Source organism: Streptomyces sp. NPDC031474, assembly GCF_055581185.1.
The window spans coordinates 310,027-367,697 of sequence record NZ_JBVIJX010000002.1 but is presented as its reverse complement, the minus strand read 5'-3'; the positions used below and the strand labels follow the sequence as shown (position 1 = coordinate 367,697).

Here is a 57,671-nt window from a genome sequence, read left to right as displayed (position 1 = left end):
GGACTGCTCGATGCGGGGCTGTTCGGCTGCTGGCGCCAGGAGTCGGCCGGCGTGCCGGCGTCGTAGGGGTCGAAGCCGGTGTCGTCCACCAGGCTCATGGCCACCTTCCGCGCCTCCTCGGAGTCGCCGGCGACGGGGAGGGCGAGGCGGCCGGGCGTTCCGGCCGGAACGCCCCGGGTGCGCTGGGTTTCTGCCAGGGCGGCGTTCCACGCCTTGACCACGGGGCGGCCGAGTAGCTCGGCGGTGTACACGCTCTCCACCTGGCCGTTGTCCACCGCCTCGATCGGCTCGCTGAGCATGCCGGGGTAGTAGTTCGAGGTGTCGATGACCACCATCTCGTCGGGCACCGACGCGAACAGGTCCGTCAGCTGGCCCGCCACCCCGAACGGGATCGACAGGACGATGACGTCCCGGCCCTGGACGGCGTCGGCGAGGTCCGCCGCGCGCCCTCCGGACACCAGCACCTCCGCCCGGACGGCCTCAGGGCCGCGGGCGTCGGCCACCTGGACGTCGGAGCGGGGCGCCTGGCGATTTACGCCTGGGTGTCCTGCTGTCGGTAGCCGCTCGCGATGAGCGTGCGCAGCCGGTCGAGGGACTCCTCCTCGGTACCGGTGCCCTTGATCCAGGCAACGGAGCAGGCCGCGAGGAACAGGTCGTGCCCCCGCACTGACGCGCGCACGCGCCCCGCGAGCTGTGCGGCTCGCACGTACTGATCGGTGGCGGAGATGAGGATGTCGCAGGGAATCGTCAGCGGGTTGTCCGGCTCCTGCGCCCGGGCCGCGGCCATGAGCGGGTCCGGCAGCCCGCTGAAGGCGCTGAAGTACTCCTCCATCGCCCGCAGCCACTGCTCCAGCGCCTCGGCCGGGTCGCCGAGCTGATCGATGTCCGCCCGGCGGGCCACCAGTTCCTGGGAGCGTGTCTGCAGCACGGCCGCCAGCAGCGCTTCCCGAGTGGGGAAGTGCCGGTACAGGGTGCCGGGCCCGACGCCCGCCTCCTTGGCCACCGCCTCCAGGGAAGTGCCGACCCCGTACTGCAGGAAGTGACACTGCGCGGTCTCCAGGAGAGCAGCGCGGTTGCGCTGAACGTCCGCGCGGGGCTTGCGCCCCCGCAGTTCACCGGCGCTCATGCGCCCTCCTGCCTGTCCTGATCCTGCGGCCGCATCAAAACGGATGCTGCCTCCGTACTTGGTCGAGAGTAAAACGGAGGCAGCGTCCGGTCAAACCGGCGGCCTGAGCGCGGAGCCCGGACATCGCAGGGGGGCCACCATATTTGGCCGTAGATCGCAGGACAGAAGGGGTGCGGGCTGCACCGTTCCAGCGTGCCCTTGTCCGGCCCCTCCCGCGCCGAGCCCGGCCCGGTACCCGGTCCAGGACGTCAGGGGGTGAGCTGCTGGTGCCCTATGACGGAGAGCAGTTCGAGTTTGCTGTGGCTCTCGGTGCCGGGGCGGGTGGTCAGCACCACCAGGGTCTGGGCGCGGTTCTCGGTGTACAGGAGCTGGGCGTCGACGTCGATGCGGCCGAGTTCGGGATGGAGGATGGTCTTGCAGTCGTCGTAGCGTTGGGCGACCTCCTGGAGTTCCCACATGCGGACGAACTCGGGGCTGTGTTCCTGGAGTTCGGCGAGGATCCGGGCGGCTCGAGGGGTGTCGCTGCCCGCTGTCAGCGCGGCCCGCAGGCGCGCTGCCTGGGCACGACCGTGGCGTTCGTGACTCTCCTCGGGAACCCACAGCCGCTCGGCCGGGTCCATGAACCAGCGGTAGAAGCCGCTGCCGGCCAGACCGGTGTGGCGGGTCTGGTCGCCGAGCAGCGCCACGGCCAAGGGGTTCATCGCGAGGGTGTCGACCAGGTCGGTCTGCACCAGGGCTGGGGTGTCGTCGAGGCGGTCCAGGACCCGCATCAGGGGCGGGCTGACATGTTCGGAGCGGTGGCAGCGGGCCGGGGCGTTGTGGCCGATGAGGACGAAGAGATGGTCGCGTTCGTCCAGGGACAGCCGCAGTGCACGGGCGAGAGCCGCGGTGATCTGGACTGAGGGCTGCGGGGCACGCTGCTGTTCCAGCCGGGCGTAGTAGTCGGTGGACATGCCGGCGAGCTGCGCGACCTCCTCGCGGCGCAACCCCTGCGTACGCCTGCGCGGCCCCTCGACCAGCCCGACGTCGCGGGGCCGCAGCGCCTCACGCCTGTGGCGCAGGAATTCCGCCAGTTCCTTCTTGTCCATGCCGTCCATCCTCGCCGCAACCCGCCCGGCTATCCAGAGACCGCCGATCCATGGCTGAGCCCTCCTCTCCCACCCGCGCGAAGCCGCTCGTACGGCCGACTGGCCGACGCGAGGGCGCGCGCGGCGAGACGACCCGATGATCACCTACCCCTGCATGACCCGCTGGGCAATTCGCCGGCTGTCGGCGGTGCGCCGCAGGCCGTCGGCATGGAAGGCGGCCTGCGGCGACGGACTCCGTCGAGGACCCCTGATGCTTTGCACGGCCCCCGGGCCTCGTCGCCCGGCCTGGCCGATAGGACGAGGTTCGTCGTGTGACGGCGCTCGCCTGCTGTTGTTTCCCGTCGGAAACAACAGATCGGTCAGCTGCCGCTGATCATGGCGAGGACGTCGTCGTAGGAGCCGTTGGCCTGCGCGTCGCGGATGAAACTGGCGCGCTCTCCGACCAGCTCCTTCGCGTCGGGCTTCTCCCGCAGCAGGTCGAGGGTCTCGGTGAGGAAGTCGTCCAGCGGCATGGAGTGTTCGCTGTCCTGCTGGCCCATCAGGGTCGTGCGCACGCCCGGCGGGACCACCTCGATCACCTGGACGCCGGCGTCAGCACCGGCGAGCTGGATGCGCAGGCTCTCGGAGAAGGAGTGCAGCGCGGCCTTGGTCGCGCTATAGGTCGGGGTGCTCTGATACGGGACGAACGCCAGCGCCGAGGTGACGTTCATGACGACCGCGTCGTCCTTGCCCACCAGCAGCGGCAGGAAGGCGTACGTCATCCGGATCGTGCCGAGCAGGTTGACGGTGACGTGGTCCTCAGCGACCGGGAGTCCGGCCGGGTCGAGGAGGTTCTCCCGCAGCATGATGCCGGCGTTGTTGACCAGGACGTTCAGCCCTGGGTGGCTCGCCGCCACGGTCTCACGGGCCCGGGCGATCGAGTCGGGGTCCGCCACATCGAGGACGAGCGCGTCGATGCCCGGGTGCTCGGCCGTGATCTCGTCGAGGAGCTCCTTGCGCCGGCCGGCGACGATCACCTTGTTGCCGGCCTCGTGCAGACGCAGGGCCAGACCGAGGCCGATGCCCGAGGTTCCGCCGGTGATCAGGATCGTGTTGCCGGTGATCTTCATGGGGGTCTTGCTCCTTCGGTACGGCGGGCCGGTGAGCGCCCGCAACCTCGACCGTAGGGGCGCCCGCGCAGGGGCGGGAGAGGACGGCTTGTCCATGGATCGGCGGTCCCTGGCTGAGCCGTGGAAGGCGCCCCTGCCGGTCAGCGCCCCCAGACCGGGCGCAGGGAGCCGCCGGTAGGAGACCCCGGTGGCCAGGATCACAGTCTGTGCGGTCACGGCGGATCCGTCGTTGGACCGCAGCACCCGCGCGGGACCTGGCCGACTCCAGCGTCCGCGAGCCTGCGCGGCATACGGGCATGAGCATCGTTTGGTCGCCGTCTTCCGCGCCGCGGCCGAGGAACAGACCGTGGCGCTGAGCTACGTCATCCTTCGGCCGCATCAGCACACCACGCTGGAACGAGCAGCCAGCCGCACCGGCGACGCTCTGACCGACCCCGAACCGATCCAGTCGTTGCACGACCAGTTCAGCAACCTGGGCGGCTACGAGACCCACGTCCTGGATTCCAGCAACATGACCGCCGAGGCGACCGCCGAAAGCGTCCTGGAAGGCATCGCGCGAGGTATCTATCTCCTCGACCCCGACGACAGCAGCACCGACGCGGGCGACCCGATCCACAACTCTTGATCATTGCTCTCGGGGTGCGAGCCGCTGATCGGGTGCCTGCGCGGAACACCCTGTTCCGACATCAGCTTCCCTGCCTCACGGCGGGGAGGAGGGCCAGGACCTCCCAGCCGTGGTCCTTGCGGGGGCCGGTGTGAAGCGTGCCGCCGAGGGCGGTGACGCGTTCGGCGAGACCGACGATGCCGAAGCCTCCGCCGCGGGCGGCGTACGGCATCGGGGCGCCTCCGCGGCCGTTGTCGCGCACCGTCACGTGCAGGTTGTCGTCGGCGTGCGTGAGGGCGACGGTGATTTCGGTGGCGTCGGAGGCGTGGCGGCGTACGTTCGTGAGGGCTTCCTGGACGACGCGGTAGGCGGCGGCCTGGACTTCGTGGGGCAGGTTGCGGGGCAGTGAGGCGTCGCGGTGCAGTTCGGCCTTCAGACCGGTCGGGCCGCCGAACCCGTCGACCAGTTCCGCGAGGGCTGTCAGGTCGCCCACCGGGTGGCTTGCGCCCGGCTCGTCGAGCCGGGCCGTTTGCTCCGGGTCATCGCGCAGGATACCGACGGTCAACCGCATGGAGTTGAGCGCCTCGGTCGCCGCGTGCTCGATTCCCGCGAGGACCGGGTCCAGGCGATCTGGTTCGCTGCTGACCATCATGCGGGCCATCTGTGTCTGGATCAGGATGCCCGTGACGTGGTGGGCGACAAAGTCGTGCAGGTCAGCGGCCATGGCGAGGCGTTCGGAGCAGCGGGTCTCGGCGACCGCGACGCCGCGCCTGTGGTCCAGGGTGCGCAGGTAGCCGCCGAGTCCGGCGGTGATGCCGGCCAGCAGCGCTACTGTCAGCGCGACGCCCAGGATCAGACTGTCGTCCTGGGTGCCGGTCGCGTAGAAGCGCAGCGGCGCCGCGATGGCTGCCGCGCCGGTGAGTACGGCGCACAGGGCCGCCCACCGTGGTGGGCCGGTACGGACGGTGATCATCAGCAGGCAGAGCAGGACCGCCACCTCCCCTGGGCCGAACTTGCGTATCGGCTCGGTGTTCGTGCCGACGGCGGTCAAGGCCAGGGAAACACCCGCTGGTACGGCGGTGCGCAGTTGGGGGGTGAGCCATGCGGGCTGAGGGGCGGAGGGCCAGAGAATTGCTGCGAGGCCGAGCGACAGGAGCAGGAGCACCGGCCAGAGCGTTTGCCGTTGGCGACGGCGATGAGCACGTCCGTGGCGGCCAGCAGGACCAGCGTGGTGGTACCCACCGCACGCAGGCAGCCCTGCCGACGGCTCCGCATCGTGGTGGGGCAGGCAGTCGCAGGCAGGAGATTCACATCGGTCACCGTAGGGAGGAGCGGTCGGCTGCGCCTCGGCCGATCGGCCGGGGCGGTCGCCAGGCGCAGGAACCGCTTCCCGGTGATTCCTGCGCCTGGTCATGGCCCGGTTGGAGCCGTCAGTTGATCCGGACGATCTTCCAGAGCTGGTCGTCGAGGTTGGCGGTGCCCCACTGGACGACGGCTGCCCCGTTGGCGGTGGAGGACTGGGCGACTCCGGCGACGAGGGTGCTGTTCACGTTCCGGAGTTTGTAGTAGCCGCCCCCCGAGTCGGTGAGGGTCCATTTCTGGGAGTCGGCGCTGGAGGCGGTGTTCTGGACGACGGCCGCGCCCGCAGCGGTGGAGGAGCCTTGGATGTCGAGGTTGAGGTTGCTCTTGGCGTTCTTGATGGTCCAGGCGCCGCTGCCGGCGGACTGGAAGGTGAAGAGCTGGCAGGCGCAGGCCGTGTTCTGCCACTGGCCGACGGCGGTGCCGGCGGTGGTGGAGCCGCCCGGGATGTCGAGGTACTTGCCGCTGTTCTTGTTCACCAGGACGTACTGGCCGGTGCCCAGGGGCGGCAGGGCGGTCTGGGAGAGGTTCCAGCGCTGGCAGGCGCAGCCGGTGGCGTCCCACTGCCCGGCGGTGGTGCCAACCGTGGTGGAGGCGTTCGGGATCTCCAGGTACTTGCCGGTCAGCCGGTTGACGAGGGTGAAGCCGCCCGCGGGGTTCGGAGCGGCCGCCCACTCATGGTCGGTGGTGCCGTTGTCGTCCCACTGCAGGACCTTGGCGCCGTTGGCGGTGGACTGGTTCTCCACGCCCAGGACCTTGCCGCTGGCCACGTTGAAGATCTTGAAGTAGCCCGAGGACTGCTGGACGAACCGCCACTGCTGGTCGGTGGCGTTGTCGGCGTTCTGCTGAGTGGCGTAGGCGCCGTTGGTGGTGGAACCGCCCACGATGGTGAGCAACTGGCCGCTGCCCGCGTTGGAGACGGTGTAGGCAGCGCCGTCGGAGATGCCGCCGCCCAGATCGATCGTGCTGTAGGCGACCGGGTTGGAGAGGTTGCTGCCGCCGCGTCCGGCGCTGAGGATCAGCAGGCTGTGCCCGTCGGGCAGAGAGGTCATGCCGCGGCTGTAGCCGCCGGCCAGGTTGGCGCTGATGCGCGTCCAGGTGTTCGCGGCGCCGTTCTGCGTGTTGATGAACAGGTCGTCGGCGCTGTTGGCGCTGACGACGAGGGTGCCGCCCGCGCCCCCGGTGGGCAGCCAGGTCAGGTAGGGAGCGCTCTGGGGCACCACGCCGTCCGTCGTCCGCAACGGGATGCCGGTGACCGAGCCGAACGCCTCCGGGTCGGAAGAGATCTTGTAGTAGACGGAGAAGTTGCCCTCGGGAGCGCCGCCGTACTCGTACGACAGGACGTAGTTGCCGTTCGGCAGTTTCGCGACGGTCGGCATGCCCGGGCGGTCGCTGGAGGTGGACATCGCCACGTCGTCGACGACAGAGCCCCAGGTGCGGGCGTCTGTGGAGACCTGGTGCACGATCTTCTGGCCGTGGGCGGGGTCGCGCTGGTCGGAGTAGTAGACGACGAGCTTGCCCCCGGAGACCAGGAAGAACGGCTCCCAGACCGGGGTGTTGCCGTTCGTGTCGAAGGCGGCGCCACCGGTGGCGATGTTGCTGACGAAGCTCCAGGTCTGACCGCGGTCGGTGCTGGCGTACAGGTCGATCTTGGTGGCCGACCGGTCGGAGGGCACCGAGTCGCCCGCGGCCAGGATGGTCCCGGCCGGGAAGTCACCTATGGCCGTGGGCAGTTCGAAGAGCTCGGGCTGCCAGCGCATGCCCCAGCCGTTCTGGGTGTCGGCGATGTCGGAGAGCTTGCTCCAGGAGTTGCCGTTGTCGGTGCTGCGGTAGATGGGGAAGACGGGTGTGCCGGAGGTGTACTGCTCGAAGGTGGCGAGCAGGGTGCCGTTGGCCGATCCGTTGTGCTGCAGGCGCAGCGCCCGCGGATACAGCGAACCGGGCGACGGCGCACCCGCGGGCGGGGTGTACATCGTCTGCGAGGGACGCGAGAGGGCCTGCGCCCGCCCCGCGGCCGGCAGCATCATCGTCGCCGCGGCGACGATCAGCGCCAGGAACAGGAACAGCAGGCTTGTGGGGCGGGAACGCTGAGCGGCGCCGGGTCTGGCGCCCAACAGTGCAGGGGACATGTGCGGCTCTCAGGAAAGGGAAGGGATGGAACGGGTGGGGACGTGATTGGGACGGGTTGGAACGGGTCAGGACGGGTCAGGTCGGTGCCTGCCGTCCAGGACGGATCCGGGCGGGAAGCGGCAAGCCCGGAAGGCGCGTCCGCCGCGTACGGCGTACGAGAACGACGGCGTCGCGACGGCGCGGGGATCGGGTCGGCCGGTCTCTCGATGAGACAGCCGGTGTGAGGGGGCAAAGCGGTGCCGGGGGCGTGCGGGTGTGCTCCCTGCTGCTGCCGGGGTGCTGTCAGGCGGTGCGCGTGTCCGCTGTGTCGGGGTGGGACGGCGGAGGCGCGGTCGAGCCGCGGACGACGAGTTCGACCGGTGCGTCGCTCGCCTGCGGCAGGTCGGTGTCGGGCTTCTCGATCGCGTGCACGAGAAGGCGGATGCCTTCCCGGGCCGCGGCCTCGAAGGGCTGGCGCACGGTGGTCAGGGGAGGAGAGACGTAGGCGAAGACCGGGTTGCCGTCGAAGCCGACGACACTGATGTCCTCAGGTACGCGGCGCCCGGCTTCCCGCAGGGCGTGGATGAGGCCGATGGCCATCTCGTCGCCCGCCGCGAAGATGGCGGTCACGGACCTGTCCGGCGCCAGCGCCCGGCCGGCGGCATATCCGGAGGCGGCCGACCAGTCGCCGTTGAGCAGCGGGGGCTCGTGTGCGCCGCGTGCCGCAAGCGCTGCCCGCCATCCTTCGATGCGGTCCTTGGTGGCGTACCAGCGCCGCGGGCCGGCGAGGTGATGAACGGTCTCGTGCCCCAGGTCCAGCAGATGTTCGGTGGCCGCCCGCGCCAGTTCGTGTGCGCCCACACCCACGGTCACGGTGCGGGTGGCGGTGAAGGCCGGCGGTGCCCCCAGGAAGAGGACGGGGACGTCGACGCGGACGCTGACGTCACCTTCCACGATGGGTTCGGAGACGATGAAGCCGTCCACGCCTTGCTCAAGCAGTGACTCCACGGCACCCGCGATGCCCGCGGGGTCGCCATCCGGTGTGTTGACCACACGGAGCGCGTAACCCGCGTCGCGCACCGCCCGCTCGATGTGCACGAGCAGTGAAGCGGTCCCGTACCCGACGGTGCCCAGGGCGACCACGCCGATGGAGCCGGTACGCCCGGAGGCCAGTGTCCTGGCCGCCTGGTTCAGCCGGTAGCCGAGTTCCTCAGCGGCTGCGAGGACCTTTGTACGGGCCTCCGCGGAGACATACGGCTCGTTGTTGAGGACCCGGGACACCGTCTTGCGCGACACCCCGGCCAGGCGGGCCACGTCAGCGCTGCGCGGCACAGAGGAGCCCTCGCTTCGTCCCACCACTGCTGCCATGAAGTCTCCCGACGGCCGTGCGTCTGCATCGAAGGAGGTCAACTGTATGACCACGCGGTCTGACCGCGGGGTCATGTCTACGTAGCCGACAGCTACACGTCAAGGGTTCGCGCAGTATCGATTCCGGCGGGCGGCAGCGGATTCGACGAAGGGCGGCTGATCGGCGACGGGTTGCGCCGCCACCTTGAGGGGGGTCACCGCTGTCGGGTATACATACTGGTCAAACAGCAGAATCTCACTCGCAAGTCCGCTCACGAAGCGAAGTCGTCGTTCCCGTCCGACGGTAAGCCGTCCGACTTCTCGACATGCACGGTCGGCCCTGCACTCAGTTCGAAGGGGCTTGACAGCGACTCCCGGGAGCACCCAGTCTTCCTCGCAATCGCCGGTCGCATTTGTTCGGTCGTGTTGACTGTTGGGCGCGTGGACGACCGCTTCCCCGTCACACCCCGCCGGGCCGACATGCCGCCTGGGCACGGCGGCCCTGTCAGGAGCCGACATGCACTCTTCCTCCGAGCCGCACCTGGCAGGACGCCGCCCAGACGCTGATATCGCGGGGGTGTGCGTGACCCATGAGGACATGGCGATGCCGACGGGCAGGAAGAGAAGGAACAGTGCCCGGCGACGTCTGCGCACGGCCTGGTCCATGAAAATGCTTCTCCGTGATGGCAGGAGGACCTCTGCACCAGCGTGTGCCGACGTCGGTGCTGTGCAGTCGCATGCATGCATGCATGCCAGAGAAGTCGACCGCGGCTCCGGCCGGAGACGGGCGTGGCCTGGCCAGTACGGCGGAGTGTGATCACGTCGGCCCGCGTCGGCGCGCCCTACCGGAGCCGCCATGACGTGCGGCCCAGCGGAGACCGACGTACTGGACGTGCGCGGCGCATCGGCCGCTCGGTCCCTGCTCGCCACGCGACCGTACGGCCGTAGGCGCGGTGTGTCTACGGCCGTACGGTGACCCGCTCGGCCTACTCGGACTTGATGGCCGTGAGCATGTTCAGCCGGGCCGCGCTGCGGGCCGGCCACATGGCTGCCAGCAGCCCGACCAGTGCCGCCAGCAGCAGGAAGAGCCCGAACCTGCCCCACGGCAACGTCAGCGCCTATCCCGGGATGTCCGCCTTCGTGACCTCGCAGACCGCCCAGCCCAGGAAGGCTCCGACCGCGATGCCGATCACGGCGCCGAAGAGGGAGATGACCACGGCCTCCAGCTGGATCATCCGCGTCACGCCCCGCCGGTCGAGCCCGACGGCACGCAGCATGGTGAACGTGTTGGCGATCAGGAAGACGCTGACCAAGAGCGCGACGCCGGCGAAGGCGAACAGGATCCCATTGAGCAACCTGGCGTCTCCCTCCACCGTTTTGGCCTCCTCGTCGACGAGTTGCCGGCCCGTCTCGGCCTTCGCGAAGTCCGGGAGCGTCTTGCCGATGGCGGCGGCGAGCTCGGTACTCGAAACGCCGGGGGCGGCGGTGACGGTGACGTACTCATAGAAGCCCGGCTGGCGGAACAGCCGCTGAGCGACCGGCGTCTCGAACAGCACCAGACTGCCGCCACTCGCCACCAGTTCGTCGTCGGTGGTGAAGATGCCGGAGAGCTTGTACGTCCTGGCCGGGCCCTTGAGGGCGACGGGCACGGTGTCGCCGACGTGGTAGCCACCCTTGTCGGCGGTGTCCTTGTCGAGCGCGACCTGTCCGGCACCCTTGGGCCCGCTGCCGCCGGTGAACACGTAGAGCGGGTCCTTGCCGGCCTTCCCCGGTGCGAAGTTGGCGGCCGAGTTGATCAGGCCACTGGCGATGAGCCCGCCGTCCCTGTCGGCGCAGGGCCCGTGAGACCCGCGACGGCGGGGACATGTCCAGCGTGCGTTCTCCCTAGTACTCCAGCAGCGTTGCCAGTTCAGATCGAGGCATGAGGTCCGAGTCGAAGAGGTTGTTGTCGGCGGTGACGCGTGGATATGAAGAAATCGGGGTGCCGGATCCGAGCTCGCGTCCCTACCCTCGGCCCCATGCGCCACGAATCCGTCCTGCTGAACGTCATCGATGTGGAAGCCACCTGCTGGAATGGACAGCCGCCGCCCGGCTCCGTGAACGAGATCATCGAGATCGGTCTCACCGTCGTGGACGTGGCGGCACGGCGCCGCGTGTCCCGGCACCGTGTCCTGGTCCGACCCACCCGGTCGACGGTGAGCGACTTCTGCACCGAACTGACCGGACTGACCCAAGCCGAGGTGGAACGCGGCGTCACCTTCGCCGAGGCCTGCCGGATCCTCGTCGAGGAGTACGGGGCCGGCGAGCGCCCCTGGACGAGCTGGGGCGAGTACGACCGCCGGCAGTTCGCCCGGCAGAGCCAGGCCGACGCAGTGGCCTACCCCTTCGGCTATCCAACGGAGCGCACCCACACCAACGCCAAGGCCGTGTTCGCCGCGGCCTACGGACTGCGCAAGAAGCCCGGCATGGACCACGCCCTGCAGATCGCCGGACTACCGCTCGAGGGACGACATCACCGCGGCGAGGACGACGCGTGGAACATCGCCGCACTCGTCCTCGATCTGTTGGACCGCGGGGCATGGCCGGTCACAGCCACAGTCGTCTAGAAGTTCCGTTGGCTCAAGGTGTGGGGTCGGCTTACCGAGCCACTCGACCGAACAAGCGCGTCAACAGCGATCGCTTCCGGACCGGCTCGGTCAGGGTCGACCGGGCCGCCTGCCGTCGTACACCGACAACCAGGGCCTCCTGCCGATCGGTTCGCATTGCGATCCCGAGCGGTCAGGGGGCCCTGCGTGACGCCGACGACGAGTGGGTGTCAGTCGATCAGTTGATGCGGACGATCTTCCAGAGTTGGTCGGCGACGTTCAGGTCGTTCCACTGGACGACGGAAGCTCCGTCGGCGGTGGAGGACTGGGCAACGCCGGCGTTGAGGCCGCTGCCCACGTTCTTGAGTTCGTAGTAGCCGTTGCCCGCGTCGGTGAGGGTCCATTTCTGTGAGTCGGCGGTAGCGGGCGTGTTCTGTACGACGGCGGCTCCTGCGGCGGTGGAGCCGGCGCGGATGTCCAGGTTGAGGGCGCTGTTGACGTTGTTGATGGTCCAGGCTCCGCCGCCCGCCGACTGGAAGGTGAACAGCTGGCAGAAGCAGCCGGAGTTCTGCCACTGGCCGGCGGCCGTGCCGACGGCGGTGGAGGCCTGGGGGATGTCGAGGTACTTGCCGCTGTTCTTGTTGACGAGGACGTACTGTCCGGCGCCCAGCGGCGGCAGGGCGGTCTGGGTGAGGTCCCAGCGCTGGCAGGCGCATCCGGTGCCGCTCCACTGGCCGGCGGTGGTGCCGGTGGCGGTGGACGCGCCAGGGATCTCCAGGTACTTGCCCGTCACCCGGTTGGTGATGGTGTAGCCGCCGGCCTGGTGCGGGGAGACCGCCCATTCATGGTCGAGAGTGCCGTTGTCGTCCCACTGCAGGATCCTGGCCCCGTTGGCGGCCGACTGGTTCTCCACGCCGAGGACCTTGCCCGTGGCGACGTTGAAGATCTTGAAGTAGCCGGACGGCTGCTGCTCGAAGCGCCACTGCTGGTCGGTCGCGGTCGTGGCGTTCTGCTGCGTGGCGAAGGTGCCGTTGGCGGTGGAGCCGCCCGCGATGGCGAGGTTCAGGTCGCTGTTCGCGTTGGACATCGTGTAGGTGGCGCCGTTGGAGATGCCGCCGCCCAGGTCGACGACGCTGTACGTGACCGGGTTGACGCCGGTGCTGCGCGCGCGTCCCCCGCTGAGCACCATCAGGCTGTGGCCGTCGGCGAGCGGGAGCATGCCGCGGCTGTAGCCGCCGGCGACGTTGGAGCGCATACGGGTCCAGGCGTTCGCGGCCCCGTTCTCCCTGTTGACGAACAGGTCGTCCTGGCTCTCACCGCTGAGGACGAGGGTGCCGTTCGGGCCGCCGGCGGGCAGCCAGGTGATGAAGGGCGCACCGCTGGGGATCACGCCGTCGGTCGAGCGCAGCACCCGGCCGGTGACGGAGCCGAAGCCCTCCGGGTCGGCGGAGATCTTGTAGTAGACGGAGCACCTGCCCTCGGGGGCGTTGCAGTACTCGTAGCTCATCACATGGTTGCCGTTGGGCAGCCGGGTGACCACGGGCATGCCCGGGCGGTCCGCGTAGGTGGGCATCGACACGTCGTCCACCACCGGGCCCCAGTTGCGGAGGTCCGTGGAGACCTGGTGCACGATCTCCTGGCCGTGCGCGGTGTCACGCTGGTCGGAGTAGTAGACGATGAGCCGGTCACCGGAGAGCAGGAAGAAGGGCTCCCATACGGGGGTGTGGCCGTTGCTGGATATCGCCTCGCCGCCGGTGGCGATGTTGGTGACGAAGGTCCAGGTCTGGCCGCGGTCGGTGCTGGCGTACAGGTCGATCTTGGTCCCGCCCCGGTCGGCCGGAACGGAGTCACCCGCGGCGAGGATGGTTCCGGCGGGGAAGCCGCCCATGGCCCGGGGAAGTTCGAACAGCTCGGGCTCCCAGCGCATGCCCCAGCCGTTCTGGGTGTCGGCGACCTCGGAGATCTTCGTCCAGGAGGCGCCGTTGTCGGTGCTGCGGTAGATCGGGAAGACCGGCGTTCCGGAAGTGTACTGCTCGAAGGTGGCGAGCATCGTGCCGTTGGCCGAGCCGTTGTACTGCAGACGCATCGCCCGCGGATAGAACGTCCCGGGGGAGGGCGCGTCCGACGGTGGCGTGTACAGCGTCTGCGAGGGACGGGCCTCCGCGGCCGCCGGGCCCGCGGCGGGCAGCGTCAGCATCGCCACGGCAGCGAGCAGGGACAGCATCAACGTCAGGAGGGGGACGGGACGGGAACGCGGAGCGGCGCCGGGTCCGGCGCCCAGAGGTGCAGGGGACATGTGCGGCTCCCAGGGGAAGGGATGGGGGTGTGTTTCGATGCCCGCCGCTCACCAAGACCCATGGGGTCGGGGAGCGGCGGAGCCCACATGGACGTGCGCCTGACACGACGCCTCTGGATGCGGCCGGGTGGACCGGCCGTAAGGAAGCCTCAGGGCGCGGCCGGCAGGCGCCGGACGCGATGCCCCGGGCGGGGGTGGGGCTGATCGGTCACTTGGTGCGAAGCACCGCGCCGCCCGGGTGGGAGGGTGGCGGCGCGGTCGAGCCACGGACGACGAGTTCGACGGGCGGCTCGTCCGTCGGCGGCAGCTCGGCGTCGGGCTCCTCGATGGCGTGCACGAGCAGCCGGATTCCCTCCCGTGCCGCCGCTTCGAAGGGCTGGCGGACGGTGGTCAGAGGCGGCGAGACGTAGGCGAAGACAGGGTTGCCGTCGAACCCGATGACACTGATGTCCTCCGGTACCCGGCGCCCCGCTTCCCGCAGAGCGTGGATCAGACCGATGGCCATCTCGTCGCCGGCGGCGAACACCGCGGTCACGGTCGCGTCCGAGGCGAGCGCGCGGCCCGCGGCATACCCGGAGGCGGCCGACCAGTCGCCGTTCAGCAGGGGCGGTTCATGCGCGTCCCGCGTCGCCAGTGCCGCCTGCCATCCCTCGACGCGGTCCTTGGTGGCGTACCACTGCCGCGGGCCGGCCAGGTGATGGACCGTCTCGTGCCCCAGGTCCAGCAGGTGTTCGGTGGCCGCGCGAGCCAGTTCATGGGCTCCCACGCCCACGGTCAGCGTCCGGTTGGCGGTGAAGGAAGGGGCGGGGGGTGCTCCGATGAAGAGGGCCGGCACGTCGAGGCGGAGTGGGACGTCTCCTTTCACGATGGGTTCGGACACGATGACGCCGTCCACGCCCTGCTCGAGAAGTGACTCGACGGCACTGGCGATGTCTTCCGGCGCGCCGTCCGGCGTGTTGACGACGCGGAGCGCGTATCCGGCGTCCCGTACGGCCTGCTCGATGTGCACGAGCAGGGAGGCGGTTCCGAACCCCGCGGTGCCCAGGGCGACGACACCGATGGAGCGCGTGCGTCCGGAGGCCAGCGCCCTGGCGGCATGGTTCAGCCGGTAGCCGAGTTCCTCGGCGGCCGCGAGAACTCGTCGACGGGCCTCGTCGGAGACGTACTGCTCGTCGTTGAGGACGCGGGAGACCGTCTTGCGCGAGACCCCTGCCGCCCGAGCGACGTCCGCGCTGCGCGGTGCGGTGGAAGCCGCAGCGCGCCCCACTTCTGATGCCATGAAGTCTCCCAACGGCCTCGTTCCACATCGAACGACGTCAATGCCATGACCGCGCGGTCTGATCGCGCGGTCATATCTACGCAGCGGGTGGGGCCACACGTCAAGGGGTCTCACCACCCCATTCCGCTCGACAAGAGTGCGGCGAGGGCCGCCACGACCATGCCAAGAGAAGCGGGAAGGGGTACATATATGCAGGTCAGGAGCATATGGAAGCCAGTTTTCCCGGCTCGACACCGAAGGGGGCCAGCCCCGCCGCAGGGCCTTTCCCGTCCAAGTCGTCACGCTCATCGCCTTGACACCAGCCCTGCGCAACGTTCACTCTTCCTGGCATCCCGCCGAGCCGCTTTGTTCGGTCACGTTTGATTCTGGTCGCTTTGACGACCCACCCCTCGCCACACGGGCCCATGTGCCAAGTCGGGCACCGCCGCCCCTCAGGAGCCGAAATGCACCTTTCATCCCTCAGTTCTCCCATGCCCGGCACCAGCCGTCGTGCCCTGCTGCGCGGTATGGGCGGCGCCGCAGTTCTCGGCGCCGGCATCCCGCTGCTGAGCGCCTGTGGCGGCAGCGGTTCCTCCTCGGACCCGAAGACCGTCTCCCTCGGTTCCAACCAGTCCGACGCGGTGCCGAAGAAGGCCTACGGGGAGATCTACACGGCCTTCACCAAGCAGTCCGGGATCACGGTCGACGTGAACACCAAGGACCACAACACGTTCCAGGAGCAGATCAACTCGTATCTGCAGGGCACGCCGGACGACGTGTTCAACTGGTTCGCCGGGTACCGGATGCAGTTCTTCGCCAAGAAGGGCCTGGCCTCCCCCATCGACGACGTGTGGGAGAAGATCGGCGCGAACTTCCCCGTGGCGATGCAGAAACTGAGCAAGGGTGAGGACGGCAAGTACTACTTCGTGCCGCTGACCACGTCCCTGTGGGCCGTGTTCTACCGCAAGAGCGTCTTCAAGCAGTACGGCTACGAAGTCCCCACCACCTGGGACCAGTTCCTCGCGCTGTGCAAGCAGATGCAGAAGGACAAGCTGGTCCCGATCGCCTTCGGCGACAAGGACGCCTGGCCGGCGATGGGCACCTTCGACCAGATCAACTTCCGTCTCAACGGCTACGACTTCCACGTCGAGCTGATGGCGGGCAAGGCCTCCTGGACCGACGCCAAGGTCAAGGCGGTCTTCGACCACTGGTCGGAGATCCTGCCCTACCACCAGGACGGGTTCATGGGCCGCACCTGGCAGGACGCCGCGCAGACGCTGGTGTCGAAGAAGGCCGGCATGTACGTCTTCGGCTCGTTCGTGGCGCAGCAGTTCACCACCACGGCCGACCTGGACGACCTGGACTTCTTCGCCTTCCCGGAGATCAACTCCGCGTACGGTCAGGACACCGTCGAGGCGCCGACCGACGGCTTCATGCTGTCCAAGGCCCCGAAGAACAAGGCGGGCGCCGCCCAGCTCCTGGAGTACCTGGGCAGCCCGGCCGCCGAGGGGATCTATGTCAAGTCCGACTCCAGCCTGGTGGCGTCCTCGGACAAGGCCGACACCTCGTCGTACACGGCTCTGCAGAAGAAGGCGTTCGAGATGATCTCCGGCGCGAAGAGCCTGACGCAGTTCATGGACCGTGACTCCCGTCCGGACTTCACGTCCACGGTGATGCAGCCCGCGCTGCAGAACTTCCTGCGCAACCCCAAGAACGTCGACAGCGCCCTGTCGTCGATCGAACGCCAGAAGAAGACGATCTTCGCGTCGGGATGAGCAGCGCAATGACCACCGAAACCAACACGAAGAGCCCGGCGGCGGCCACCGCGCCGCCGCCGGGCCCCGCCCATCGGAACAAGCGGGTCCCGCAGGGACACAAGCGTCTGCTGACCCGCCGTGATCGGCTCACGCTCGGCTTCATGGCCGGCGTGCCGACGATCCTGCACGTGGCCCTGGTGTGGGTGACGGCCCTGGCGTCGATCGCGCTGGCCTTCACCACCTGGGACGGCATCGGCTTCGACTCGATCAAGTGGGTGGGGCTGGACAACTTCAAGCAGTTGTTCACCGACAACCCGCAGTTCTGGCCCGCCGTCGAGCACAACGTGATCTGGTTCGTCGTGCTCATCCTGATCCCGACGCCGCTGGGCCTGTTCCTGGCCGTGCAGCTGGACAAGAAGATCCGGTTCAGCCGGGTCTACCAGACCGCGTTCTTCCTGCCCGTCGTGCTGTCCATGGCGGTCATCGGCTTCGTCTGGCAGCTGATCTACAACCCCGACACCGGCCTGGTCAACAGCATCATCGGCGCCAACGAGCCCGGCCACTACATCGACTGGATCGGCGACCCGGACCTGAACCTGTGGGCGGTGCTGGTCGCCGCGTCCTGGCGGCACACCGGCTACATGATGATCCTCTACCTGGCCGGTCTGAAGGGCGTCGACCCGTCCCTGCGGGAGGCCTCGTCCCTGGACGGGGCGAACGAGTGGCAGACGTTCAAGAACGTCATCTTCCCCACGCTGCGCCCCACCAACACCATCGTGCTGGTCGTCACGATCATCGAGGCCCTGCGCGCCTTCGACCTGGTCTTCGTCTTCAACAAGGGCGCCCAGGGCACGGAGTTGCTGTCGATCCTGGTCACCAACAACATCATCGGCGAGTCCAGCCGGATCGGGTACGGGTCGGCGATCGCGGTGGTCCTGCTGGCGATCTCCCTGATCGTGATCATCCCGTATCTGATCTCGACCTTCCGGAAGGAGCGGCGCGCATGAGCACCGTGAGCGCGCCGGTCAAGCAGCGCACCCCCGTCCGCCCCGCCCGGGTCCTGCTGCACATCTTCCTCGCCGGCACCGCGCTGGCCTGGCTGGCCCCGCTGCTGTGGGCGGTCTACGCGGCGATGCGCCCCTACAGCGAGACCAGTGCCAAGGGCTATGTCTCCTGGCCCGACAGGCTGAACCTCGACAATTTCACGAACGCGTATCAGCAGTCGGACATGGCGCACTACTTCGGCAACACGCTGATCATCGCCGTGCCGGCGGTGCTGCTGACGCTGTTCCTGTCGTCGATGGTCGCCTTCTACGTCAGCCGCTTCGACTTCCGCCTCAACCTCGCCCTGCTGCTGGTGTTCACCGCCGGCAACCTGCTCCCGCAGCAGGTCATCATCACCCCGCTGTACCGGCTCTACCTGCTGGTGGATCTACCGGGGATCACGATGAGCGGCAAGCTGTACGACTCCGCGCTCGGCCTGGTGCTGATCCACGTGGCGTTCCAGTCCGGGTTCTGCGCGTTCGTGCTGGCGAACTACATGCGCTCGCTGCCGCACGAGCTGACCGAGGCCGCCCTGGTGGACGGGGCGTCCGTGTGGCGCCTGTACTGGCAGATCGTGCTGCCACTGTGCAGACCGGCGATGGCCGCCCTGGCGACGCTGCTGTCCATCTGGATCTACAACGACTTCTTCTGGGCCCTCGTACTGATCTCCACCGGCGAGAACATGCCGATCACCTCGGCCCTGAACAACCTCTCCGGCCAGTACTTCACCGACCCCAACCTGATCGCCGCCGGCGCCCTGCTCACCGCGATCCCCACGCTGATCGTGTACTTCGTCCTCCAGCGCCAGTTCGTCAGCGGCCTCACCCTCGGTGCCAACAAGGGCTGACGCCCCGACAGGACCGACACATCCCCGCCCTCCGCCCGTCCCCTATCCCCGGAGCACCACCAGTGAGTACCGCACGCCGCCTTCGCCTGCCCGGCATCGCCTACGGCGGTGACTACAACCCCGAGCAGTGGCCCGAGGAGGTCTGGGCCGAGGACATGCGCCTCATGGCCGAGGCCGGGGTGACCATGGTCAGCGTCGGCATCTTCTCGTGGGCGCTGCTCGAACCGTCCGAGGGCGTCTATGACTTCGCCCGTATGGACAAGATCCTCGACCTGCTCCACGAGAACGGCATCGCCGCCGACCTGGCCACCCCCACCGCCGCCCCACCCGCCTGGTTCTTCAAGGCGTACCCGGAGGCACTGCCGGTCGACCGGGACGGCCGCCGTCTGTCGTACGGCAGCCGCCAGACCTTCTGCCCGTCCAGCCCCGCCTACCGCAGAGCGGCGCTGCGCATCGCCGAAGCCCTCGCCGAGCGCTACGCCGCCCACCCGGCCGTCGCCATGTGGCACGTCCACAACGAGTACGGCTGCCACAACGACGCCTGCTACTGCGACACCAGCGCCGCCGCGTTCCGCACCTGGCTGCGCGCCCGCTACGACGACGACCTGGACACCCTCAACCATGCCTGGGGCACCACCTTCTGGAGCCAGTGGTACTACGACTGGGGCCAGATCCTGCCGCCCCGCGCCACCGGCGCCGTCCCCAACCCCACCCACCAGCTGGACTGGCGCCGTTTCTGCTCCGACGAGCTGCTCTCGCTGTGCACGGCCGAACGCGAGGTGCTGCGCCGGGCCGCCCCGGACCTTCCCGCGACCACCAACTTCCTGGTCCTGCGCACCATAGACGCCCTGGACTACTGGCGCTGGGCACCGGAGCTGGACATCCTCTCCAACGACCACTACCTGATGTCCGACGACCCGGAAGCCGAGATCGACATCGCGCTCCACGGCGACCTGATGCGGTCGCTCGCGGGTGGCCCGTGGTTTCTCATGGAGCACTCGACCGGTGCCGTCAACTGGCAGCCGGTCAACCGCGCCAAGGGGCCAGGAGAAATGCGGCGCAACGCCCTGGCCCATGTGGCGCACGGCGCCGACGGCATCGCGTTCTTCCAGTGGCGTGCCGCGAAGGCCGGCGCCGAGCAATGGCACTCGGCGATGCTGCCCCACGCCGGCACCGACAGCCAGATCTGGCGGGATGTCGTCCATCTGGGGACGGACTTGAAGGCCCTGGCCGAGGTACGGGGCTCCACGAGCACGGCGCAGGTGGCCGTCGTCTGGGACTGGGACGCCCGGTGGGCACTGGAACTGCCCTCCCAGCCCCACGGCGAACTGCGCTACCAGGACCTGGTGCGGGACTGGTACACACCCCTGTGGCGAGCGGGCGTGGCCGTCGACTTCGTACGCCCCGACGACCCCCGGCTCGACCGCTACAAACTCGTCCTCGTGCCGTCGCTGTACCTCGTGACGGAGGCAGCCGCCGCGAACCTCGCCCGGTTCACCGAACGCGGGGGCACGCTGGCCGTCGGCTTCCACAGCGGCATGGTCGACGAGAACGCCCACGTGTACCTGGGCGGCTACCCCGGCGCGTTCCGCGAGGTCCTCGGCGTGGTCACCGACGAGCTGTTCCCCCTGCTGCCGGGAGAGACGACCGGCCTGATCGGCGAGGTGCCTCCGGCCGCCACGGCCGACCTGTGGTCGGAGCGGGTCCGGCTCACCGGCGCACGGGCCGTCGCCTCCTACGCCGACGGGCCACTGGCCGGCCACCCTGCCGTCACCCGCCACCGGCACGGCAACGGCACCGCCTGGTATCTGGCCACCCACCTCGACCAGGACACGCTCACCGGCCTTCTCCACCGCGTAAGCCGGGAAGCCGACGTGGTACCGGAGCACGATGTGCCCACCGGAGTCGAGGCCGTACGGCGCCGCGGCACCGAAGCCGACTACCTGTTCCTCATCGACCACACCGGCAAGGGAGCCGTGGCATCCGCCGAAGGAGTCGAACTCCTCACCGGCATACCCGTCACCGGCGCCGTCACCATCCCGCCCGGAGGGGTCGCCGTCGTCCGCGAACCACACTGATCGGCTCAGGGAGCCGGAAGGGGTCCTCAGCCATTGCGGGCTCAGGGAAAAGGGCCCATGCTTTCTGACGCTACGTCAGAAAGAAGGGCCCGCCCCTGACGCCCCGACGCAGAGAAGAGAGGCCCGCATGGCTGCGACTCAGCGCAGGAGCCGGCGGATCATGATGACGCCGGACGAGCTGGACGAGTTCCTCGCCACCCAGCGCACCTGCCGGATCGCTACGGTCTCGGGCGACGGCGCCCCGCATGTCAGTGCCCTGTGGTTCGCTTGGGACGGGACCTCGTTGTGGCTGTACTCCATTGTGCGCAGCAAGCGATGGGCCGACCTCCGTCACGACCCGCGCGTCGCGGTCGTCGTCGACGCCGGGGAGGGGTACGGGGAACTGCGCGGGGTCGAACTGTCGGGAACTGTGGAGTTCGTGGGCGAGATTCCCCGCACCGGAGAGCCGTGCACCGAACTCGACGCGTTGGAACCGTTGTTCGCCCGCAAGAACTTCGGCCTGGAGGCAATGCCGCACGACGGCCGGCATGCGTGGATCCGCCTGACACCGGCGAAGACCGTCTCCTGGGACTTCCGCAAGCTGTGACAGCGGTGAATGCATGACTCCCTCCGCCGATTCCGCTGACGTACGACGGCGTCCTCGACACCTTGGACGGCGACGCCGAGAGCGGTGCCGACCTGACGAGTCCGGCGCGGCATCCGGGTCACCACCTTCACCCGCGGCCTGACCGGCACCTGACCGACGAGTCGGCGGTCCGTGACTGCTCGCCGGAGGCCACCGGGCGGCTGCGGCGCGTTCACCGCGGTGGGACCGTCCTCGCCCCGGGCTGTCCGTGCCGGCAGGTACAGCCGCCTTCGCCTGGGCGGACGACGGCCTGCTGCATCGGCACGGCATCAGGCCGCTGACGGAGTTGCCCCTGTGGCAGTCGGATCCGCAAGCGTGGACCGCGGTGGGCGACCGCGCCCATGCCGCCGGCTTCTCATGCCGTCCGCTACCTGGCGGCTGCACAAGGAGTCAGGGTGCGCAGGTGCGACCCGGTGGCCGGCACCGGCGGCTCAGGCCGGCTGCACGGCGGAGTGGTGTGACAGTGCGGGCCACGAGGCAGGGTGCGGATCGTTCCCGGCCGGATCCGAGGGAGGCCGGCCTGTGCGTCGCATGCCGGACACAGGACTCCGGGCGACTCGCCGACGTGTCACCGGGCTCTTTCCGGCCGCCCGGGAACCTTCCCGGCACTTCGGACGTTGGGGGCATTGGTTGTAGGCGAAGTGTGCGAACGTGGAAACGCCCGCGGAGTTCCGACAGCGGGCGTCTCGTCGTTTCGGGGTTTTCTTCGACGGCCGGCGACCAACAACCCGGGATCAGCGTGATCGCGCGCATTCCGACCCAGCCGCCCTCTCGAAGGAGACATCACATGGCTCAGGGAACAGTGAAGTGGTTCAACGCGGAGAAAAGTCTCGGCCTGCCGGCCCCTGATGAGGCCGGTGCCGACCGCTTCGACCACCGCTCGGCGACCGACGCCGACTGCGTCCGCTCCCGTGCGCTCCGAGGGCTCCCCTCCTGCTGAGACCAGCCGCACCGCGGGCCTGTCGCACGCGGTCTTGCGCAGGATTCCCGTCGTGTGCGGCGTCCTGCACGCCATCCCTCGCACCGTGGGCAGCGCCGTACATCCCGAAGGGAACACTGTGACCATTGACGTCAACGACCGGAGCTCCGATCCGGCGGGCCACGCCGAGATGACCAAGCCCCCGCCCGGCAGCCGAGGCAGCGAATACGCCGCGTTGTCCCGCGAGGTGCGGCAGAGCGGGCTGCTGAAGCGACGACCGGGCTACTACAGCGTCAAGGTCGGCGCGAACCTGCTTCTGCTGGGCGCCGGCTGGACCGCGTTCGCGCTGATCGGGCAGTCGTGGTGGCAGCTGCTGACCGCCGCGTTCCTCGCGGTGATGTTCACCCAGACCGGGTTCATCGGCCACGACGCGGGGCACCACCAGATCGCCGCCTCCAAGCGCGTCAACAACCTGCTCGGCCGCGTGCACGCCGATCTGCTGATCGGCCTCAGCTACGGCTGGTGGATCGCCAAGCACAACCGGCACCACTCCCACCCCAACCACGTCGACCGCGACCCCGACATCGCCGACGGCGCGATCGCCTTCACCCAGGACCACGCCCGCGTCCGCAGCGGGGCGTACGCCTGGCTGGCCCGGCACCAGGCCTGGCTGTTCTTCCCGATGCTGCTCCTGGAAGGACTCGCCCTGCACGTCGCCGGCGTAAGGGCACTGCTCGAACGCACCGGCACCGCGACCTCGCGGACAACCAAGCTGGCCGACGCGGGACTGCTGACGGCGCATCTCGGCGGTTATCTCGCCGCCCTGTTCCTGGTCCTGTCCCCCGTCCAGGCGGTGTGCTTCCTCCTCGTGCACCAGGGGCTGTTCGGTCTCTACATGGGGTGCTCGTTCGCCCCGAACCACAAGGGCATGCCCATCTTCGCCAAGGACGACAAGATCGATTTTCTGCGCCGGCAGGTACTGACCTCACGCAACATCCGCGGTCAACGGTTCACGGACTTCGCGCTCGGCGGGCTCAACTACCAGATCGAACACCATCTGTTCCCCTCCATGCCGCGGCCCAGCCTGCGCCATGCCCAGAAACTCGTGCGCACGTACTGTGCCCGGCACGGCATCGCCTACCACGAGACCGGGCTCTTCAACTCCTACGCCCAGGTACTGCGGCACCTGCACGCCGTCGGCGGGCCGCTGCGCCCCGAGCTGGAGTACTGATCACTTCGCCGTCCCCTGGGGCGCCGGCTCGTGAACGCGCGCGGCAATCCTGCCGACGGTGACTCGGAGCGACGGCCGTCCGGGGCTGCGGGAGTCGTTCCCCCGACCGGCCGGCCGGCGCGCAGGGCTCGGCCTCACACCGGGGACGTACGATGGGGGCATGGCCCCGCCCCTCCCGGGCCCGCTGGCCCACCTGGCTCCTCTCCTCAGCCACTACGGTTACTGGGCCGTCGGTGTCGTGATCTTCGTGGAGGACTTCGGAGTCCCTGCCCCGGGCGAAACGCTCCTGATCGCCGCGGGCGTCTACGCCGGGGCCGGGCGGCTGAACGTCGTCGCTGTCGCGGTGCTCGCGTTCGCCGCTGCGGTCGCAGGCGACAACGTCGGCTACCTGATCGGCCGGTCCGGCGGACGCGCCTTCGTCCACCGGTGGGGCCGCTACGTGTTCCTGACCCCGCAGCGCTTCCACACGGCCGAGGAGTTCTTCACCCGCCACGGCGGCCAGATCGTCACCGTCGCCCGCTTCATCGAGGGACTGCGCCAGGTCAACGGCATCGTCGCGGGCACCAGCGGCATGCCCTGGCGCCGCTTCCTCGCCTTCAACGCCCTCGGTGCCGCACTCTGGGTCGGGCTGTGGGTGACCCTGGCCTACGCAGCCGGCACCCACATCACCACCCTCTACGACGAGATCACCCGCTACCAGCTGTACGTACTCATCGTCCTCGGCGCCCTGGCCGCCGCGTTCCTCGCCCGACATCTGCTACGGCGACGCCGGCACCAGAACTGACGGACCCCGTGCGTCCGTTCACCCTTCCGGCCCGGGCCCGGGCCCGGGTACGGCCGGCACAGAGCGACGGTGGACGAACGCGACCACCGCCCCCATCCCGATCAGAGCCGCGAGCGCCCCGAAGCCGTAGGTGAGCGTGGCGAACGAGGCGACGGCCGCCACCAGCAACGGCCCGCCCGCGTCACCGAGTTCGCGGCCCAGTTCGGCGGCGCCCATGGTCTGGCCGAGACGCTCGGCAGGCGTGCTCGTTGCCAGCGCGGCGAAGCCGAGCGGGGTGATCAGCCCCGTGCCGACGCCGATCAGGGCGGCGCCGAGGAGGATGCCGGTCAGGCCGGGCAGCATCGCGCAGGCCAGACCCGCAGCGGTGGCCAGCAGTCCCGCGGCCAGGCCGGTACGAGTCGTGAGACGGCCGTCGTCCAGAGCACGACCGGCGCGCGGCTGGACGACGGCGGCACAGGCGGCGAGCACCGACACGGCTGCCCCGGTCGCGACCGTGCCCAGCCCGGCGACGCGGCCGGAGACCGGTAGGAAGCCCACCCCGACGGACAAGGCCGCGGTCGCCGCCGCGAGCGCGGCCGTCGGGGTGAGGAAGGCCGGGTCGGCCAGCCGCCGGGCCAGGTCCAGCACCGTCTGCCGGGCCTTGGGCAGCGGTGGTACGACGGGAACGGCGAGCGCGGCCCAGACAGCGACCACCGCGCCGAGCCCCGCGAGGACGGCGAACAGCAGCCGCAGACCCCCGGCCCACACCAGGACGCCGCCGAGCAGCGGACCGAGGGTGTAGCCGATGGACTTGTAGAAGCCGTAGCTGCCGAAGGCCCGCCCGTGTTTCGCCGCCGGGTTGAGCCGGGCGACCAGCGCGGAGGCGGACGGGGAGAACGCGGAGGCCGCGGCCCCCTGGCCCAGCCGGGCGGCCCACAGCCAGCCCGGGCTGTCCGCGACGACGTACAGTGCGGACGCGGCGGCGAAAGCGGCGAGCCCGCCGAGCAGCACGGGGCGGGCGCCGACGCGGTCGGCGAGCGTGCCGAAGAGCGGCTTGAGGACCACCTCGGCACCGTCGTAGAGGGCCAGCAGCCCACCGAGCACCAACAGAGAGGTGACCGCGTCCTCCGTGTGACCGCCGAGGTTGGCGGCGATGCCGTGCGCGCCGAAGGCGGTGGTGAACCCGGCCGCGTACAGCGGCCACATCTGCCGGGGCGGGGCGGCCCGCCCGCTCACCGTTGCCCCTCCGGTGTCCGGTGCAGAGCCGGTGTCCGGTGCGGAGGCGGTGTCCGGTGCGGAGGCGGTGTCCGGTGCGGAGCTGCGAAGACCCGCTCGGCGTAGTCCTCGCAGGCTGCGGCGCACTGCTTGAGCCGCCGGCCGGCCTCAGCTGCCTCTGGGGCGCCGAACACATCCCGCGCGGTCAGGTCGCGGTGCCGGCGCCGCAGCCGCTCCAGCGACTGCTCTTCTTCCTCCAGCTCGGCGAGGGTGAACCTGGCGATGCGGACCTCCTCGGCCAGCTCCTGTTCGAACGTTTCGCAGTCGGCCAGGAACCCCGCCCAGTCCGCGGACCGGGCGGCGGTGAACAGCACCTGGAAGCGGGCCGCGTCCTCGGCGCTGCGCCCTGAGGCGTTCAAGGACACGGTCTGCCCGCCGGCCCGCTCCGTGAGCGCGATCGCCCGGTCGACGCCGTCGGCGAAGACCGGCACGTCCGGAACGGCCCAGATCCCCTGGCCGAGAGAGAGCGCGCCGGCCTTGCGCAGCTCCCTCCATACCGCGACCCGGTGCCGGGTCGGCTCCGCGGCCAGTTTGATCACGAGGACGAGCCAGCGGCTCCCCGGTTCCACGTTCGGCACGAGGCGGAATGTAGCAGGCGTTACATAAAACGCCGTGGTGGACGGTTCATCAGGCCCCGGCAGCGGTGACGACGGCGTCGGTGGCGAAGCCGAGGACGAGGCCCAGCAGGACGCACCATGTGGTCAGGGTCTTCAGGGCTGCCTTGCGCGCAACGGCCAGCAGCTCGACGACCACATAGAGGATCGACCCCGCGGCCAGCCCCAGGAAGGCGATCGACACCGTGTCGCTGACGAGGTGCTGGCCGACCACGGTGCCGAGGAAGGTCGGACCGCCGCCGATCAGGCCGAGCAGCAGCAGCGTGGCCCATGAGGGGCGTTCACCCTCGGCGGCCAGCGGGGCGACGATGCCGAACCCTTCGGTGGCGTTGTGCAGGCCGAAGCCGATGATGAGGAGCACGGCGAGGGAGAGTTCGCCCTGGGCGGCGGAGTTGCCGATGGCCAGGCCCTCGGCGAAGTTGTGCAGGCCGATGCCGGTGGCGATCATCAGCGCGAGTGAGCCGGCCTGGCTGCGGACTCCGGGGGCCAGCTCGGCGGACGCGGCGGCACCGGGGCCGACGGGCCGCCGGTCGGAGACCGCACGGCGGGCGATCCAGCCGTCGTAGTACACCAGGCTCATCAGCCCGACTCCGAGGCCCACGGCGAGGGTGAGGCCCCCGGAGGCCACGGTGCCCCAGTCGTGCTTGCCCAGCGCGTCGTCGACCGGCTCCCAGGCATGTGTCAGGACGTCCCAGACCAGGAAGATCAGGATGCCGATGGCCACGGCGTTCAGACCTGCACGCAGCCGCGGGTCCGGGTTGCGCAGGCGGCCGAGGGGCAGGCCGAGGTAGATGGTGAACCCTGCGATGGTGCCGAGCAGGGCCACCTGGGAACCGGACATAGGGGGACTCCAGTTGGATGAGCGGAGAAGTACACCCCGAAACTAGGCGAGGTAAGCCTTACCTAATAGGTTCTGTAGGCGATTTTGAGAAATGCTTGGCGTGTTCCTTGCGCTCCACCCCTGCCGTCAGCCGCCTTCGGATGTCCCGTCGCCGGGATCCGTGCCGGCCGGGGTGAGCTGAACGCAGCATTCTCCGGGCCGCGGGGCCAGGACGGCTTGCACTCCGCTGATCCGCAGGCCGTGGAGGTAGCCGGTGAGGAAGGCGTGGTTCATGCCGCACACCAGGTCGGGGGCCTTGGCGGCCAAGGGGTGGAAGGGGCAGTTGCGCAGCCGGATGTGCGTGGGGGTTTCACGGACGGGTTCGTAGCCATGCTCCTCGAGCATGCGCTCGCAGGTGGTCAGCCCGCGTTCGGCGCCGAGTCGGCCGGGTCGCGTCCGCTCCCGTTCCGCCTCGCCCATCCGCCGTCCGCGTACTCCGGCGGTGCGTGTGGCCGCTTGCGTGGCGCTCTCTTCGGGGCCCTCGGTCAGGACGGCGTCCAGCAGGAGGTCCGCAAGGAGTTCGTGGCGCCGGTCGGGGATGCTGACGGTGAGCTGGGTGTCGGCGGGCTCGTAGACCTTGGGTTGCCGGCCGACCTTGCGGATCCCGCCGGGCGTTTCGTAGCGGGCGCGCAGCAGACCGGCGTCGACGAGCTTGTCGAGATGGAAGGCGGCGAGCTTGCGGGATATGCCGACGCTGGCGGCGGCCTCGTCGCGGGTGACCGCCCGGCCGGCGCGCCGGATGAAGGCGAACATGCGCCGCCGGGAGTCCTCTCCCAGGACGCTCACGGAGTCGATGGCGGCGTCGGCCGCACGGGTCGGCGGTATCGGATCGGAAGACACGGGACCACGATAACTCCTGCCTGCATGGGCATCCCCGCCCTTTGCATGCCTGGACCAGGAGGTCTTGACGCATAGACTTGATAAGTCCAAGAATTGTTGGTGAAACTAGGAGGTCGCGATGGTCAGTGAGTCTCAGCTTCGGGCGAAGCGGCCGGTCAGTGCCGCGCTCGCCGGCCCGTACGGCCATCCGTTCCACCCGATCCTCGTGACGGTGCCGATCGGCGCCTGGGTGGCGAGCCTGGCGTTCGACATCGCCTCCCACGTGGTGCACGATCCGGCGTTCCTGACCCGGGGCTCGGAGTGGCTGATCGCCATCGGGGTGATCGGCGCGCTGTTGGCCGCCATGGTCGGCTTTCTCGACCTGTTCGCCATTCCCGCCGGCACCCGCGCGTTTCGCACCGGCCTGGTGCACATGACGCTGAACCTGGGCGTGACCGCCGCCTACGTCGTCAATTTCGTGTGGCGCTACAGCACGTACGCCGACGGCGGCAGTGTCGGCGTCGGCAAGCTCGTCCTGTCCGCGGTCGGGCTGGCGGCTCTGGGTGTCTCTGGATTCCTCGGCGGCAAGCTCGCCTACCGCTACGGCGTGCGGGTCGCGGACGAGAGCACGCAGGCCGAGGGATATGGACCGGCCGGCGCCGGTCGGGCCTCATGACACCCACTCGTACTCCCCTCTCGACGTGCGGTGCCGGTCGGCTGCCTGCCAACCATCCATCGTTGAGGAGTTCGTCATGGACATCGCCGCACTGATCGCCTGGGTGGTCACCGCCCTGGGCGGCTTCTACCTGCTCGGTACGTGGATCCAACGCGGCGGCATCCGGCAGCAGCAGTCCGGCGCCAGCCGCCTGCCCGCACCGGTGGTCTTCGGGCACTTCGCACTGGCTGCGATCGGCCTGGTGGTGTGGATCCTCTACGTCGTGGCCGACAAGGACGCCCTGGCCTGGACCGCCTTCGGCCTGCTGCTGCCGGTCGCCCTGCTGGGCTTCACGATGCTGGCCCGCTGGATCCCCGTCCACCGGTCCCGTTCCGCGGTCACGGCCGCCCCGGCCGCCGCCGCTGCGGGGACAGAGGCGACCGTTCCCGCCGAACGGCACTTCCCGCTGCCCGTGGTCCTGGCGCACGGCCTGCTCGCCGTGGCCACCCTCGTCCTGGTCCTGCTCACCGCCCTCGGTATCGGCGGCAGCTGATGCGAATTCGATTACCGAGTCCGCCGCACTCACATACGCGCCCGGCCGCATATGCAGGCAAGTGAATTCGGTGAAGAAACAATGGCCGGTCTGTTCGCATTCACCATTCCTCCATGGACGGTAATGCGCGTATTCGACCGGTGAGGCCTGTTCTCACAGTGCGCCACAGTCCGGAAGTGAGGCAACGAAACGGCGCATTAACTGACGCGTATCCACAGGGACTCCTTGCGTCGGTCCACTCCTTGGCATTGCCATCCCGTTCTTCGGCATTGCCAGCGCGTGCCGTCGTCAGGAGGAGTCATGCCCTTCTTCGCCAGGGCGTCGTGGCCAGGAGACCATCGCGACGAGATCGTCGCCGGCGCGCTCGTCGCGGCGGTGGTCGTCGTCCTCGGGTACGCGTCGGGCATCGGCGCCCCCGCCGGCCAGAGCGTGAACGTCGCCGCTCCTCCGGGCGCCGGGGCCCCCGCGGCGCCGTCCGACCGGAGCGGTTCCGGCCCCACCGGCACCGATCCCGCCGGGTCGGGGCGCGGAACGTCGGACGGCTCCTGGACACCGCCCGTCGGCGACGTGTCCGCGGGCGGCGGCGCGCAGGACACCGGCGGCGGCCAGGACGGGCACGGCAGCACGGGCAACCCGCCGGGCCCCTCCGACGGCTCGCCGCCGTCCACCTCGCCCTCGTCACCACCCTCGTCACCACCCTCCTCCCCTCCCCCGGCGCCGTCGCCGTCTCCTGCGCGGTCCTGTGCCGACGGCGAGGTGCATCTGGCGCAGCCGCTTCTCCATGGGCTGATCACTCCGGTGACCGGGCTTCTGGACGGTCTCGGTGGCCTCATGGGCGCAAGCTCCCCGTCGCCCACCCCGTCCGCGTCCGCCACCCCGTCCGCGTCCGCCGGCGCAGCGGCCGGGTCCGCTGATTCGACGGCGGTCTGCCTCGGCGTGGCGTCCGACCCGGCCCTGGTCGCGGAGCTGACACGGTGAGAACTCGCGCTGCGGTGACAGCCGTTGTGGCTTTCGTGGCCCTCCTGGTCGGCGCGCCCGCCGCGTCCGCCCACACCGAACTTGACTCCTCGTCCCCGAAGGACGGCGCCCGGCTGTCTCACGCCCCGGGCACGGTGACGCTCACCTTCAGCGAGGCAGTGTCCCTGCCCGACGTGCACGTGGCGGCGGGCGGCACGTCCTTGACCGTCACCCGGCCGGCCACCGGGCAGCGGCGCGCGTCATCCGTCGTCGTGACCGTCCCCGAGACCACGGTCGAGGCCGGCCGACTGACTCTGGACTGGCATGTCATCGACGAAGAGGACGGGCATCCGACCTCCGGCAGCATGTCCTTCGTCATCGGTGCCGGTGCCGCCGGCTCCGCGCCGGCAGCCGGGGGCGACAAAGCAGCGGCAGCCGCCCCCGCGCCTTCCGATGCCGTGCGCGAGGCGTGGGTCGCCGTCCGCTGGGTGGACTATCTGGCGTTGGCCCTGTTCGTCGGCGGCCTCGGCTTTCTGGCGATGCTGTGGCCGCAGGGCTCCCAGGACCGCAGGACACGCCGGATCCTGGCCGCGTCCTGGTCGGCCGGGCTCGTCGCCACCGTGGCGGGCGCCGGACTGCAGGGCGCGTATGGCGCGATGGGCTCGCTGAGCGACGCGTTGCAGGTGTCCACGTACACGGACCTGCTGAACAGCGAGGTCGGTGTCGTACTCGCGTGCCGGGCGCTGATGTGGGTGCTGGCGGCCGTGGTGCTGGCCGCGCTGATGCAGGGCGGGGAGCAGGCGGCCCGGTCACCGGGCTGGCGGGTCGGTGCGGCCGTCGTCGGCCTCGGTCTGCTGCGTACGACGGGCATGGCGGGCCACAACTCCGAAGGCAGCCACCCGGGTTGGGGTGCCGTGGCCGATCTCGTCCATCTGCTCGGCGTCTCCCTGTGGCTGGGCGGTCTCGCCTTCCTGCTGCTCGGCGTGCTGCCACGGCGCCGGCCGGCGGAACTGTCGGCCGCCGTCACCGGCTACTCCACGCTGGCCGGCGTCTGCGTCGCGGCGATCGCGGTGGCCGGAGCGGTGCTCGCCTGGCAGGTCGTCGGCTCGTTCAGCGCGCTCTTCGACACCGGCTACGGACGGTTGCTGCTGATCAAACTCGCCGTACTGATGGTCGTGTTGCTGAGCGCCCAGCGCAGCCGGAGCTGGGTGCGCACCCGGCTCGACATCGCCGTCCTGCTGCGCGGCGACCGCGCCACCGTCCGGCCCTTCGTCTACTCGGTCGCGGCGGAGACGGGGCTCGTCCTCGTCGTCCTTGCCGCGACGAGTCTGCTGGTCACGTCCGCACCCGGCCGCTGACCGGTGCACCATCCCGCACCACCCGTTCCTCTCGAAGGAGACCCACCCCCATGAGCACTGACGATTCCGCCGACGGCGCGCGGCGAGAGCGAGGGCACGGATCCCACGCCCGGCGCGGCAACCGGGTACTGCTGACGGCAGGCCTGGGCGCGGCCTTGGCTTCCGCGGGCTGCCTCGCGCTCCTCCAGACAGCCAGTGGCACCCCGGCTCCCGCCACCGCGCAGCCGGCCGCGCAGGTCCACTCGATGGCACAGCCGGCGGCGGCGCAGGCCAAGGCGGCCGACTACACCATCAAGATCACGAACTACAAGTTCGCGCAGCCGAACCTGACCGTCAAGGTCGGCCAGACCGTGAAGTGGATCAACGAGGACACCGCTCCGCACACCGTCACCACCACCAGCGGCCCGGCCAAGTTCGACTCGGGCACGCTGAACAAGGGCGACAGCTGGTCGTACACCTTCACCAAGGCCGGCACGTACGAGTACTACTGCGCCGTCCACCCGGACATGACGGCCTCCATCACCGTGGTCGCCGACAGCGGGGGCTCCAGCGGGGGCTCGACCGGGGGCGGCACGGGGGGCTCGACCGGCGGTTCGACCGGCGGCTCCACGGGCGGTTCGACGGGCGGCACGAGCGCAGGCTCGACCGGAGGATCCGCGGGGGGCTCCACCGGCGGCAGCACGGGCGGGTCGAGCTCCGGCGGCTCCGGCGGCGGCTCGACGGGCGGGAGCAGCGGCTCGGGCGGTACGAGCGGCGGCAGCGGTGACGGCGGCACCGACCAGTGCGTCAGCATCCAGCAGGTCCTGCTGCCGATCCTCCAGCACATCGACAAGGCCCACCTGGAGGAGTCCCCGGGCCAGCAGGTCCAGGACGCGCTCCAGCTCGACAGCTATCTCAAGATGCACACCGTCTGGGTGGAGTCGATCCTCACCCCGGCCGTGAACGGCGCCGGCTCCGTCGGCGACGACACCCTCACCGTGCTCCTGCAGCACATCGACTCCGCGCACCTGGAGGAATCCCTGGGCCAGCAGGTCTCGGACATCCTCAACCCGGACGCCTACGTGAAGATGCACACCGTCTGGGCCGAGCACATGCTCACCCCCACTGAGGACTACCTCACCAACTCCTGCTGAACCGGGCCCTGACAAAAGTGGCGGGCCGGCCGAGTCGCAGTCGGCCGGCCCGCCACCCGGCCATTGTCCTCTCCCCCGCATCCCTCGCACACCGAGGTGCCCGCCATGAACGCACAGACCCTTCCCACCCGGATCCTTCCGCCTCCCGTCCCCGGCCCCTCCTGGCTGCCACGCCCCGGCGCCTACGCCGCCGCCGACGACCGCTGCATCGTCGAACTGACCACCCGCCTCGGCCCCCTGCCGACTCTGCGCCGCCGCGTCACCGCCGACGAAGCGACCCTCACCGTCACGCCGTCCCCCGACGACTGCGTCCTGAGCCTGAAACTGACCGGCACCGCACTCGGCGGCGAAAAGCTGACCTTCGTCAGCACAGCCGTCGAACCCGACGCCGACGACTCGCGGCTGTGCGTCCCGGGCGAACTCGCCACCGGCGACACGAGCGTCCCCGGCGTTCCCGCGACGCTGACCCTGCGCGTCGTCGAACGCACCGACACCAGCCTCCTCGTCCTCGGCACCGCCGGCGTCGCCTACGGCCCGCTGCGCCGCACCACCGGCTTCACCCTGTCCCGCATCCGCCCCGCAGACCGCCTGCGTCTGCTCATCGCCGCGGAGTTCACATGCCGCCCCGCCTGAGTCTCCGCCTCCCGAGCGCCCTGCTCGCCGCACTGCTCCTCACGGCCGCCCTCACCTTCCTGCACGCGCCCGCCGCGCAGGCCGCAGGCCACCGGATCGTCATGTCCGGCTACGCGTTCGGCCCCCGCTCACTCACCATCACGGCCGGCGACACCGTCACCTGGGTCAACCAGGACACCGCGCCGCACGACGTGAAGACCACCTCGGGCCCGGCCTCCTTGCACTCACCGATGCTGAACAAGGGCGGCACCTGGAGCTACACCTTCGCCGCCGCCGGGACGTACGGCTACGTCTGCACCGTCCACCCCGGCATGACCGCGCAGATCTTCGTCACGGCGGCCGCCACCCGTGCTCCGGCACCGAGCCCGCCCTCTGCCCACGACATGCCGATGCCGGCCGGGCCGAGTTCCGCGCACACCCGGAGCCCGGCGTCCGCCGCACCCCCACACCACAGCGGTACGGCCGCCGCACCCGCTGCGAGCGACAGCCCCACCGCGTCCACCGCCCCGGCCGCCGCCGGTGCCGCACCCGCCCAGCCGGCGGCGGCATCGGCGGCGCAGCCCGCCGACGCGACCCGCCCGCTGGACCCGCTGCTGGTCCTGGCCGGCGTCATCGCCGGCGTCGCCGTCCTGTGCCTGCTGCTGGTCGGCTCCCGCTCCGCCGCCGCGCCGGCCACGGCCTCCGACAACGCGAAACAAAGCTGACGCCACCGGGAAGCGGCAGGCGACGCCCGTGCGGCACCTGCCCTCGGCGCCGTGATCCCCCACCACCACCAAGCCGACAAGCCACCGACCCGACCACTGGTAGCCGCGAGCCGGACAACGGCATCACTGCAACGTGATCTCCTTGCCGATCGTCCGACGGCGGGCAGCGGTGACGACCAGGCCCGCGGCCACGGCGTCCTGCACGGCGACGCCGACAGATTTATAGAGAGTGATCTGGTCCGTCGAGGCACGTCCCGTTCTGCTGCCGGAGACGAGTTCGCCCAGTTCGGCGTGAATGTGCTCGGCGGTGATGAGACCGTCACGGATCGGGATCAGCAGGTCGTTGCTGCCCGCGGGGAAAGGGGCCAGAGCTGCCTGCCGCGATTCCACGCACACCAGCGCCTGGGCGACCGTGGCATCGTCGACCTCGCGTCCGGCCGGGTTGTACCCGACCGAGGTGATGTGCACCCCGGGCGCCAGCCAGGGGCGGCGGATCACCGGTTCGAGGGAGTGGGTGGTCGCGGCGGCGATGTCAGCGCCGTCGAGCGCCTCGGCGTAGGTGGACACCGCCCTGACGTCCGTCTCCAGTACGGACGACAGTTCCTCGGCCAGGGCGGCTGCCTTCGCCGGGTCCCGGCCGGCCACGCGGATCTGCCGGATCGGGCGGACCCGGCACATGGCGCAGGCGTGGGACCGGGCCTGCACGCCGGTGCCCAGCACCGCCAGCACCGAGGCGTCCTCGCGGGCCAGCAGCCGCGCGGACAGCGCCGAGCAGGCACCGGTCCGCGCCGCGGTGATGGCCGTACCGTCCAGCAACGCGGCAGGCTCACCGGTGTCCGGGTCGAACACCACGATCAGCGCCTGGTGGGTCGGCAGTCGGGTCCCGGCATTGCGCGGGAACAGTGAGACCAGCTTGCTCATGAGCACCCCGGCCGACGGCACGAAGCCGGGCATGGCCGCCAGGAACCCGTCGCGTCCGGGCACCAGGGCGGCGACACGGTCGGGTGCCGACGCGCGGCCCGCGCTGAGGTCCGCCATCGCCGCGGCCAAGGCATCGATCAGCGTGTCCACATCGAGCAGAGCCTCGACCTGTGATCGCCCGAGAACAAGCATGCGGTGCAACCTCCGGAACGCGGTCATCCGGCCGACGACCGCTCCGTCGAAGCTTCGACCGCGGATCCCAACTCCCGGCTCCGACACGCCGCCTTCATGCGCACGTCCCTCTCCACATGCCTCAGCCCACCCTGTACACCGGCGTCGAAAGGCATCGAGGTACGGCGGCCACGAGCCGGGCCGCGCCGCGCCCGCACCCCGGTTTTGAGCCTTCCGGTGGGGCTCTGTGAGCCGATGTGCGTCAGATCGGCGTAAACAGATTTCGGCCAGGTCCGCCCCTAGTCCTTCGGGCACCGGCTGACCGTGTGCGCGACCCTTCCCTCAGCGCGGGGGTCGGCATCGCGCCGAGAACCCCGACCTCCAGGCGGCTGCGCTCGCCCCTGGACATGCCGCCGACCAGCGGGAAGCCGGTGCCGAGCCGGGCGCCGCAGAAGGTCACCGCGGCTCGTAGATCACTGCCGTACAGAAGCCGCGGCCGGAGGCCGGGCGAGCTACCGGAGACGTGCGGTGACGTCAAGGCATCCGCAGGCCGTCACCGGTCGGTGGATCAAGTCTCAAAGCTTGAACACAAATTACACACATCCCCTCTTCATTACCGGGCCGGATGGTCTAGATTGACCGTGCTTCAGCGGTTCGAGCACTAGCGACCGCTAATAATCCATACGTCCGGTGCTACAGAAAACCAGCAGTCTCGTCCCCGGCACCGACGTGGGGGTGATCAACTCTGGGAGCCCGACAGGGGCCTTGGGTGCGGGGAGCACCCAATGTTTCGACGGGGTCCCCCGTACCCCGGGAGACCGGCAGGACCTGCGAGTCCGCTGCCGCCCGGGTGGGTTGTCCAAGTAACTCTGCAACAGCCGGGATGTCGTGCGCGGGAGGCGGGGGCCTCCCGAGAAGAGGAGGAGCGCGGCGCGGGGGGCGGGGGCCTCCCGAGGGGAGGAGGCGGGGCCTCCCGAGGGGAGGAACAGTACGGGAGGCGGGGGCCTCCCGGGGGGGGAGGAACAGTGTTGGGCGAACACGTCGAACCACTGGGGAACCTGGGGGGTTCTGTGCGGCAAGGGGGTGTAGTCAGCCCGTTTCCGTCGGCGCGCGAACATATGGCGAACGGGGCCGTCAGGCGGCCCGCCATCGAATGGGAGCAGCGGTACCGCCGTACCGTGATCACCAGCGACACCGTGGCCACCGCCTTCGTGGTGGTGGCGATCGGCAACTTCTTCGGCGCCCGGGACGCGGCCAACTGGCACGAGAAGTGGGTGATTCTGGCATTCGGCACCGAACTGCTGGTGCTGGGGGCGCTCGCGGTGAGCCGGTCGTGGGCTCCGGCCGTACTCGGCCAGGGCGCCGAGGAATTCCGCCGGCTCGGACGCTCGCTGTTCACCGCGACCGTCGTACTGGCGCTCGGCGGGATCGCTCTCACCTCGCGCAACATCAAGCTCTGGATCTTCGTCGCGATCCCCGCGATCGCGATCGTCACCATGACGACGCGGTATCTGCTGCGCCTGTCGCTGCACAAACAGCGCAAGGAAGGCCGCTGTCTGAGACCGGTGCTCGCCGCCGGGAGCCCGGCAACCGTGCGCGACCTGATCACCCGGACCCGTAAATTCCCGCATCTCGGCTGGCGGGTGGACGCGGTGTGCACGACGGAGGGTATCGAGTTCGACGGCGACCACGTGGACGGAGTGCCGGTCGTGGGCCGTCTGGCCGACGTGGCCTATCACGTCCACCGCGACGGCTACCGCGTCGTCGCGGTCACCCCGGACCCGCACTGGTCACCGGACGGGCTGCAGCGGCTGGCCTGGAACCTCGAGGGCAGCGACGCCGAGATGGTCGTGGCCCCCGTGCTGATGGAGGTGGCCGGCCCGCGGCTGCACGTCGACGCGGTGCTCGGGATCCCGCTGCTGCGGGTCAGCATGCCGACCTTCACCGGGGGCCGCCGGGCGGTCAAAGGGGTGGTCGATCGAATAGGCGCAACGTTTCTGCTGATGTTGTTCGCGCCGCTGATGATGTTCGTCGCGCTGCTCGTGCTGGTGGACAGCCGGGGTGGGGCGTTCTACCGCCAGCGCAGGGTCGGCAAGGACGGCCGCGAGTTCACCATCGTCAAGTTCCGCACCATGGTCGCCGGGGCCGACCGGGCACGTGCCGAACTGGCCGACCGCAACGAGGGCGCCGGCCTGCTGTTCAAGCTCCGCCGGGATCCGCGGGTGACCCGGGTGGGAGCGGTGCTGCGCCGGTACTCGCTCGACGAGCTCCCCCAGCTTTTGAACGTGCTCACCGGATCGATGTCGCTCGTCGGTCCGCGGCCCCCGCTGCCGGAGGAGTCCGCCGCGTACGGCCCGGACATCCGGCGGCGGCTGCTGGTCAAGCCCGGCCTCACCGGCCTGTGGCAGATCAGCGGACGCAGCGACCTGTCCTGGGAGGAGGCGGTGCGCCTCGACCTGCGGTACGTCGAGGACTGGTCGCTCGCCCTGGACACAGTGATCTTGTGGAAGACGCTGCGTGCGGTGCTCTCCGGGCAGGGGGCCTACTGATGCGCGGGGGGCTGCAACTCGACGGTCGCGCCGACGCGCGGACTGCAGGCCGCAAGGGCCTGCCTGGGGGGAGGAACAAGGCATGAGAGTCAGCGTTTTCGGCCTCGGCTACGTGGGCTGTGTGTCGGCCGCGTGCCTGGCCAGCATGGGTCACGAGGTCGTCGGGGTGGACGTCAACCAGGTGAAGGTCGACCTGGTCAACGACGGCAAGGCCCCGGTGGTCGAGGAGCGGATCGGCGAGCTCATCGCCGAGGTCGTGCGAAGCGGAGCGCTCCGCGCAACCGGCGACGTCCGCGAGGCCGTCATGGACAGCGAGGTGTCGCTGGTCTGCGTGGGCACGCCGTCGGAGCCCAACGGCAGCCTGTGCACCACGTACTTGGAGCGGGTCACCGAGCAGATCGGCGCCGCGCTGGCCGAGCGGGGCGGGCGGCACACCGTCGTGTTCCGCAGCACCATGCTCCCGGGCACCTGTCTGAACCTGCTGGTGCCGATCCTGGAGAAGTACGTCGGCGGCACCGCCGGGGTGGACGTCGGGGTCGCGGTCAATCCGGAGTTCCTGCGCGAGGGCACGAGCGTGCGGGACTTCTTCGACCCGCCCAAGACCGTCATCGGCGAGCTCGACCCGGCAAGCGGCGACGCGGTGCTGGCACTGTACGACGGCTTGCCCGGCGAGGTGTTCCGGGTGCCGGTCCCGACGGCCGAGGCGATCAAATACGCGGACAACGCGTTCCACGGCCTCAAGATCGGCTTCGCGAACGAGCTGGGCGCGGTGTGCCAGGCGCTCGGGGTCGACTCGCACCAGGTGATGGACGTGTTCCTGGCCGACCGCAAGCTGAACATCAGCCCCGCCTACCTGCGGCCCGGCTTCGCCTTCGGCGGCTCCTGCCTCCCCAAGGACCTGCGCAGCCTGGTGTACGCGGCGCAGCGGGCCGACGTGTCGGTACCGATCCTCTCCCACGTGCTGCCGTCCAACTCCGATCATCTGCAGCGCGCGGTGGAGCTGGTCGAGCGCACCGGCAAGCGCCGGGCGGGCCTGTTCGGGCTGTCCTTCAAACCCGGCACCGACGACCTCCGCGAGAGCCCGCTCGTCGAGCTGGCGGAGCGGCTCTTCGGCAAGGGGTACGACCTGAAGATCTACGACGCCAACGTGAGCCTCTCGCGGCTGCTCGGCGCGAACCGCGAGTACATCGAGACCCGGCTGCCGCATCTCGCGCAACTGCTCGCGGACTCCGTCGAGGAGGTGCTCGACCACGCCGAGGTGTGCCTGGTCGGGACCAGGGATCCGGCCGTGCTGTCGGCGCTGCCCCATGGCGCCGACGGCCCGCTGATCGTCGACCTCATCCACCTTCCCGACGCCGATGCGCGGCGGGCCGAACCGGGGTACATGGGCCTTGCTTGGTGACGCGAGAAGCGGCGACCGGCCGGACCGGCGCGCGCTGATCCTGGTGGAGAACCTGTCGGTGCCGTTCGACCGGCGGGTGTGGCAGGAGTGCACGACGCTGCGCGACGCGGGCTGGACGGTGCACGTCATCTGTCCCCAGGGGAGCAAGCGGGACACGGAACCGGAGGCCGTGATCGACGGGGTGCGGATCCACCGCTACCCGTTGCGCGCGGCCACCGGAGGGCCGGCAGGCTATCTGCGGGAGTACGGATCGGCGCTGTGGCACACGGTCCGGCTGGCCCGGAAGGTCGGCCCGGTCGACGTGGTCCATGCCTGCAACCCGCCCGACCTGCTGTTCCTGCCGGCGCTGTGGCTGAAGCGGCGCGGCGCGCGGTTCGTCTTCGACCAGCACGACCTGGTGCCCGAGCTGTACCTCTCCCGGTTCGGCCGCGGCAAGGACCTGCTCTACCGCGCCGTGTGCGCGCTGGAACGGCGGACCTACCGCGCCGCGGACATCGTGCTCGCCACCAACGAGAGCTACCGGGACGTCGCGGTGCGCCGTGGCGGCAAGCGGCCGGCGGATGTCTTCGTGGTGCGCAGCGCGCCCGACGTCGACCGGTTCCACCCCGTGCCGCCGGAGCCGGAATTGAAGCGCGGCAAGCCGCATCTGCTGTGCTACCTCGGCGTCATGGGCCCGCAGGACGGCGTCGACTACGCGCTGCGGGCGCTGGCGAAACTGCGCGACGAGGTCGGGCGGACCGACTGGCACGCGGTGTTCGTCGGCGCCGGCGACACCTTCGACGCGATGGTGGAGCTGTCCCGGCGGCTCGGGCTCTCGGAGCAGGTGCAGTTCACCGGGCGCATCCCGGACGCCGACCTGGTGCGCTACCTGTCCACCGCGGACGTATGCCTCTCCCCCGACCCGCACAACCCGCTCAACGACGTGTCGACCATGAACAAGGTCCTGGAATACATGGTGATGGGCCGGCCGATCGTCTCGTTCGATCTGAAGGAGGCGCGGGTCTCCGCCGGTGACGCCGCCCTCTACGCGTCCGCCGATGACGAGGCCGAGTTCGCCGAGCTCGTGGCGCTGCTGCTGGACGATCCGGAGCAGCGGGCCCGGATGGGCAAGATCGGCCAGGAGCGGGTCAACGGGCCGCTCTCCTGGCGGAACTCGCAGGCATCGCTGCTCGCCGCCTACACCGCTGCCTGCCGGGACCACGCTCCGGCGTCGGCGGGCAACCCGTACCAAGCAGGGAGAAGGCCGCACAGTTGAGCGATGACACCATACGCCTGGTCACGATCGGGCGGATCATCCGTCGACGCCGGCGGCTTCTCACTCTTCTCGCCGTGCTGGGTGCGCTCGTCGGCTACGGCACCTCTTTGCTGATTCCGCCGCGTTACACGACGTCGGCGTCGGTCCTGCTGCCTGGGGCATGGGAGGAGCGCGAGCTGCTGACGCAGACGGAGATCGCGACCAGTTCGGTGGTGGTCGACCGCGCGGCCGCCACCCTGCACTGGACCGGGGTCAGCGGCAGCGAGCTGCGGAATCAGGTGAGCGCCGCGGCCGCCGACGGGAACATCATCAAGATCTCGGGCACGGCCGACACCCCGAAGCGCGCACAGCAGCTCTCCGACCAGGTGGCCCGGCAGTTCGTCGCCTTCGCCGCGCAGATCGCGGGCGACAACACCGACCCCGAAACGGCGGCCCAGCCCGAGGCACTGCGACAGTTGGTGACGCAGACCAGCCGCCGCATCAGCGAGCTGGCCGACGCCACCGATCCGGGGCGGACCGTGGAGAGCGTGCAGACCCGCACCGAGCTCGCCAAGCTGCGGACCGCGCTGCAGGACGCCGTCAACAAACTGGACCAGGCCGCCCCAGCTACCGGCAAGGCCACCATGGTCGTCATGGGGTCGGCGGCCCGGCCGACCGCAGAGGCACCGCCGACGAGGGTGCAGCTCATCGCCGGCGGGGCACTGCTGTTCTTCCTGCTCGCCGTCATCGGCCATCTCACCGCCGCACGGATGAGCCGCCGACCGCGCACCGAAGGGGAGATCGCGGCGGCCCTGGGCTCGGCGCTGCTGGGCACCGTCGACGTGCCCGGTGAACACCCCGCGCACCGGCCGCAAGGCCGTGGCGCGCGAGCCCGGATCCGCCGGCTGCTGGGCGCCGACGTCCGGTGGGACCTACCCGCCTTGCAGACCTCCGGCGACGAGGCCGGCAGACAGATCCGCTACCGGCGGGTCTGCGCCCGTATCCGGGACCGACTACCGGCTCCCCGGCGGCTGCTGGTCGTCGTACCGGACGGCGACGAGATCGCACACCTGGCCGCCGGGCAACTCGCCGCCGAAGCCGGCGGCGATCCGCTGCTGCGGGTGGTGGAGATTTCGGTGTCCCAGCCGATGGTGGCGGACCGCGACCTCGAGTCCGGCGCCCTGGTCGTGCTCAGCGCGGGCAACTGGACCGCGGGAGAGCTCGCCGGCCTCGCCGAGGCGTGTGCGGACGCGGGGCACGACATCGTCGGCATCGTCCTCGCCGGCGCGGTCCGGGCCCGCCCGACACGGTCTGCCGGCCATCCACGGCATGCCGCCACACCGGCGCTCGCGGTCGGCAACGACGCGACGGGAGGTTCAAGGTGACCACGAGCACGACTTCCGAGGCGTCGACCGCCGCTCCGCTGCTGGACCTGCAGTCACTGGTGGTGGCGGTGCGCAGGCGCCGCCGCCTCTGGTGCTCCATGGCGCTGCTGGGGCTGTTCGCCGGCGTGGCGGTGGCGGTCCTGCTGCCGCCACCGCCGAGCGCGGTGACCAAGGTGTTGGTCGCCCATCAGGAGGACCAGCCGAACGACCCTGGAACGCTGATCCGCACCGACGTCGCGCTGCTGCAGACCACGCGGATCGCCGACGCGGCCCTGCAGTCCCTCAAGTCCCCGGAAAAACCGGAGGACTTCATGCAGGACTACGGGGGCGCCGGCCTGACCAACAACCTGCTGCAGATCAATGTGACAGGCGCCAGCGACGCGGAAGCGGTGGCCCGCGCCAAGGCCCTGGCCGATGCGTTCATCGCGGACCACGTGAAGCGGATACAGCAAGCCGCGGACGCCCAGGCCAAGGCCCTGCTCGCCCAGCGTGACCGACTGCAGGACGAACTCGCCCAGGTCAACACGTCGATCGGTGACGCTTCACCGGACAGCGGACCGAAGGGGTCGGCCAACCTGGAGTCGCTCTTCGCCCGCCGGGCCGAGCTCACCTCGCGGATCACCGATTTCGGCCAGCGTGCCGCGGAGGCGCGCGTCGGCACGCCGCAGCTCATCGCCGGCACACAGATCGTGGACGCCCCGCGGGCGGTGGCGCACTCCCTGCCCAGGACCGCTGCCACCGACGCCGCGATCGGGTTCGTCCTCGGACTCGCCCTCGGGCTCGCGGTGGCCGCGGTCGGCACGGTGGTGGCGGACCGCCCCGTGCTGCGCCGGGAGATCGCGGCGAACCTCGGCGTCTCCGTCATCGCGGAGCTGCCGAGCCGGTCGGCCGGGCCGTGGCAGCGCCGACGGATCCGAGCCGCACGCGAACGGCTCACCACGTCCCTGGCCCGCACCGTGCGCGGCTCAGCGGAACCGGTGTCGCTGCTGGAGCTGGGCTGTGCGCGCAGCACAGGCGTGATCGCCCTGGACCTCGCCGGAGCACTGGCGGCCGACGGGCCCGTCGTCGTCATCGATGCTCTGCCCGGCCGGCAACTCGCCGGCCGCCGCCCGAAACCGGGGGACCCGACCGTGGTCAGCGGCGAACATGCCGCGGCCGTCTCGCACGAGGAACTCCGGCTCGGTGTCGGCTCGGTGGCGCCCGGCACGGCGTGGACCGACCTCCAGTACCTCGGCACCCGGTCCGTGCTCGTCGTGCGCGCCGGGCACGGCAGCACCGCCTGGCTGCACACCGTGGCACGGCAACTCGCGGACCAGCGCATCGCGGTGATCGGTGTGGTGCTGATCGACCCCGATCCGCGTGACCGGACCGACGGCACCCTGTGGGACGGGCTGCACACCGCGCTGCGCGGCCAGAACGAGCGGCCGGCCCGACACAACGGTGGGGGTGCCTCCCACGCCGTTCAGGCAGTGGGGGAGGGCCGGCGGCAGACGGAGCGGCTGCCGATGTGGGCGGCACGGGTCCCGGACAACGACCAGGAAGCGCGGTAGGACATGTGTGGAATCGCAGGCACTTACCGATGGCCGGACGGGAAGGCCGTGGCCGACCGGCTCACCGACACCCTCGCCCACCGCGGTCCGGACGCGGGGGGACGGTACGGCCACGCCGCCGGTGACGGCGAAGTGCACCTCGGGCACCGCCGGCTGGCCATCATCGACCTGTCCGAGACCGGCGCCCAGCCGATGGTCTCGGGCGGCCTCGCCCTGACGTACAACGGCGAGCTGTACAACGCGCCCGAGCTACGTGCCGAGCTGGAGGCCACCGGGGTGCGCTTCCGCGGCACCTCCGACACCGAGGTGCTGCTGGAGGCCTGGCGGCGCTGGGGCACGGACTGCCTGCCCCGGCTGCGCGGCATGTTCGCGTTGGGGATCTTCGACGAGCGAACCGGTGACCTGGTCCTCGCCCGCGACCAGCTCGGCATCAAGCCGCTGTTCCTGCTCCGGCGCGGCGAGGGTCTGGTGTTCGCCTCGGAGCTCAAGGCGCTCGCCGCCGTGACCGGCGGGTCGCTGCAGGTGGACCCCGCGGCGCTGGTGGCCTCGCTGCTGTACTACTGGGTGCCGGACTCACGGTGCGCGTTGCGCGAAGCGGAGAAGCTGCCGCCGGGGAGCTGGCTCAGGTGCCGGTCCGACGGCCGGGTGGAGCGCGGCCGGTTCTGGAGCCTGAAGGACGTCGCCGCCGAGGGCCGGGAGCGGGCCCTCAGCGGCGAGCAGCCGGACCTCGCTGCCGTCGTCGAGGAGTCGACCCGGCGCCATCTGATGTCCGACGTGCCCGTGGCGACCTTCCTCTCCGGCGGCCTCGACTCCAGCTATCTGACCGCGCTGGCGGCCCGCCACCAACCGGGGATCTCCGCCTACACGATCGGGTTCCGCGCCGAGGACGCCAAGTTCGAGGCGATGCCGGACGACCTGCGCTATGCCCGGCAGGTGGCCCAGCAGTTCGGCGTCGACCTGCACGAGATAGAGATCGCTCCGAACGTGCTCGACCTGCTGCCGCAGATGACGTACCACCTGGACGAGCCGATCGGCGACCCCGCGGCGATCAACACCTTCCTGATCTGCTCGGCCGCCCGGGAGGCCGGGGTCAAGGTGATGCTCTCGGGGATGGGCGCCGACGAGCTGTTCGCCGGTTACCGCAAGCACCTGGCCAACCTGCTCGCGCTGCGCTACCAGCGCGTCCCGCGGCCCCTGCGGCGCGGGCTGTCCGCGGCCGTGGACCGGCTGCCGGTCGCCTCGGCCCGCCGGGGGTACCGGTCGGTGCGCTTCGCGAAGCGGTTCCTCTCCTTCGCCGATCTGCCGGAGGAGACCGCGTTCCGGCGCAGCTACACCATGTACGACCAGGACGAGCTGCTCGCTCTGATCAACCCGGATCTGGCCGGGACGGTCGACGACGTGCTGACCGAGCACGCGGACGTCTACCAGGACAACGACCTCGACGACTTCGTCAACCGCATGTGCCTGGGCGACGCCCGGATGTTCCTGCCGGGCCTGAACCTCGCGTACACGGACCGGTCGAGCATGGCCGCGTCGACCGAGGTGCGAGTGCCGTATGTGGACGTCGAGGTGGTCAGGGCCGCGTTCGCCGTGCCGGGTGACCGCAAGATCGTCGGACGGCAGGGCAAGGCCGTCCTGAAGGAGGCGGCCGCCTCGATCCTGCCCCGGGAGATCGTGTACCGGCCCAAAGGCCTGTTCAGCGCCCCGCTGCGGGCCTGGATGAGCCGGGATCTGGCGCCGCTGGTGCGCGAGGTGGTCAACGACGGCGTGCTCGTCCGTTCCGGGTTCCTGCGCCGTGACGCGCTGGCGCGGATGGTCGCCGAGGACGCCGCCGGGCAGCGGGACTTCTCCAAGCATCTGTGGCATGTGCTGACCCTCGAGTACTGGTATCGCGGCGCGACCTCCCCGGCCGGCCAGAACTCGTCCTTGACGGCGTAGAGACAAGAGGATTTCGGGTGAAACAGGTTGTGCAGAACTACAAGAGCGGCGAGCTGACCCTGCTCGACGTGCCGGTGCCGGGGTGCAAGCCGGACGGTGTGCTGGTCCGGAGCGCCTACTCGCTGATCTCCACCGGGACCGAGCTCATGAAGGTGTCCGAGGCCGGCATGTCGATGCTGGGCAAGGCCCGCTCCCGGCCGGACCAGGTGGCCAAGGTCGTGCAGAGCGTGGCCACCAACGGGGTGCCCGCCACCTACCGCAAGGTGATGGGCAAGCTGGACTCCTACACGCCGCTGGGCTACTCGCTGTGCGGGGTGGTCGAGCAGGTCGGCGCGGGGATCGACGGGGTGAAGGTCGGCGACCTCGTGGCCTGCGCCGGCAACGAGCACGCGTTGCACGCCGAGCTGAACTGGGTGCCGAAGAACCTCTACGCCCGGGTGCCGGACGGCCTCGCGCCGCGGCACGCGGCCTTCGGCACCGTCGGGTCGATCGCGTTGCAGGGCGTCCGCCAGGGCGAGTCACGGCTCGGCGAGGTGGCGCTGGTCATCGGCCTCGGGCTGATCGGGCAGCTGGTGGTACAGCTGCTGGCCGCCTCGGGAGTCTCGGTCATCGGGGCCGACCCCGACCCGGCGCGCTGTGAGCTCGCCGAGCGCCTGGGCGCGGCGGTCTGCGGCGATCCCTCCTCCGCGGCCGTGGAAACCGCCGTCGCCGAACTCACCGGCGGTCACGGGGTGGACCAGGTGTACCTGGCCGCCGGCGGCGGCAGCAACCAGCCCGTCGAGCTGGCCGCCCGGCTGAGCCGGGACCGCGGCCGGGTCGTCGACATCGGCAAGTGCCGTCTGGACCTGCCGTGGAACGCGTACTACGAGAAGGAGCTCGACGTCCGGTTCTCCCGCAGTTACGGCCCCGGGCGCTACGACCCGGAGTACGAGCTCGAGGGGCGGGACTACCCGATCGGTTACGTGCGCTGGACCGAGCGACGCAACCTGGCGTGCTTCCTCGATCTCCTCGCCCGCGGCCGCGTCGACGTGGAGCCCTTGGTCTCCCACATCGCCGACTTCGACGACGCCGTCGAGACGTACCAGAGCCTGAAGGACGGCGAGTTGAAGGCCGTGGCCGTGCTGTTCCGCTACCCCGACGTGAAGGCAGCGGAGGAAGCGGGGGAAGGAGGGGAATCGGGGGAAGCGGGGGAAGCGGAGGAGACAGCGGCCCCGGCGGTGGCCGTGCCCGCGGTGAAGCGGTCCGGCGGCGCAGTGCCCGCGTCGGCCCGGGCCGCCAAGTCGCCGGTGCGGCTGGCGTTCGTCGGCGCGGGAAACTACGCGACGTCGATGCTGCTGCCGCACCTGGCACAGCGTGAGGGCGTCGAGCTGTCGACGGTCGTCACCACGACGGCGCTGTCCGCGGCCAACGCACAGCGCAAGTTCGGCTTCGCCGAGGCGACCACCGATCTCGACGCCGTGCTCGGCGACAAGTCCATCGACGCGGTGTTCGTGGTCACCCGCCACAGCTCGCACGCCGAACTGACCCGAAAGGCGCTGCTGGCCGGCAAGACGGTGTTCGTGGAGAAGCCGTTGGCGCTCACCGAGGACGAACTGGCCGGCGTGCTGGCGGCGGTGGAGGAGTCCGGCAACGACCGGCTGCAAGTGGGCTTCAACCGCCGGTTCGCGCCGCTGCTACAGGAGGCCAGGAAGCGGTTCGGCGCCCGGACCGGGCCGGCGAGCCTGCGCTACCTGGTCAACGCGGGCCGGCTCGATCACGGCAGCTGGTACCTGCGACAGGGCACCGAGGGCTCGCGGTTCGCCGGCGAGGGCGGGCACTTCATCGACACGGCGAGCTGGCTGCTCGAGGCCGACCCGGTCTCGGTGTACGCGGCCGCCACATCCGGCAACGAGGACCTGCAGATCGTGATGCGCTACCCGGACGGGTCCACCGCCACCATCAGCTATGTCACCACCGGCTCGTCCGGCTTTCCCAAGGAGACGCTGGACCTGATCGCGGACGGCAGGGTGCTCCGGCTCGACGACTTCGTCCGTGCGTCGGTGTACGGCAGTAAGCGGTGGGTCAGCTCGCGGCTGCCCAAGGCCCGGGACAAGGGCCAGAACGCCCAACTGGCGGCGTTCGTCAAGGCCGTGCGGACCGGGGGGCCGATGCCGGTGCCGCTGGAGTCGCTGGTCGCCACCACGGCGGCCACCCTCGCTGTACAGGCCGGCCTGGTCGGCGGAGCGCCGGTGACGTTGGCGAGAGCCCGATGACCATGAGCGCGGGCTGGTATCTGCGGCGGCTGTCCCGGATGGGACCGCGGGAGGTCGGCGGCCGGGTGGGCGACACGGTGCGCAGGCGGCGCTGGCGGTCGGCGCGGCCGGACTGCCCGAACGTGACCGGCGCCCGGTTCACCGCGGTGCTGCCCGCGGGGACGATCGAGGCGGTGCCGCCGGACGCCGCGAAACGTCTCCTCGCCGAGGCGGACCGGCTGATGGCCGGGCACGCCGAGTATTTCGGGGTGGTCCGCGACGACCTGACCGACCCGGACTGGTGGTACGACCCGAAGACCGGGCGGCGGGCTCCGTGGGGCTACGCCTTCGACGTGCCGTACCGCAGCGAGGACGCGGTCGGGGACGTCAAGCAGATCTGGGAGCTGTCCCGGCATCAGTACCTCACCGTGCTCGCCGCCGCCTACGCGATCAGCGAGGACGAGCGGTACGCCGAGCGAGTGGCCGAGCACCTGCGGTCGTGGTGGGCGGGCAACGCGCCGCTGCGCGGGGTGCACTGGACCAGCGGCATCGAGCTGGGGATCCGGCTGCTGTCGTGGGTGTGGATCCGTCGGCTGCTCGACGGCTGGCCGGGCGTGGGCGCTCTGTTCGAGGGCAACCCGGTGGCGCTGAACCAGATCTGGCACCACCAGCGCTGGCTGGCCGCCTTCCCCAGCCGGGGGTCTTCGGCGAACAACCACGTCATCGCCGAGGCCGCCGGACAGTTCGCGGCGGCCTGCGCGTTCGGCTGGTTCCCCTCCTCGGAGCGCTGGCGGGCCGACGCCCTGCGGTCGCTGGAGCGGCACCTGCGCGGCAACACCTTCCGCTCCGGCCTCAACCGTGAGCTGGCCACCGAGTACCACGGACTGGTGCTGGAGCTCGGCCTGGCCGCGCTGGCCGAGGCGGATGCGGCAGGCGTGCCGGTGCCCGCGTCGATCCGGCTGGTGCTGCTGCGGATGACCGACGCGCTCGCGGCCGTCGTGGACAGCCGGCTGCGGCCGCCGCGTCAGGGGGACTCGGACGACGGGCACGGTCTGGTCGTGGACGGTGCGGGCACCGACCGCTGGGGCTCGCTGCTGGCCACCGGGGACGCCGTGTTCGGCCGGCTCGCCTGGTGGCCGACGGTGACCGGCACCGATGTGCGCACCCCGCTGCTGGCCGCGCTCATCCGGCCGTACCCGGAGAACGAGGCCTCACCGGCCGTGTCCCGCCCGGCAAGCCGACCGGGTCATTTCACCGACGCGGGCATGACCATCCTGCGTGGTCCGGCGGGGATCTGGTGCCGCTGCGACGGTGGTCCGCACGGATTCCTGTCCATCGCCGCGCATGCTCACGCGGACGCGCTGTCCGTGGAGGTCCGGCACGACGGGGTCGACGTGCTCGCCGACCCGGGGACGTACTGCTACCACGGGCAGCCCGAGTGGCGGCAGTACTTCCGGTCGACCCTCGGCCACAACACCCTGCAACTGGACGGCGGTGACCAGTCCGTCTCCGGCGGCCCCTTCCTGTGGACCCGGCAGGCCCGCAGCCGCGTCCTGGTCGCGGACACCTCCGGCGCCTTGGACGGGGGGACGGCCCGCTGGTGCGCCGAGCACGACGGCTACCAGCGCTCCGTGCACCGCCGCCGGGTGGAACTGTCGGCCGAGAGCCAGGAGTTGACGGTGGTCGACGAAGTACGCGGCCCGCGCCGGGCCGCGCGACTGGCGTTCCACCTCGGCCCGGCGATCGTCGCCGAGCTGGCAGGACACCGGGCGGTGCTCACCTGGACCCGGGACGGCGAGGACCGCTCCGCGACGCTCGACCTGCCCGGGCAGCTGACCTGGCGGGCGCATCGCGGCGAGAGCGATCCGCCGCTGGGCTGGTACTCCCCCGGCTTCGGGCGCAAGGAACCCGCCACCACGCTGATCGGCACCGGCTTCGCCGACGGCGCGCAGGGGTTCACCACCGTACTCAGGTTCCACGGTTAGGGAGGACGTGTAGTGATCAAGTGGGGGCGCTGGGCGCTGCCGGCGGCACTGCTGGCGCTGGTTGTGCCGGCGGCGACCGGCTGTGAGAGCAGCACGCCGGGCGCGGCGCCGAAGCCGACCGCCGCCGTGCCCTCCGCATCCGTGTCCACGTCCGTGGCCCGGGTGTGCGCCAAGCCCGCGGCCGGGCCGGCGACGGCGCCGAAAGGCGCGGTGCCCGTCGACCCCGCGGTGGCCGGTGACCTGGCGGCGAAGACCAAGAGCAGTCCCCCGCACACCACGTTCTGGCTTCGACCGGGCAGGCACAGGCTCGAACCGGACCGCTACGCCCAGGTCATCCCCAAGGAGGGGGACAGCTATCTCGGCGCGCCGGGCGCGGTGCTCGACGGCCGCAAGACCAACCAGTACGCGTTCGGCGGCACCGCCCATGGCGTCACCATCCGCTACCTGACCGTGCAGGGTTTCGTCGCCCCGCAGGACGAGGGTGTGGTCAACCATGACTCGGCCGACGGGTGGGTGATCGAGCACTCGACGATCCAGAACAACTCCGGCGCCGGACTGATGGCCGGCGCCCACCAGCAGGTCCGCGCCAACTGCCTGCGCGCCAACGGGCAGTACGGCATGAACGCGTACAAGAGCGGCGGCCTTGTCACCGGTCTGGTGGTCGAGGGCAACGAGATCGTGGGCAACAACACCGGCGACTGGGAGCGGCGGCGACCGGGCTGCGGCTGCACCGGAGGCGTCAAGTTCTGGGCCGTCGACGGCGCCGACGTACGGGGCAACTGGGTGCACGACAACCGCGGGCCCGGGTTGTGGGCGGACACCAACAACAACGACTTCCTCATCGAGGACAACGTGCTCGAGGCCAACGACGGTGCCGCGCTGATCTACGAGACCAGCTACAACGCGATCATCCGGAAGAACACGATGCGCCGGAACAACTGGGTGGAGGGCCGCAGGTACGCCGACAAGGGCGACAACTTCCCGTTCGCGACCGTCTACCTGTCCGAGTCCGGCGGCGAACCGCGGATCCGGGCCCGCACGGACAAGATCGAGATCTACGGGAACGTGCTGGAGAACAACTGGTCCGGGATCACCCTGTGGGAGAACGCCGACCGGTTCTGCAACAGCCCGGCCAACACCTCCTCAGGTGACTGCACGTTGCTGGTGAAGAAGACCGGCAGCTGCGCACGGCCGGCGATCGCCACCGCACCGCTCTACGCCGACTGCAGGTGGAAGACCCAGCGGGTGGACATCCACGGCAACCGCTTCGTGCTCGACAAGTCCGTCGTCGACTGCACGGTCAAGTGCGACCGCATGGCGGTGCTGGCCAACTACGGCACCTATCCGGACTGGTCGCCGTACCAGGGCGAGCGGGTGGCCGAGGCGATCACCCGCAAGCAGGACAACCACTGGCACGACAACGTCTACGTCGGACCGTGGACGTTCGTCGCCCACGACCCGAGCCGGACACTCGACTCCGCGCAGTGGCAGGCCGCGCCGTACCAGCAGGACGCGGGCAGCACCTTCCGCGCCGGGGACGGTGGTTGAGATGGGCGCGGACCACACGCCGAAGATCGTCGGGACAGTCTGGGGGCTGCTGGTCCTCAACACGCTCGGCTCCGCCGGGGCGAAGACCATCGTCCCGCTGCCCCGCTCCCTCATCCAGATGGTCACCATGGGCGCGCTGGTCGCCGCGTTCGCCCTGGCGCTCGCGGTCAATGTCCGGCTGCGCATCCGGGCCAGTGCCTTCCTGTTCCTGCTCACCCTGCTGCTGGTGCTGAGCGTGATCTCCAGCGCGAACCTGGAGTCAGGGTTCGGGGCGCTGTTCCGGTGCGCCCGGCTGGCTCTCTTCGTCGGCACGCTGTGGCTGCTCAGCCGCTGGTGGGACGGCGGTCCGACGTTCGTGCGGCACCACATCCGGATGTACTTCGCGGTCCTCGGGTCGGTGGCCGCCGGCCTTGTCATCTCACCGGGCGCGGCCCTGCCCGACCTCTACGGCGGGCGGCTGGTCGGCGCGTTGTGGCCGCTCACTCCGCCGCAGATCGGACAGTACGCAGCGGTGATCATCGGGCTCACCGTGCTGCTCCTGCTGGGCCGCCGCACCGACAGGACCAGCGCGGCGGTGGTCATCGTGCCGTCACTCGTCCTGCTCGCGCTGACCCATACCCGCACCGCCACGCTGGGCCTGCTCATCGGGCTGGCGCTGGCGATTGCGTCGCTCATCCTGACCAGCGCCGCCGCCCGCCGGTTCTTCTCCTGGGCGGTGGTGTGCGCCGCGGTGGCCGCGGTCGGGTTCGGCTCCGCGTTGCAGGCGTGGTTCCTGCGCGGACAGAGCCAGGAGAACTTCAGCAGCCTCACCGGTCGGGAGAAGGTCTGGCACGCCCTGCTGTCAGCACCCCGGACGACTTCGGAGTACCTGTTCGGCGCGGGCCTGGGCGACAAGTCGTTCGGCGGACTGCCGATCGACAACAGCTGGCTGGCCGTCTACAACGAGCAGGGCATGACCGGCGTCGCGCTGGTGGCGGCGATCATCATCGTGCTGGGCGGCGTCGCGTTGCTGCGGCCGCCGTCGCTGTCAAGGGCCTGCGCGATCTTCCTGATCAGCTACTGCGCGATCGCCTCGTACACCGAGGCCGGGCTGGGCGACGCCTCGCCGTATCTGCTCCATCTGGCCGTGGCCGCCTCGCTGCTGGCGACCCCTGCGGCGGCCACTCCCCTCACGACACCCGAAGTGCCTCGACGACGCGGCCCGCGATGGGCCCAGAGATCGGAGGTGGCCTGAGCATGCACGTCCTCGTGGTGCACAACCGCTACGCCTCGGCACAGCCGAGCGGAGAGAACAAGGTCGTCGACCAGGAGGTGGCGCTGCTGCGCGAGGCAGGCCACCGGGTCGAGCTGTTCGAGCGGCGCAGCGACGACATCGGCGCCATGTCCCTCCTCGCCAAGGTCGCGGTGCCCCTGCGGGTGCCGTGGAACCCGGCGGTCCGCACGGAGCTCGCCAACCGGCTCCGCACCGAGCGGCCGGACGTGGTCCACGTCCACAACGTCTTCCCGCTCCTGTCGCCCGCGGTCCTTGCCGCCTGCGCCGACGCCGGCGTGCCCGCCGTCGCCACGCTGCACAACTACACCCAGGTCTGCCCGCCCGGCACGCTGCAGCGGGACGGCCGGCCCTGCACCGAGTGCGTCGGATCGGCGGTACCGCTGCCCGCCGTCCGGCACGGCTGCTACCGGGGCTCCCGCCTTGCCACGGTGCCGCTCGCGGTCAGCCTGTCGGCCAACCGGCGGCGCTGGTGGTCCGGCGTGGAGCGGTTCTTCTGCATCTCCGCAGCCCAGCGCGACACCCTGGTGCGGGCCGGGATGCCGGCCGAGCGGCTGGCGGTGAAGCACAACTTCGTACCCGACCCGGACGACCGCCGAGCAGGCGACGGAGAGCATCTGCTCTATCTCGGCCGGCTCGCGGAGGCCAAGGGCGTGCGGCTGCTCATGGCCGCCTGGGACGAGCTCGCGGCGAGCGGCGGTGTGGGCGTGCCGCTCGTGATCGCCGGTACGGGGCCGCTGGAGCCGGAGGTGACCGCCTGGGCGGCGGGCCGGGACGACGTGCGCTACGTCGGCCTGTACGACACCGCGGAGTGCCAGAAGGCCATCGCGCGGTCGGTCGCCGTCGTGGCTCCCTCGACGTGGCTGGAGGCGTTCGGCCTGGTCGTCGTGGAGGCGATGGCGGCCGGGGTGCCGGTCGTCGCCGCCGGTCACGGCGCCTTCGTCGAACTCGTCGAGGACGGGGTGACCGGGCTGCTGCACCGGCCGGGCGAGCCCGCCTCGCTCGCGTCCTGCCTGCGCCGGATCACGGCCGAACCGGACCTGGGCCGGGAGATGGGCCAGGCGGCCCGGCTCCGTTACGAACAGGGTTTCAGCCCGGCGGTCGGCCTTGACCGCCTGGTTGACGAGTACCGCACCGCGATCGCGGGTCGGTCAGCACTGGCTCGCGGCGGGGACACCCGCGCGAACAGGGGGGATGGGGACAGTAGATGACACGATGCCGACTCTGCGGCTCGGAAGCGATGGCGAGCGTCGTCGACCTCGGGGCGACGCCACCATGTGAGAGCTTTCTCGCCGCGGACCAACTGGACCGGCCGGAACCCGCGTACCCGCTGCACCTGCGGGTCTGCACCGACTGCTGGCTGGCGCAGATCCCGCCGCTGATCACGCCGGAGGAGACGTTCAAGGAGTACGCGTACTTCTCCTCGTACTCGACGTCCTGGGTGGAGCACGCGCGCACGTTCGTCGCCGACGCCGCACAGCGCCTGGCTCTCGGCCCCGACGCCTTCGTGGTCGAGGTCGCGAGCAACGACGGATATCTGCTGCGGCACGTGGTGGACCGGGGGATCCGCTGCCTGGGCATCGAGCCGTCGGTGAACGTCGGCGCGGCGGCACGGGACGCGGGTGTGCCCACGCTCACGGAGTTCCTGTCTCCGGAGGCCGGTACGGCCGTCCGCGCCGAGCACGGCCCGGCCGACCTGGTCGTGGCCAACAACGTGTACGCGCACATCCCCGACGTGGTCGGGTTCACCCAGGGGCTGCGCGCCCTGGTCGCCGACGACGGCTGGGTCTCCATCGAGGTGCAGCATCTGCTGACCCTGATCGAGGAGAACCAGTACGACACGATCTACCACGAGCACTTCCAGTACTACACGGTCGCGTCCGCGATCCGGGCCCTTGCCAGCGGCGGACTCGCGCTCGTGGACGTCGAGTTGCTGCCCACGCACGGCGGCTCCATCCGGCTGTGGGCCCGGCCGGCCGAGGCGGCCGGCGAGCCGACGCAGCGGGTGGCCGACGTGCTGGCCCGGGAGAAGGCCGCCGGTCTTCAGGAGCTGTCCGGGTACGCCGAGTTCTCCGCCCGGGTGGCCAAGGTGCGCCGGGACCTGCTCAGGTTCCTCATCGAGGCGGCCGAGCGCGGTGAGACGGTCGTCGGCTACGGCGCTCCGGGCAAGGGCAACACCCTGCTCAACCACTGCGGCATCCGGCCCGACCTGCTCGCGTACACGGTCGACCGCAACCCCTACAAGCACGGCCGGTTCACCCCGGGCACCCGCATCCCGATCCTGCCGCCCGAGCGGATAGCCGCCGACAAGCCGGACTACGTCCTCGTCCTGCCATGGAACCTGCGGGCCGAGCTGGTCGAGCAGCTGTCCTTCGTGGGCGACTGGGGCGGCCGACTGGTCTTTCCCATCCCGGAACTGAGCATTGTCGAGGTCGCGTCCCGAAAGGTCACAGCATGAAGGTCGTTCTGTTCTGCGGCGGTTACGGGATGCGGATGCGCAGCGGCGCCGCAGACGACGTGCCCAAGCCGATGGCGATGGTCGGCCCGCGGCCGCTGATCTGGCACGTCATGCGCTACTACGCGCACTTCGGGCACAGGGAGTTCATCCTGTGCCTCGGCTACGGGGCTCACCACATCAAGGACTTCTTCCTCAACTACGAGGAGACGACGTCCAACGACTTCGTGCTGCGGGGCGGGCGGACCGAGCTGCTGTCCACCGACATCGCCGACTGGACGATCACGTTCGCCCAGACCGGCATCGAGTCACCGATCGGGGAGCGGCTGCGCCGGGTGCGGCACCACCTGGACGGCGACGAGATGTTCCTCGCCAACTACGCCGACGTGCTCACCGACGCCCCGCTGCCGGAGATGATCGACCGGTTCGCCCGGCGTGACGCCGGTGCGTCGATGATGGTGGTGCCGCCGCAGTCCTCGTTCCACTGCGTGGAGTTGGGCGAGGACGGACTGGTGGGGGGCATCACCGCGGTCAGCGAACTGCCGCTGTGGGAGAACGGCGGCTACTTCGTGCTCCGCCAGGAGATCTTCGACCACATCCCGGAGAACGGGGACCTGGTCGCCGACGGATGCGCCCAACTGGCCAAGCGCGGGCGGCTGGTGGCGCACCAGCACCGCGGTTTCTGGAAGCCGACCGACACCGTGAAGGAGCGGGCCGCGCTCGACGACGCCTACACCCGGGGCGAACGCCCGTGGGCCGTGTGGGAGCGGGACGACGCCGGGGTCGGCGCGTGATCCGCCTCGGGGCCGGGCGCCTGGACCGGATCGTCGCGGTGGGCGCGCACTGCGACGACATCGCCATCGGCGCCGGCGGCACACTGCTGACGCTGTGCCTCGCGCGACCGGGTGTCCGCGTCGACGCGCTGGTGCTCTCCGGCGGTGGCAGCGAGCGGGAGCAGGAGGAGGCGGCCGCGCTCGCCGCCTTCTGCCCGGGCGCCGACCTGCGGCTGACCGTGCACAAGCTGCCCGACGGCCGGCTGCCGGCGCACTGGGAGGAGGCCAAGGCCGCGGTCGAGGAGCTGCGCGCTCAGACCGACCCGGATCTGGTCCTGGCCCCGCGCATCGCTGACGCGCACCAGGATCACCGCGGCCTGGCGAAGCTGATCCCCACCGCGTTCCGCGACCATCTCGTGCTCGGCTACGAGATCGTCAAGTGGGACGGCGATCTCGGCCGTCCGGCGGCGTACCAGCCGCTGTCGTCGGAGATCGCCGAACAGAAGGTGCGGCTGTTGCAGGAGCACTACCCCTCGCAGCGGCACCGGCCCTGGTACGACCGGGAGGCCTTCCTCGGCCTTGCCCGGATCCGCGGCATCGAATGCCAGGCGCGCTATGCCGAGGCGTTCGACGTCGCCAAACTCACGCTCAACCTGGGGGGTTGAACCTTGCGCGTACTACTGACCGGACACCAGGGCTATCTGGGCACCGTGATGGCCCCGGTCCTCGCGGCCGCCGGACACGAGGTCGTCGGCCTGGACGCCGGCCTGTTCGCCGACTGCGTCCTCGGCCCGACGCCCGCGGACCCGCCGGGGCACCGGGTGGACCTGCGCGACGTCACGGCCGAACACGTGGCCGGGGTGGACGCCGTGATCCACCTGGCCGCGCTGTCCAACGACCCGCTGGGATCGCTGGCGCCGGACCTCACCTACGACATCAACCACCACGCGTCCGTACGGCTGGCCCGGCTGGCCCGCGACGCCGGAGTGCAGCGCTTCCTGTACGCGTCCACCTGCTCGGTCTACGGCGCCGCGGGCGGCGACGATCTGGTGGCCGAGGACGCCCCGCTGCGCCCGGTCACGCCGTACGCGGAGTCCAAGGTGCGGGTGGAGGACGATGTGCACGCGCTCGCCGACGGCGACTTCAGCCCGGTGTACATGCGCAACGCCACCGCCTTCGGCTACTCGCCCCGGCTGCGCGCCGACATCGTGCTGAACAACCTGGTGGGCCACGCGCTCCTGTCCGGCGAAGTCCTTGTGCTCTCCGACGGCACGCCCTGGCGCCCGCTGGTGCACGCCGCCGACATCGCCCGGGCCTTCGCGGCCGCGCTGACCGCGCCGCGGGAAGCGGTGCACGACCGGGCGTTCAACATCGGCAGCGAGACCAACAACGTCACGGTCGCCGAGATCGCCGAGCAGGTCGCCGAGGCGGTGCCGGGCTCCAAGGTGAACATCACCGGGGAGAACGGCGCCGATCCGCGGTCGTACCGGGTGGACTTCTCCCGGTTCCGCGCCGCGATCCCCGGCTTCGACTGCGAGTGGACGGTCAAGCGCGGTGCGCTCGAACTGGCCGACGCCTACGGGAAGTTCGGGCTGACCAAGGAGGACTTCGACCGGCGCTTCACCCGCCTCGCCGTGCTGCGCGCGGCCTCCGACGCCGGCACCGTCGACGAGACCCTGCGGTGGCGCCGGTGACCACACATGTAAAAAAGGGTGCCGGCGACGAGATGTACGCCCTGGTGGAGCGGCTGTACCCGCTGTGCCGGAGCATCACCGGCGACGGGGTGCGCGCCACCCTGGACATCGTCGGCGAGTACGTCCCGCTGCAGATGCACGAGGTGCCGACCGGGACCCAGGTCCTCGACTGGACGGTGCCGCAGGAGTGGAACATCCGCGACGCGTACATCGCCGACGCCGCGGGCCACCGGGTCGTCGACTTCGCCGCGTCCAGCCTGCACGTGCTCGGCTACAGCGTGCCGGTGTCGGCGACCATGCCGCTCACCGAACTGCGTGAACACCTGCACACCCTGCCCGACCACCCGTCCTGGGTGCCGTACCGCACCAGCTACTACCAGCCGGAGTGGGGGTTCTGCCTGGCCCAGGACACCCTGGACGCGATGCCGGACGGCGCGTACGAGGTGCGCATCGACTCCACGCTCGCCGACGGCCATCTCACCTACGCCGAGCATGTGGTTCCCGGGCAGGTCGCCGACGAGGTGATCGTCTCCTGCCACACCTGCCACCCGGCGCTCGCGAACGACAACATGGCCGGCGTGGCGGTGGCGACGTACCTGGCCCGGGCGCTGGCCGAGGAAACGCCGTACTACACCTACCGGTTCATCTTCGCGCCCGGCACCATCGGGGCGATCACCTGGCTGGCCCGCAACGCGGCGCGGGTGGAGCGGGTCAAGCACGGGCTGGTGCTGGCCTGCGCCGGCGACCCGGGCAGCCTGACGTACAAGCAGAGCAGACGCGGCGACGCCGAGATCGACAAGGTGCTGCGGCACGTGCTGGCCGTCTCCGAACGTCCGCAC

The 57,671-nt window shown here is 70.5% G+C and carries 48 protein-coding genes and 1 pseudogene (2 of these 49 only partly in view); 33 read left to right on the top strand and 16 right to left on the bottom strand.

Annotated features, from left to right (window positions below; all coding sequences use genetic code 11):
- From ACZ5SK_RS04630 to ACZ5SK_RS04615, 4 genes are all read right to left on the bottom strand, one after another.
- On the bottom strand, positions 1-458 hold the 5' portion of the coding sequence (locus ACZ5SK_RS04630; protein ID WP_334582704.1) for an NADPH-dependent F420 reductase. The gene continues 67 nt to the left of window position 1, outside the view; the window shows 458 of its 525 coding nt (coding positions 1-458); its start codon is at positions 456-458; its stop codon lies off the left edge, out of view.
- A gap of 74 nt (positions 459-532) precedes the next feature.
- Positions 533-1,126: a TetR/AcrR family transcriptional regulator gene (locus ACZ5SK_RS04625; protein WP_334582705.1), complete on the bottom strand. Its 594-nt coding sequence runs from the start codon at positions 1,124-1,126 to the stop codon at positions 533-535.
- 248 nt (positions 1,127-1,374) lie between these two features.
- On the bottom strand, positions 1,375-2,214 hold the full coding sequence (locus ACZ5SK_RS04620) for a helix-turn-helix transcriptional regulator (protein WP_334582707.1): 840 nt from the start codon (positions 2,212-2,214) through the stop codon (positions 1,375-1,377).
- 359 nt (positions 2,215-2,573) lie between these two features.
- The gene (locus tag ACZ5SK_RS04615; protein WP_334582708.1) at positions 2,574-3,539 is read right to left on the bottom strand and encodes an SDR family oxidoreductase; all 966 of its coding nucleotides are present in this window, start codon (positions 3,537-3,539) and stop codon (positions 2,574-2,576) included.
- Positions 3,540-3,630: 91 nt separating this feature from the next.
- On the opposite strand from ACZ5SK_RS04615, the gene ACZ5SK_RS04610 reads away from it, so the two are divergent.
- Positions 3,631-3,948, top strand: a complete 318-nt coding sequence (locus ACZ5SK_RS04610) for a hypothetical protein (RefSeq protein WP_334582709.1) — start codon at positions 3,631-3,633, stop codon at positions 3,946-3,948.
- A 61-nt stretch (positions 3,949-4,009) separates the two neighbouring features.
- Here the strand turns inward: ACZ5SK_RS04610 and ACZ5SK_RS04605 are convergent.
- The 5 genes and pseudogenes from ACZ5SK_RS04605 to ACZ5SK_RS04585 all read right to left on the bottom strand — a co-directional run bounded on the left by ACZ5SK_RS04605 (position 4,010) and on the right by ACZ5SK_RS04585 (position 10,484).
- Positions 4,010-5,202, bottom strand: a pseudogene (locus ACZ5SK_RS04605) (sensor histidine kinase).
- Between the two features lie 155 nt (positions 5,203-5,357).
- Positions 5,358-7,415: an RICIN domain-containing protein gene (locus ACZ5SK_RS04600; RefSeq protein ID WP_361706552.1), complete on the bottom strand. Its 2,058-nt coding sequence runs from the start codon at positions 7,413-7,415 to the stop codon at positions 5,358-5,360.
- Between the two features lie 283 nt (positions 7,416-7,698).
- Positions 7,699-8,763, bottom strand: a complete 1,065-nt coding sequence (locus tag ACZ5SK_RS04595; protein WP_334582712.1) for a LacI family DNA-binding transcriptional regulator — start codon at positions 8,761-8,763, stop codon at positions 7,699-7,701.
- Between the two features lie 965 nt (positions 8,764-9,728).
- Positions 9,729-9,851, bottom strand: coding sequence for a hypothetical protein (locus ACZ5SK_RS04590; protein WP_334582713.1), 123 nt, complete (start codon positions 9,849-9,851; stop codon positions 9,729-9,731).
- Positions 9,852-9,860: 9 nt separating this feature from the next.
- On the bottom strand, positions 9,861-10,484 hold the full coding sequence (locus ACZ5SK_RS04585) for an ABC transporter permease (RefSeq protein WP_334582714.1): 624 nt from the start codon (positions 10,482-10,484) through the stop codon (positions 9,861-9,863).
- 276 nt (positions 10,485-10,760) lie between these two features.
- Here ACZ5SK_RS04585 and ACZ5SK_RS04580 point away from each other — a divergent pair, with 276 nt between their 5' ends.
- Complete coding sequence (locus ACZ5SK_RS04580; protein ID WP_334582715.1) at positions 10,761-11,348, top strand: 3'-5' exonuclease; 588 nt, start codon at positions 10,761-10,763, stop codon at positions 11,346-11,348.
- A gap of 217 nt (positions 11,349-11,565) precedes the next feature.
- Here the strand turns inward: ACZ5SK_RS04580 and ACZ5SK_RS04575 are convergent, their stop codons facing one another.
- Together ACZ5SK_RS04575 and ACZ5SK_RS04570 are read right to left on the bottom strand one after the other, a co-directional pair.
- The gene (locus ACZ5SK_RS04575; protein ID WP_468575328.1) at positions 11,566-13,623 is read right to left on the bottom strand and encodes an RICIN domain-containing protein; all 2,058 of its coding nucleotides are present in this window, start codon (positions 13,621-13,623) and stop codon (positions 11,566-11,568) included.
- 208 nt (positions 13,624-13,831) lie between these two features.
- Positions 13,832-14,902: a LacI family DNA-binding transcriptional regulator gene (locus tag ACZ5SK_RS04570; RefSeq protein ID WP_334582717.1), complete on the bottom strand. Its 1,071-nt coding sequence runs from the start codon at positions 14,900-14,902 to the stop codon at positions 13,832-13,834.
- 470 nt (positions 14,903-15,372) lie between these two features.
- Between ACZ5SK_RS04570 and ACZ5SK_RS04565 the strand changes: the two genes are divergently transcribed.
- The 8 genes from ACZ5SK_RS04565 (at position 15,373) to ACZ5SK_RS04530 (ending at position 24,166) form a co-directional block, all read left to right on the top strand.
- Positions 15,373-16,656: an ABC transporter substrate-binding protein gene (locus ACZ5SK_RS04565; protein WP_468156149.1), complete on the top strand. Its 1,284-nt coding sequence runs from the start codon at positions 15,373-15,375 to the stop codon at positions 16,654-16,656.
- 8 nt (positions 16,657-16,664) lie between these two features.
- Positions 16,665-17,645 carry a carbohydrate ABC transporter permease gene (locus tag ACZ5SK_RS04560; RefSeq protein ID WP_334582719.1) on the top strand — a complete coding sequence of 327 codons (981 nt, stop codon included), beginning with the start codon at positions 16,665-16,667 and terminating at the stop codon, positions 17,643-17,645.
- A complete protein-coding gene (locus ACZ5SK_RS04555) occupies positions 17,642-18,529 on the top strand; it encodes a carbohydrate ABC transporter permease (protein WP_334582720.1) in 888 nt (295 codons plus the stop codon). Before ACZ5SK_RS04560 ends, ACZ5SK_RS04555 begins: the two co-directional genes overlap by 4 nt.
- Before the next feature lie 62 nt (positions 18,530-18,591).
- Positions 18,592-20,607, top strand: coding sequence for a beta-galactosidase (locus ACZ5SK_RS04550; RefSeq protein ID WP_468156152.1), 2,016 nt, complete (start codon positions 18,592-18,594; stop codon positions 20,605-20,607).
- A 127-nt stretch (positions 20,608-20,734) separates the two neighbouring features.
- Positions 20,735-21,193 (top strand): pyridoxamine 5'-phosphate oxidase family protein, encoded by a 459-nt coding sequence (locus tag ACZ5SK_RS04545; RefSeq protein WP_334582722.1) that lies wholly within the window; start codon positions 20,735-20,737, stop codon positions 21,191-21,193.
- Between the two features lie 826 nt (positions 21,194-22,019).
- Positions 22,020-22,172 (top strand): cold-shock protein, encoded by a 153-nt coding sequence (locus ACZ5SK_RS04540; protein WP_334582723.1) that lies wholly within the window; start codon positions 22,020-22,022, stop codon positions 22,170-22,172.
- A gap of 169 nt (positions 22,173-22,341) precedes the next feature.
- On the top strand, positions 22,342-23,382 hold the full coding sequence (locus tag ACZ5SK_RS04535) for a fatty acid desaturase family protein (RefSeq protein ID WP_443041407.1): 1,041 nt from the start codon (positions 22,342-22,344) through the stop codon (positions 23,380-23,382).
- Positions 23,383-23,542: 160 nt separating this feature from the next.
- Positions 23,543-24,166: a DedA family protein gene (locus ACZ5SK_RS04530; protein ID WP_468156154.1), complete on the top strand. Its 624-nt coding sequence runs from the start codon at positions 23,543-23,545 to the stop codon at positions 24,164-24,166.
- Between the two features lie 18 nt (positions 24,167-24,184).
- Here ACZ5SK_RS04530 and ACZ5SK_RS04525 read toward each other — a convergent pair whose 3' ends face one another.
- The 4 genes from ACZ5SK_RS04525 to ACZ5SK_RS04510 all read right to left on the bottom strand — a co-directional run bounded on the left by ACZ5SK_RS04525 (position 24,185) and on the right by ACZ5SK_RS04510 (position 27,754).
- A complete protein-coding gene (locus ACZ5SK_RS04525) occupies positions 24,185-25,351 on the bottom strand; it encodes an MFS transporter (RefSeq protein ID WP_334583797.1) in 1,167 nt (388 codons plus the stop codon).
- Positions 25,352-25,377: 26 nt separating this feature from the next.
- Positions 25,378-25,998, bottom strand: coding sequence for a Chromate resistance protein ChrB (locus ACZ5SK_RS04520; protein ID WP_334582726.1), 621 nt, complete (start codon positions 25,996-25,998; stop codon positions 25,378-25,380).
- Between the two features lie 49 nt (positions 25,999-26,047).
- Positions 26,048-26,875 (bottom strand): ZIP family metal transporter, encoded by an 828-nt coding sequence (locus ACZ5SK_RS04515; protein WP_468575325.1) that lies wholly within the window; start codon positions 26,873-26,875, stop codon positions 26,048-26,050.
- Between the two features lie 126 nt (positions 26,876-27,001).
- Complete coding sequence (locus ACZ5SK_RS04510) at positions 27,002-27,754, bottom strand: helix-turn-helix transcriptional regulator (protein ID WP_468575323.1); 753 nt, start codon at positions 27,752-27,754, stop codon at positions 27,002-27,004.
- A 118-nt stretch (positions 27,755-27,872) separates the two neighbouring features.
- Here ACZ5SK_RS04510 and ACZ5SK_RS04505 point away from each other — a divergent pair, with 118 nt between their 5' ends.
- The 7 genes from ACZ5SK_RS04505 (at position 27,873) to ACZ5SK_RS04475 (ending at position 33,726) form a co-directional block, all read left to right on the top strand.
- Positions 27,873-28,409 (top strand): DUF2231 domain-containing protein, encoded by a 537-nt coding sequence (locus ACZ5SK_RS04505; RefSeq protein ID WP_334582729.1) that lies wholly within the window; start codon positions 27,873-27,875, stop codon positions 28,407-28,409.
- A 76-nt stretch (positions 28,410-28,485) separates the two neighbouring features.
- Positions 28,486-28,941, top strand: coding sequence for a hypothetical protein (locus ACZ5SK_RS04500; RefSeq protein ID WP_361704026.1), 456 nt, complete (start codon positions 28,486-28,488; stop codon positions 28,939-28,941).
- A gap of 300 nt (positions 28,942-29,241) precedes the next feature.
- On the top strand, positions 29,242-29,919 hold the full coding sequence (locus ACZ5SK_RS04495; RefSeq protein ID WP_334582731.1) for a hypothetical protein: 678 nt from the start codon (positions 29,242-29,244) through the stop codon (positions 29,917-29,919).
- A gap of 14 nt (positions 29,920-29,933) precedes the next feature.
- Complete coding sequence (locus ACZ5SK_RS04490) at positions 29,934-31,256, top strand: copper resistance CopC/CopD family protein (protein ID WP_334582732.1); 1,323 nt, start codon at positions 29,934-29,936, stop codon at positions 31,254-31,256.
- 50 nt (positions 31,257-31,306) lie between these two features.
- Positions 31,307-32,389 (top strand): cupredoxin domain-containing protein, encoded by a 1,083-nt coding sequence (locus ACZ5SK_RS04485; RefSeq protein WP_334582733.1) that lies wholly within the window; start codon positions 31,307-31,309, stop codon positions 32,387-32,389.
- 105 nt (positions 32,390-32,494) lie between these two features.
- The gene (locus ACZ5SK_RS04480) at positions 32,495-33,022 is read left to right on the top strand and encodes a hypothetical protein (RefSeq protein WP_334582734.1); all 528 of its coding nucleotides are present in this window, start codon (positions 32,495-32,497) and stop codon (positions 33,020-33,022) included.
- Positions 33,007-33,726, top strand: a complete 720-nt coding sequence (locus tag ACZ5SK_RS04475) for a cupredoxin domain-containing protein (RefSeq protein ID WP_334582735.1) — start codon at positions 33,007-33,009, stop codon at positions 33,724-33,726. The genes ACZ5SK_RS04480 and ACZ5SK_RS04475 overlap by 16 nt, the downstream gene beginning before the upstream one ends.
- A gap of 123 nt (positions 33,727-33,849) precedes the next feature.
- On the opposite strand, the gene ACZ5SK_RS04470 is transcribed toward ACZ5SK_RS04475, so the two are convergent.
- Entirely contained in the window at positions 33,850-34,839 is a 990-nt protein-coding gene (locus ACZ5SK_RS04470; protein ID WP_334582736.1) for an ornithine cyclodeaminase family protein, read from the bottom strand.
- Positions 34,840-35,888: 1,049 nt separating this feature from the next.
- On the opposite strand from ACZ5SK_RS04470, the gene ACZ5SK_RS04465 reads away from it, so the two are divergent.
- From ACZ5SK_RS04465 to ACZ5SK_RS04390, 16 genes are all read left to right on the top strand, one after another.
- A complete protein-coding gene (locus tag ACZ5SK_RS04465; protein WP_334582737.1) occupies positions 35,889-37,367 on the top strand; it encodes a sugar transferase in 1,479 nt (492 codons plus the stop codon).
- Between the two features lie 82 nt (positions 37,368-37,449).
- Positions 37,450-38,769: a nucleotide sugar dehydrogenase gene (locus ACZ5SK_RS04460; protein ID WP_334582738.1), complete on the top strand. Its 1,320-nt coding sequence runs from the start codon at positions 37,450-37,452 to the stop codon at positions 38,767-38,769.
- Positions 38,759-40,024 carry a glycosyltransferase family 4 protein gene (locus ACZ5SK_RS04455; RefSeq protein WP_334582739.1) on the top strand — a complete coding sequence of 422 codons (1,266 nt, stop codon included), beginning with the start codon at positions 38,759-38,761 and terminating at the stop codon, positions 40,022-40,024. The genes ACZ5SK_RS04460 and ACZ5SK_RS04455 overlap by 11 nt, the downstream gene beginning before the upstream one ends.
- A complete protein-coding gene (locus ACZ5SK_RS04450; RefSeq protein WP_361704035.1) occupies positions 40,021-41,388 on the top strand; it encodes a Wzz/FepE/Etk N-terminal domain-containing protein in 1,368 nt (455 codons plus the stop codon). The genes ACZ5SK_RS04455 and ACZ5SK_RS04450 overlap by 4 nt, the downstream gene beginning before the upstream one ends.
- On the top strand, positions 41,385-42,938 hold the full coding sequence (locus tag ACZ5SK_RS04445; RefSeq protein WP_334582741.1) for a Wzz/FepE/Etk N-terminal domain-containing protein: 1,554 nt from the start codon (positions 41,385-41,387) through the stop codon (positions 42,936-42,938). Before ACZ5SK_RS04450 ends, ACZ5SK_RS04445 begins: the two co-directional genes overlap by 4 nt.
- A 3-nt stretch (positions 42,939-42,941) precedes the next feature.
- Entirely contained in the window at positions 42,942-44,876 is a 1,935-nt protein-coding gene (asnB, locus tag ACZ5SK_RS04440) for an asparagine synthase (glutamine-hydrolyzing) (RefSeq protein WP_334582742.1), read from the top strand.
- A 17-nt stretch (positions 44,877-44,893) separates the two neighbouring features.
- Positions 44,894-47,128, top strand: coding sequence for a bi-domain-containing oxidoreductase (locus ACZ5SK_RS04435; protein WP_468575317.1), 2,235 nt, complete (start codon positions 44,894-44,896; stop codon positions 47,126-47,128).
- Positions 47,125-49,092: a heparinase II/III family protein gene (locus ACZ5SK_RS04430; RefSeq protein WP_468575315.1), complete on the top strand. Its 1,968-nt coding sequence runs from the start codon at positions 47,125-47,127 to the stop codon at positions 49,090-49,092. The genes ACZ5SK_RS04435 and ACZ5SK_RS04430 overlap by 4 nt, the downstream gene beginning before the upstream one ends.
- 12 nt (positions 49,093-49,104) lie before the next feature.
- Entirely contained in the window at positions 49,105-50,640 is a 1,536-nt protein-coding gene (locus ACZ5SK_RS04425; protein ID WP_361704045.1) for a right-handed parallel beta-helix repeat-containing protein, read from the top strand.
- A gap of 1 nt (position 50,641) precedes the next feature.
- Positions 50,642-51,874: an O-antigen ligase domain-containing protein gene (locus ACZ5SK_RS04420; RefSeq protein WP_334582746.1), complete on the top strand. Its 1,233-nt coding sequence runs from the start codon at positions 50,642-50,644 to the stop codon at positions 51,872-51,874.
- A gap of 2 nt (positions 51,875-51,876) precedes the next feature.
- Positions 51,877-53,121 (top strand): glycosyltransferase, encoded by a 1,245-nt coding sequence (locus tag ACZ5SK_RS04415; protein WP_468575313.1) that lies wholly within the window; start codon positions 51,877-51,879, stop codon positions 53,119-53,121.
- Entirely contained in the window at positions 53,118-54,368 is a 1,251-nt protein-coding gene (locus ACZ5SK_RS04410) for a class I SAM-dependent methyltransferase (protein ID WP_334582748.1), read from the top strand. Before ACZ5SK_RS04415 ends, ACZ5SK_RS04410 begins: the two co-directional genes overlap by 4 nt.
- On the top strand, positions 54,365-55,159 hold the full coding sequence (locus tag ACZ5SK_RS04405) for a glycosyltransferase family protein (RefSeq protein ID WP_361704053.1): 795 nt from the start codon (positions 54,365-54,367) through the stop codon (positions 55,157-55,159). The genes ACZ5SK_RS04410 and ACZ5SK_RS04405 overlap by 4 nt, the downstream gene beginning before the upstream one ends.
- On the top strand, positions 55,156-55,803 hold the full coding sequence (locus tag ACZ5SK_RS04400; RefSeq protein ID WP_361704055.1) for a PIG-L deacetylase family protein: 648 nt from the start codon (positions 55,156-55,158) through the stop codon (positions 55,801-55,803). Before ACZ5SK_RS04405 ends, ACZ5SK_RS04400 begins: the two co-directional genes overlap by 4 nt.
- Before the next feature lie 3 nt (positions 55,804-55,806).
- The gene (locus tag ACZ5SK_RS04395; protein ID WP_334582751.1) at positions 55,807-56,832 is read left to right on the top strand and encodes an NAD-dependent epimerase/dehydratase family protein; all 1,026 of its coding nucleotides are present in this window, start codon (positions 55,807-55,809) and stop codon (positions 56,830-56,832) included.
- 32 nt (positions 56,833-56,864) lie between these two features.
- Positions 56,865-57,671, top strand: the 5' portion of a protein-coding gene (locus ACZ5SK_RS04390; protein WP_334583798.1) for a DUF4910 domain-containing protein. It continues 447 nt past the right edge of the window; only the first 807 of its 1,254 coding nucleotides appear in the window; its start codon is at positions 56,865-56,867; its stop codon lies beyond the right edge, outside the window.

Coding starts and splice junctions, on each gene's coding strand:
- ACZ5SK_RS04595 (WP_334582712.1), bottom strand. CDS start 8,763: ATGGCAGCAGTGGTGGGACGAAGCGAGGGCTCCTCTGTGCCGCGCAGC.
- ACZ5SK_RS04575 (WP_468575328.1), bottom strand. CDS start 13,623: ATGTCCCCTGCACCTCTGGGCGCCGGACCCGGCGCCGCTCCGCGTTCC.
- ACZ5SK_RS04495 (WP_334582731.1), top strand. CDS start 29,242: ATGCCCTTCTTCGCCAGGGCGTCGTGGCCAGGAGACCATCGCGACGAG.
- ACZ5SK_RS04500 (WP_361704026.1), top strand. CDS start 28,486: ATGGACATCGCCGCACTGATCGCCTGGGTGGTCACCGCCCTGGGCGGC.
- ACZ5SK_RS04530 (WP_468156154.1), top strand. CDS start 23,543: ATGGCCCCGCCCCTCCCGGGCCCGCTGGCCCACCTGGCTCCTCTCCTC.
- ACZ5SK_RS04580 (WP_334582715.1), top strand. CDS start 10,761: ATGCGCCACGAATCCGTCCTGCTGAACGTCATCGATGTGGAAGCCACC.
- ACZ5SK_RS04410 (WP_334582748.1), top strand. CDS start 53,118: ATGACACGATGCCGACTCTGCGGCTCGGAAGCGATGGCGAGCGTCGTC.
- ACZ5SK_RS04480 (WP_334582734.1), top strand. CDS start 32,495: ATGAACGCACAGACCCTTCCCACCCGGATCCTTCCGCCTCCCGTCCCC.
- ACZ5SK_RS04420 (WP_334582746.1), top strand. CDS start 50,642: ATGGGCGCGGACCACACGCCGAAGATCGTCGGGACAGTCTGGGGGCTG.
- ACZ5SK_RS04515 (WP_468575325.1), bottom strand. CDS start 26,875: ATGTCCGGTTCCCAGGTGGCCCTGCTCGGCACCATCGCAGGGTTCACC.
- ACZ5SK_RS04470 (WP_334582736.1), bottom strand. CDS start 34,839: ATGCTTGTTCTCGGGCGATCACAGGTCGAGGCTCTGCTCGATGTGGAC.
- ACZ5SK_RS04535 (WP_443041407.1), top strand. CDS start 22,342: ATGACCAAGCCCCCGCCCGGCAGCCGAGGCAGCGAATACGCCGCGTTG.
- ACZ5SK_RS04405 (WP_361704053.1), top strand. CDS start 54,365: ATGAAGGTCGTTCTGTTCTGCGGCGGTTACGGGATGCGGATGCGCAGC.
- ACZ5SK_RS04560 (WP_334582719.1), top strand. CDS start 16,665: ATGACCACCGAAACCAACACGAAGAGCCCGGCGGCGGCCACCGCGCCG.
- ACZ5SK_RS04545 (WP_334582722.1), top strand. CDS start 20,735: ATGGCTGCGACTCAGCGCAGGAGCCGGCGGATCATGATGACGCCGGAC.
- ACZ5SK_RS04600 (WP_361706552.1), bottom strand. CDS start 7,415: ATGTCCCCTGCACTGTTGGGCGCCAGACCCGGCGCCGCTCAGCGTTCC.
- ACZ5SK_RS04555 (WP_334582720.1), top strand. CDS start 17,642: ATGAGCACCGTGAGCGCGCCGGTCAAGCAGCGCACCCCCGTCCGCCCC.
- ACZ5SK_RS04485 (WP_334582733.1), top strand. CDS start 31,307: ATGAGCACTGACGATTCCGCCGACGGCGCGCGGCGAGAGCGAGGGCAC.
- ACZ5SK_RS04540 (WP_334582723.1), top strand. CDS start 22,020: ATGGCTCAGGGAACAGTGAAGTGGTTCAACGCGGAGAAAAGTCTCGGC.
- ACZ5SK_RS04565 (WP_468156149.1), top strand. CDS start 15,373: ATGCCCGGCACCAGCCGTCGTGCCCTGCTGCGCGGTATGGGCGGCGCC.
- ACZ5SK_RS04570 (WP_334582717.1), bottom strand. CDS start 14,902: ATGGCATCAGAAGTGGGGCGCGCTGCGGCTTCCACCGCACCGCGCAGC.
- ACZ5SK_RS04460 (WP_334582738.1), top strand. CDS start 37,450: ATGAGAGTCAGCGTTTTCGGCCTCGGCTACGTGGGCTGTGTGTCGGCC.
- ACZ5SK_RS04625 (WP_334582705.1), bottom strand. CDS start 1,126: ATGAGCGCCGGTGAACTGCGGGGGCGCAAGCCCCGCGCGGACGTTCAG.
- asnB (WP_334582742.1), top strand. CDS start 42,942: ATGTGTGGAATCGCAGGCACTTACCGATGGCCGGACGGGAAGGCCGTG.
- ACZ5SK_RS04620 (WP_334582707.1), bottom strand. CDS start 2,214: ATGGACAAGAAGGAACTGGCGGAATTCCTGCGCCACAGGCGTGAGGCG.
- ACZ5SK_RS04475 (WP_334582735.1), top strand. CDS start 33,007: ATGCCGCCCCGCCTGAGTCTCCGCCTCCCGAGCGCCCTGCTCGCCGCA.
- ACZ5SK_RS04525 (WP_334583797.1), bottom strand. CDS start 25,351: ATGTGGCCGCTGTACGCGGCCGGGTTCACCACCGCCTTCGGCGCGCAC.
- ACZ5SK_RS04505 (WP_334582729.1), top strand. CDS start 27,873: ATGGTCAGTGAGTCTCAGCTTCGGGCGAAGCGGCCGGTCAGTGCCGCG.
- ACZ5SK_RS04430 (WP_468575315.1), top strand. CDS start 47,125: ATGACCATGAGCGCGGGCTGGTATCTGCGGCGGCTGTCCCGGATGGGA.
- ACZ5SK_RS04415 (WP_468575313.1), top strand. CDS start 51,877: ATGCACGTCCTCGTGGTGCACAACCGCTACGCCTCGGCACAGCCGAGC.